This window comes from Streptomyces sp. NPDC002870 (assembly GCF_042888505.1).
Classification (GTDB): Bacteria; Actinomycetota; Actinomycetes; order Streptomycetales; family Streptomycetaceae; genus Streptomyces.
This window is the reverse complement of record NZ_JBIAPW010000018.1, coordinates 1-57,671: the sequence shown is the minus strand read 5'-3', so window position 1 is coordinate 57,671 and position 57,671 is coordinate 1. Positions and strand designations below refer to the sequence as shown.

The following is a 57,671-nucleotide window of genomic DNA, read 5'->3' as shown; positions in this document are numbered from 1 at the left end:
CCGAGAAGACCAGTCCGCCGTAGATGCTCCACAGCGCCCCGGTGGTGGTGAAGCCCCGCCAGTACAGGCTGTACAGCAGCGCGGGAAGAATCGCCGAAGCCGCGATGCAGAACGCCAGCCCGGCGGCGAAGGAGACATTGAGGCGCTCGGCGAGCAGGGACACGCCCACCGCCGCGCAACCGATCAGCACGACCGCCCAGCGGGCGACCAGCAGTTCCTTCTCCTCGGTCGCGCGTCCCCGCTTGAGCACCGCACCGTAGATGTCGTGCGCCACGGACGTCGCGGCGGCGAGGGCGATGCCCGCCACCACGGCCAGGATCGTGGCGAACGCCACGCAGGCCATGACGGTGAGCATCCACGACCCGCCGAGGGAGTGGGCGAGCAGCAGGGTGGCCGTGTTCCCCGAGGGGCTCCCGGCGAGGATGGTCTCCGGGCCGAGCACCGCCGCGGCGCCGAATCCCAAAACCCCCGCGGTCACGCAGAACACGCACGTCAGAACCGCCGTCCACTGCACCGAACGCCGGGCAGCGCGCGCGGAGGGCACCACACACATGCGCATCAGGATGTGCGGGAGTCCAGCGGCTCCGAACAGGGCTCCAAGTTGGAGGCTCAGTCTGTCCAGCGTTTCCATACCGGTCCCCTGGGTGCGGGCGCCGGGGGCGAGGAATTTCTCCCCGACGCCGCTGCGGTGGGCCGCGGTTCCCAGCAGTTCACTGGGGTTCCAACCGAACTTCGCCAGCACCAGCACCGCCAGGAAGATACTCGCGATCAGGAGGACGGCCGCCTTGAGCAACTGTACGAGCGTCGCGCCGTGCATGCCGCTGATGGCCACATAGATGATCATCAGGACGCCGAGGAAGACCATCAGGCAGTTCTGGGCAGCCTCGCCGGATATGCCCAGCAGAGGTGCCGCGAGCGCACCGGCACCCACAAGTTGGGCGGTGAGGTAGAACAGCGAGATCACCAGCGTGGCCAGGCCCATGGCCAGATGGACGGGCCGCGGCCGCAGCCGGCGCGCCAGCGCGGCGCCCACCGTATAGCTGCCGGTGTTGTGGAACGGCTCTGCGATCACCAGCAGAATGACGGCCCAGACCACAACGGGCCCCACCAGATACGGGATGCCGTCGAAACCGGCCAGCGCGATGAGCCCCGGAGTGCCGAGAAGCGTCGCTGCGGAGATGAAGTCGCCGAACAGGGCGATTCCGTTGCGCGCGGAGGGCAGTTCGCGGCCGCTGACGAAGAAGCGGCGGGGGGTGTCGCTGTCCGCCGCACCCCACAAGGCGATGAGGACGACGCAGACGACGAAGACCGCAAAGACGATCAGGGTTGTTCCGTTGTGCGCGATCGGGGCGGAAAACTGAGAGCCGCTCATCGACGGCTCCCCCTCGGTTCGAGCCCTGCCCGCACCCTCTCGGCCAGCGGATCCAGGGTGGTGCGGGCGTAACGCGCGTACCAGCGGCACACCAGGAGCGTGGTGGCGCACTGCAGGAGCGCGAGGGCGAGCCCGATGTTCAGGTGGCCGACCAGCCTCGCAGCCATCAGTTCGCCGGCCACGTTGGCCAGAAGGGCGTTGAGCAGATAGAAGCCGACCACGGCGGTGACAACGGGAAAGACCCTGGAGCGGCGCTCCTTGCGCAACCGTTCGACGTCCGTCGGGACGTCCGGCTCCGCGTTGGGGGTGTGCGCGTAGGGGCTACGGACGTACGACGGTGGTCGTTGGAACGGCTCAAAGGGACTGGTCATGACGACATCGACTCCTCTTGGCTGCATGCCGCGGCGAGGGCGAGGCGTCACCGCAGGGGCAGTCGACCGGGTCGGTGTCTGCCAAGGCACGACTCGGTGTCCGAGCCGTGACGCAGTAACGTGCTCAGCCCTTGTGGGTCCTGATCTCCTCGATCAGCGAGGGATGTCGACCACGATCCTCAGGCTCACGGGCGGCGCCGTGGAACCAGGCGAACAAGCGAAGGACACGCCGCGCGGCACCGATTATGCCGAACGGCGTTCGGTTCGCGAGCTTAGAGGTGCCCAGCGTGCAGGACAAGACGTCGTCGGCAAGTCACCCTCCGCGTCCGCCTGAGGTCCGCTGCCGCGCTCTGCGCGGCGAATCAGGAACCGGCCGGCTTCTGTGGTGCCGTGACGCGGGCGTGCAGAGCGGTGAGGCCGTCGAGGAACATCTCCAGGGCGAGTTCGAAGCTGTCCCGGTCGATCACGCCTGCGCGGCCGCGCAGGCGGTGGGCCCCCGCGAGGTGCGGATAGCGCTCGACGTAGACTTGGACGTCGTCCTCGAACCCCCCGGCGAACGAACTCATCGCGGACCCGACCACCAGGTACTTGGTCGAGGCACCGATCAAAGTGGCATAGCGCGGCGGCCAGCCGGCGCCCACGAGGCCGCCATGAATGGCGTCGGCGCGCCGCAGGGAGGCTTCACGGCGGGCGGGGCCGTAGGCCAGGAACGGGACGATCTGGGGATGGGCAGCCAGCGCGGCGCGGTAGGACCTGGCCCAGGAGGCCACGCCGTGTCGCCAGTCGCCGGTCTCGAAGCCGGAGACGTCCACGTCCTCCATGATGGTGTTGGCGACTTCGTGGAGGACGTCGTCCTTGGTTTTGACGTGCTCGTAGAGCGAGGAGACCTGAACCCCGAGTTCCCGTGCGAGCCTGCGCATCGACAGTTCGGTGAGCCCGTCCCGGTCCACGATCGCCAGCGCCGTGGCGCAGATGCGCCCGCGGCTGAGAATCGGCTTGGTCGGTCGGCCCACCGATGCACCCCCACACCGTAAGGCGCCGCAGTCAGCAGCGCCCTGCTTCTGGCTTCACCTTACATGCGCCACCGATTACCGAACATCGTTCGGAAAGCTCCTTTACCCTGCGCGCGAATCCCCAGCGGTGGCGCGCCGGTCACCCGGGAGCGGCGACCCCCGCAGCGGTCCGCTGCTCCTGCTCTTCCTGGAACTCCTCCCACAACGCCAGATACATGCCCCTCTTGCCCCCGTAGTGGTGGAAGAGGCTGCCGACGGGGATCCCCGAACGCGCCGCGATCTCCGTCACGCTCGCGTTGGTGTAGCCGCGCTCGGTGAACACATCGAGCGCTGCGTCCAGCAACGCGCGTCGCGCCGAGACGTCCGCGGCGGCCGCGGCCTCTGCGGGAGTCCGCACCGTCGTCTCCGCCGCAGCCTCCACCCCCTCCGCCACGGTCTTCGCTGACGCTTCCGGTGAGTCGGCCGTCCGTTCCGGATGGGCCTGGCTCCCAGGTGCACGCTCGAACTGGTCCCCCACGGTCACCAGCGGTACGGGTGCACACGTGTGCACCTACCGACCGGTGACCGAGGGGTGGACCGGGTGTGCCGGGGGCTCCACGCGCGCCCCGTGCCGGGGCTTACCGGTCCGCGCAGGCACTTCAGAAGCACTGGCTGCCACTCAGGACTGGCTGTTGAGGAACCCGATCCCCACAGCCCCCCACCACCCCACCTGGGAAACCACGGCGGACATCGCTGCTCGCACCAGCAGCCGTCTCTCCACCCGCCCTCCCGCCTGCTCCGCGAGGGAGCGGTGCAGAGCGTGCGCGTGCACGCCGTTGAGAGCGACCAGGAGAACCAGTCCCAGCTTCACCCGGGTGGCTGCCAGTGCCAGGTCCGGGCCGAGGACGGCACCACTGATCACCATACCTGTCAGACCGGACCAGACGAGCACATGCAACGGCCCGGTGAAGTCCAGCACTTGACGCAGGCTGCGCCGCCCCAGCAGTCGGGGCTTCCGCCCTCCTCCGCCACGACGTTGCACAGCAGCTTTCCCGTGGTGAGGTTCTCCGTACGCACAGAACGGCCCGCGTGGTGCAGGTGGCCCCGCATGTGGACGAGCCTTCCGGAAATGGTGGATCGCCACCGCCTGACCTTTTCGCTGGCGCCCTCAGGAGCGTCGTACGCACTGCCGAGACAGCCGCCCGCATCCATCCAGATCGGTGTCACAGGCTGGAGCCTCGAGCCCGCCGCGGGTTCATGGGTGAAGGCGAAGGTGATGTAGACGGTCTTGCTCTGGGGCGCATGGTTCATGAGGTCGTAGAGCATGTTCCAGCGCTCACCCGGCGCACTTTGATGCCGTATCCGGGAGGCAGGACACTTTCCACTCGCTCGTTCCCGGAGGCGAATTTCCGCTGGGGGCCGCGGCAGACGACGTCGCTTTTCGAGTGGGTGCCCAGCACCGCGTGGTGGAGCATCGGACCGGTGTTGACGTTCGCGTTCGACCCGTCCGGATATACGAGGTTTGGCTTGAAGCCCGTGATGAAGCAGTCGTCGCACGGCTTCTGGACGTTCAGCGCAAGGCGGTTGCCGGTTTCACCGTGGTCGTGCCCTGACGCGGCGGGAAGGGTGAACGGCCCGTAGCGCACGGTCGTTGTCGTCCTGGCCTCAGGGACTCGGTGCGGTAACGATCAGTGGGGCAGCGAGGGGCAGACTTCGCCGGGACATGTCTCTCTCCTTTTCGGATCAGGAATTGACTGCCAGACAGGCAAGGACCTGATGCGGAAATCGGTGCGGGATCCCTAGGCCGCCGAACCGATTTTCCCTCGATCACATTCCAAAGAGGCGATCAGCCTTGCTGAAAGGAGAAATATCGGCCCTGGAATCGGGCATCCGGTTCACGTGTGTACGGCCTCGCCGCCGGCTCACCGGTAGAGTGACGTGCGCCTTTTGCGGTGTCAACACAGGCGGGACGCAGGTAAAATCAGGTGACGCACTCGTAATGCACTGACCAGCATTCTTCCTGCATTTTTGGCCGCACTGAGCGGGGCAAGACCGGTGACTTCACTGATTCGTGGCCGTGTCCCGCCGGTGATTGAGGTCGCCCTCACCGATCACCGCGGCGCCGCGGAAGGCCTCTCCCCAGGTTCATTCGGCAGCGCCCAGCCCGGCGAACAGAACGTGCATCAGCGAGGTCCAGGCACCATGGTCCGGGCTGTCCGCCCTTACTGCGGCGAGTACGTCCACTCCCAGGGACACGCACAACACAAGGCGGGCGCAGGCCGCCGCATCGATCAGGGGGCCGACCGTGCCGTTTCGCTGGGCGAGTTCAACCAGGTCCCTCAACTCGCTCTCCACCCGACTCAACGCGGCGTGGACCCTGCGGGCGACCTCGGCGTCCCGCCTGGCGGCTGTGAGCGCTTCGCTGACCAGCGGCGCACTCCGTCAGCGCGTACGGTGTGGAACCCCTGCGCGAGGTGCGTAGCGTGCCGGATCAGCATGGTCTTGCCGAGTCCCTGATCCCCTGTCAGCAGGAGTGCACCACCCTTCTTCGCACTGCGGCAGGCCCTTGCGGGGCGGGACCGGGGGTATCCAGCCGCTGTCGCCCGGCGACCCGCCCCGTGTCGGCCCCACTGTGAAGGTCTGCTGTGGCCATGGCCCGGGTCAGGCGCTGCTGGGCCTGGCCAACCTCGGCTTCGACCTGTCCGTGTACGACATCTTCGGCCCGCTGTCGGCCGGCGGCGCCCTTGTGGCCGCGTATGAGCGTGTCGAAGACGTCGAACATGTCGTCCACAAAGCCGTCGGGGAACACGCCGTCACGGACGTCCCAATTGACCTGGAGCCCTTCGGCATCGTCCATGGCCTGGCAGTCGATGAACACCTGCGGGGTCTGGGTGATGCCGAAGCCGTCCAGGCGGCCCTCGGCCCGCCTGCCCGTACCGCCGTCACCGAGGCCGATGGCGCTGGTGAACACGACGGGCATGAGGGCGGCTTCGCGGCCTCGGCGGCGGGCGAGTTCGCGCAGCACCTCCACTCCGGAGCACAGGCGGTGGTCGAGGTCGTCGAAGAGCTGCCCGCCCGCTCGCCGAAGGGGGCGCCTGCCCCCGGTTCGACGGCGAGGAGGTTGACGGTGGTGAAGTCGCCGACGACGCGGTCGATGTGCTCGTGGAGCGCCAGCCGGTTGAGCACCGTCAGATTGAGGCAGAAGCGCGGGCTGCGGCTCCAGCGTCCGATCACCGCGGCGTAGGCGGCGAGCACGACGGAGGACGGAGTGAGGCCGCGGCGCTGGGCGCGGTCCTTCAGTCGCTCCCAGGCGACTGTGTCCAGCTTCAGGTACCGGCGCCGGAAGCGCGGCTGCTGCCGCGGTTCCGCCTCGGCGAGCGGCAGGTCGGGGGCGGGCGGCAGCGTGTCCAGCCGTGACCACCAGTAATCGCGGTCGCGCTGGTGGGCAGGGGACTCGCGCAGACCGCGCTCGGCAAGCAGTTAGTCGCGGAACTGCACATCGAGGGCGGGGAGTTGAGCATCCGGGTCGGCATGCAAGGTCTCGAACTCGGCGAGCAGCAGCCAGATGCTCGCCCAGTCCGCGATGAGGAAGTCCATCGACAGGTGCAGTACGGCCCGCGAGTCGGTACGCGTGACCCGCAGCTCGAACAGCGGCCACCGCGTGCTGTCGTACACACGATGCCCCATCTCCTCGCGCGCCTTCAGGAGCGCGCCCTCGGTGTCTGCCCCGCGCACATCGGTGACGGGCACGTTCAGCCGCGGCACGGTGGGCAGGACGTGCTGGTGGCCCGCGGGGTCGATGACGGCGCGCAGCATGTCGTGGCGTTCGACGAGCCGGTTCCAGGCGTCCTCGGTGCGGGCCGGGTCCAGGTCGGGGTAGGTGACTTCGAGGTAGACGTGGCAGGCGACGCCGCCGTAGCCGAAGACCTCGTTGCGGCCCAGCAGATAGGCAGCCTGCACGTCGGTCAGCGGGAACGGCTCGTGGCGGGCCAGCGGATCGGGTACAAGGGCCATGGGCCGGGCCTCGGCACGCAGACACTCCAGCACGTCGGCCTTGTAGTCCTTGAGTGCCTGGAGCTGTACGGCGCTCAGCGTTCCCTTCGGGGCGCGGTAACGGAGGGTTCCGTCCTCCTCCCACAGCTGCGCGCCCGCCTGCCGCAGCTGCGCGATCAGCTCGGCAGGGTTGGATGCGATGGTCATCGGTCGGTCTCCTTGGCCTGGGCGGCGAGCGGCGGAATGTTGGCGTTGAAGCGGAAGAGGTTGTCCGGGTCCCACATGTCCTTCAGACGCGCCAGGCGTGTGTACGTCGCCTCTCCGTACGCGACGCGCACCCACTGCGACTCGGGGTCGGGCAGCAGGTTGACGTAGGGGCCTTCGGTCACGTCCTGGAGGTCCTGCCAGCCGGCGCGTGCGGGTTCCACGTGTTCGGGACTGTCGGCGTCGCCGTACCACTGGGCGCAGATCTCCACGAACCACTGGGCGCTGCGGTGGGTGAACGCGGTCGGCTCTGCGGGAGCCCGGGCGATGGCGCCGCCGAGCGCGCCGAGGACGACGGAGAAGTTCGGTCCGGCCGTGTCCGAGTGGCCCAGGAGCCGGTCGAGCGTGGTGTCGGACAGTTCGGTGAGGAGTTCGCCGCGGTTGTAGACGTGCTGGCGTGCGTAGTCGGGCGGTGAGGGCAGCAGTCGCTGGTAGGCGGTGTACGGCAGCGGGGCGACGCTGTCGGAGACTGGACGGGCGGGACCGTGCCGCAGCGGTGCCAGCACCTCGTCGCCCTGCTCAGGCGGCCCGAACCAGCTCGGGATCAGTACGACGCACCGCTCGAAGTGCAGACGCTCGGGTACGAACGGCAGCGGCGGCGCGGTCCACATGATGGCGATCAGCGAGGCCGCGTCCGGGGCGGTGGTGAGCCAGTCGCGGGCCGCGCGGAGGGCTGTGCGCGCCTGGGCAGCCGGGTGGACGAGTGCCCCGGCTACGACGGCAGTGACGGGGTGCAGCCGGAAGCCGAAGCGGGTGACGACGCCGAAGTTGCCGCCGCCTCCGCGCAGGGCCCAGAACAGTGCCGACGTCGGTGTTGCGCGGGCCGGGCACCGCGAGCCGCCTCCAACACCTCAGCCAACCTCGCGGCTTCCTCCCGCAGGCCCTCCACCCGCACCCGGGCAGCCGCCTCCCGCTCCTCCAGCATTCCCAGACCGACGCCACCGCGCACCCCTCGACCATGAAGCGAACACAGACGCCGCATGCCTCCCTCACCGCGAGCAAAACCATGCCTGACCAGCAGAAATCAACGGATCACGTTCGATTGAGATACGGCTTCTCAGTGTCCAGTGGAGCTGGACGAAAGCCGCGGTCTCGTCAGGGAATTCAGCGTGGACGCCATAGCCGACCGAAGGGGCGCTTTCACGAGTCGAGTAGCGCTCCACGGTGGTGGCGCCGGCCACACGGGCGGCGTGGGCGAGGAGGAGTTCGAGGTCGCCGACCTGGACAGTTCCGGAGTCCGGCAGGGTGCCGCATGACCACAGCGGCGACCGTGCCGTCCTGGTACGCCGACGCGGGATTCTTCTTCGGCCCGTCCGGGAGCCGATTTGGTCACGTCGGGGTCAGAAGACTTGCGGCGCGATCCTCATCGCGGCGAACGAGTGGCTCGGGACATGGCTGCGGTTACACCCGATCGGCCTCCGAGGGCAGGCGCATGCCCCGGAGCACGTCCGGGTCGAACCGCAGCATCGCGTCGAGGCCGGCGAGCTTGTAGCCATAGGTGTAGGTCGGAGTGCTGTAGGCCATCCGAAGTACGTCCTCGATGGTGGCCTTACCGTGGATCATCGCCTGACCGGTACCGACCAGTTCGGAGGCGATCTGGCTGATCACATGCACGCCCAGCAAGGCCCCGTCTTCTCTCCGGAACACCAGCTTCAGCAGGCCCTCCTCCCCAGCGATGAGACCGCGCGGGGTGGAGCCGAGCTCGCAACGGCCGATCTCGTAGGCAATGGCCGCCGACTTGCAGTCCTGCTCGCTCATACCCGCCCGGGCGACCTCGGGCATCCCGTAGACGGCACTGGCCGGAAGTCGGTCGACGTGGACGGAAAAATTCAGGTCGAAGGCTCCACAGACCGCCTGCCGCCCCTGATCGGTAGCGATCGACGCCAGCGCCGGGCCGGTGACATCTCCCGCGGCGAAGACCGAGGGGCAGCTCGTCTGCCCACGCTCACCGATCACCACCCGACCCCGCTCGTCGATCTCGATACCGGCAGTGTCCAGACTCAACGCCGTGACATCGACGCTGCGCCCCGCGGCGAAGAGCAAGGCGTCCGGCCGCAGCTCCCGGCCGTCGGTCAAGATGGTGCGCAGTTGGTCGCCGTCTCGCTGCGTCGACGCCATCCCGGTGCCGGTGATGACCTCGGTACCGCGTCGTCGGAACACCTGTTCCAACCGTGCAGAGATCTCCTCGTCCATCATCGCCACCAATTGGGGAGCGGTATCCACGATGGTTACCGGCACCCCGAGTGCCTGGAAGATCGTGGCGTATTCGACCCCGACTGGACCGCCACCCACGATCAGAATGTGCCGGGGCCGTCCACTGATCTCCATGATCTCTTCGGTGTCGAAGACCCATGGGTCGTCGAATGGCACACTGGCCGGACGCAGTGGTCGTGATCCGGTTGCGAGGATGATGCGCTCGCCGTGTAGCCGCGTCTCCTCGCCGGTTGTGGAGCGCACCAGCACCGTGTGGCCGTCCTCCAGCCGGGCCGAGCCGGCCACCAGGTGCACACCGAAGGTCTGCAGCCGGTCCAGTGTGGCCTGCTGCATGGCCGCGCTCACCTCGTGGGCCCGGGTGGTGAGCGGCCTAAACAGCACCTCGGGTGGGGCGGCCAGCGAGATCCCGTAGATGGCCTCCTTTTCGAACCCGTTCAGATACAGGGCGGCCTCCCGGAAGGTCTTCGTCGGTGCGCCGCCGCTCGTCACGACCGCCCCTCCGACGGTGTCGCGCTCGACCAACGCCACCGAATACCTCAGGTTCGCCGCCATCTGTGCTGCGGATTCCCCGGCTGGCCCGGCCCCGACCACGACAAGATCATAATGACTGGTCACGATTCTCACCCGCCTGACGACCTGATTCGGGGTCTATCGGTCCCTGCGCCTACCGAGCAGCAGCACATCCAGGTCACCCCGAATGAAGAATGTCCTCCAGTGCGCTCGAAACCGCAGGAAAGTACCTGTTCGCCAACCCCGTGCATCTGCATGTCGACCTCTCCGGTGGTACCGGTGTACTGCCGCGCCACGCCGCCGAGCGAATCCCCTTCCTGATGAACCCGGTGTCGTCGACGACGAACACCCCCCGAGGATCCGGCCCCTACTGCCCGGCCGGTGGCGCGCGCAAGCCGAACTGGGCCCCGAACGGGTCGACGACCACGCCGATCCGCCCGAACGGCGTGTCCTCGGGGGGGCCTGAGTACCGCGCCGCCGCCGTCGCCGACCGCCTCCACCGCGGCGTCGATGTCCGCGACAGTGAAGTAGGCCCTCCAGTGCGACGGCGTGCCGGGGGGAGCGTCCATCATCCCGCCGATGCCACCGGCCGGGCGGCCACCGACGTGGAACGTCTCGTAGTCGCCGGGGACCTCACCCGCCGCCGGGCCGAGCGCCGCGTACTGGAAGCCGAACACGTCCGCGTAGAAGCGCTTGCCGGCGGCCGGATCCGTCAGGAGCATGTCGTCCCAGGCGAACGACCCCGGCTCGTCCTGGACCTCGAAGCCGATCATGCCGGTCTGCTGCCACACGCCGAACACACCGCCGGTGGGGTCCGTGGCGACGAGGACGCGGCCGCTCCCGGCGAAGTCCATCGGTCCGGCGAACACCGAGCCGCCGTGCTCGCCGATCAGCTTCGCGGCGGCGTCCGCGTCGTCACTCGCCAGGTACACCGTCCAGGCCGACGGCCGGCCCTCCTGCATGGCGGGGTCGACGCCCGCGGCGGCGTGGCCGTCGACCTGGGCGATGAGGTAGCCGCCGTACTCCGCGCCGGTGTCGACGAACGTCCAGCCGACGACGCTCGTGTAGAAGGCGACGGCGCCTTCGACGTCAGGGACCTTGAGGTCGACCCAGCAGGGCGTGCCGGCGGGCCAGGGATCCGTACGGGTGGACATCGGAGCTCCTCCGTGGGGTGGGGGACGATCACGCGCAGCCAGCGCCTCATGCCGCCCGCGGAGCTGCTTTCGCTCGCGGAGCTGCTTTTACGATGAGCCCATAGATGTTGACGATGAGAACCCAGATCGGGAATGCCAGTTCGAGCAGCGGTATCATGCCAGCTGCGATCAACAAGAGAAGGCCGACCGCGGAGCCGATCAGCGCCAGCCATCGGGGGTACAGGCCGGTACGTAGGGCGAGCGTCGACGTGGTGAGTACGAACACGCCGGCCATGCGCGTCGCGTATATGCTCATAAGGTTGTAGGCGGTCGCACGTCCGAATATCCACACGTCCTGCAGCGGGCGGCCTTGATTTTCGGCGGCCAAGATGAGTAGTGCGCCAGTGAGCGCGGCCATCACGAACAGCATGCCGACGAACAGAAGGCCGCTGCCGAGGAAGAGCGTGGCGAAGAACTTGTCCTCCCTGACGCCCAGCTGATCACGAAGCGCGCCTATCGACCATAGGAAGAAGATTCCCGCGAATGGGACCAGGTTCAGCGCCAACACCACGGAGTCCCGCTGGGTTGAGCTGGTCAGCCACGTCCCCGCATCCGTCGGACTAAAGGGCACCGCCTGCAGGATCAATACGATGACGGCGCCGTACAGCACGGCGAACACGATGCCGGCGATGGCGGCAGCCCGCGGACTGCGAACTGCGCTAGGTGTGAGCTCGGCCTCTGCCATCACTGGCGCCTCCCAAGCTGGTAGTCGAGCCGATTCGGTCTGATGGCGATGCAGACCTGACCTGCTTGCTGACCGTCAGCCGCGCCCCGGCGGCTTTGGCGTTGGGCTGCTGGTGCAGGTCCTGGATCGACGACCACCGATCGGGCCCAGGTATATTCCGGTCAGGTGTCCGGGTCGCCGAGCCAGCGCAGAGCCCGGATCCCGGGCTGGAAGCAGTACTCGCCGCCGCGGTTGACGACGAAAGTCGGCAGGCCCCGCAGGCGGCGGCGGATGGGCTTGCGTGGCAGTGTGAACTGGTCGTGCTCATCGTGGGCGGCGATGAGCGGGTCATGCTCGTCGGGCGCACCGATGAATTTTCCGTCGTTGGCCCATTGGGCCTGCACGAATTCGTACTGGCGCGCGAGGTTGGCGTTGACCGCGGCGAACAGGAGGCCGCGGTCGGCACCGTCGTCGTCGAGGACGCCTTCGGGAAGCGGCGGTCCGTAGGTGGCACCGCGGCGGAGCAGCCGGTGCAGTCGCACCTCGCCGGTGACCGCGGCGTCGCGGGGGTTCATCCGCCGCGCGTGGGAGCTGACCGGACACATCAGACCCTGAGGATCGTCGCCGTAGAGGAAGGCGTTGTTGCGGTCGGGGTCGGCACCCAGCTCGGGCTTGTCGTGGTCTGGAGCGAGGATCAAAGGGGCGCCGCTGGGCCAGCGTCCGAAAAGCTTGGCGGCGAGCAGCTCCTCCTCGGCCGGGCTCGTGGCCTGTTCGTGGAGATACCGCCGGAACGCGGCCACGTCGGTGTAGAGCTTGCGGAAGACGAGGTAGCTCCCGTTGCGGCCGAGCACTTCCGGCTGCGGTGTCGGTGACACATCCCCGGTCTCGTTCAGGTAGCCCAGGACGAACTCGCCCGGCTTGAGCAGAGCCTCATGCGGGTTGCGGCCGGGAAGTCCGCTGCTCTCGATGCCGGGCTGGGAGATGCCGTCGTGGAAACCGAAAGAGTTCCGCCCGTCGAACGGGGAATAGACGTCCTGCCGCCAGACCCGCCCGATGCCGGGAAGTTTGTCCAGGGCGGTTCGGGCGGTCGCGCGGGTTGCCTCGAACCGTGCGACGTCTGGGGCGAGCAGCGTGAGCACCACGTGCACGTCGGACGAGCCGAGTGGGTGTTCCCAGTGCGCGGGGGCATTCCGGTCGACGTCACCGAGTTTGTCCGCACGTGCTGCCATGCCCTGCTGGAACTCCGGTGCGAACGTGTCAAGGCTGTCCTGGGGCACGCCGAGGGCCCGAAGGCCGGCGAAGCTGAACGCGGCGCTGAGCGAGGCCTGGGCGAGAGGATCGAGGACGTCGGCGGCCGAACTCACCACCTCGGCCAGTCGGCGCACCAGTTCCTGGCCGTCGCGCCGGTCGTCGATGCGAAGTACCAGGTAGGCGCCGGCATACGGGTCGGGGCGAGGCCGGAGCGTGCCTGCCTGTATGTCGTCCAGTTCGAGTGCAGTCAGGTCGGCGCTGGTTGGCGCGGTCGTACGGGTCATGGTCGTGTCCTGTCCGTCACTGCCCAGCCGGGGGCTGGTTGGCCGGCGCCAGGTATGGGAAGTCGGTGCCTGCGGGGGTGGTCGCGGCGCGGACGCCGTCGCTGATCGGGGGACCCTGCCCGGCCGTGATGAGCAGCGTGTAGATCTTGTCCATCACGTCGTCGTTGAGTGAACGACCGCCGCAGGTCGCATGCGGGTGCCCGGCCAACATCGACTGCTCGATCTCGAAGAAGCTGTTGTCCGTATAGGGCTTCGAGATGTCGATGACGAGGTAGTCGCCGAGGATCAGCTCGGTCAACGGGTGGGCGCCGTCTTCGGTGGTGGGCCAATCTACTTTGCCGTCGAGACTGTCGAAAACCGGAAGGTTCGCGTTGAGCCGTGTTCGGTAGGCGGCGCGGTAGTCCTTCCCCATGTGGAACGGATCCTCCAGATTGTACAAATCGCGCAGCTCTATGTCGCTGTTGACCGAGTCGTAGGTCTTCGGTGACAACATGACGTTCTTGACCTCAGGCCGGCCGGTACGCTCGAGCCTGATGGGCAGCGGACCCGAGACGACCGTCTCGGCGGCCACCGCGAACACCGCCCCATGCCCGCCGGTGAGCAGGGGTGCGTAGTCAGCCTCGACCACGATGCCCAGCACATCTGTTCCCATCAGGGAGTTCGTGCCGGGGCAGGAGAAGGCGAGTTGCCCGCTCATCATGGACCTCTGGAGGGCGGGTAGATCAATGAAGAAGGGGTCGGAACGCAGGCCGGCGTAGACGCTGAGGGCGTCGGTGTGCGCACCCGACGAGTCGTTAACCGTGACCGCGACGGGCTCACCGGAGATCGCGACACAGCGCCCGATTTGCCCCAACGCCGAGCCGTCACCGGGGGCCGGAGGAGCGAAGGAGAGGTCGAAGGCGATCTCCTCGGCTTCCGTGCCGACGGCGAGGTGCGTCACCTCGTCGGAGATCGTGACCGGGCGCATCCGGAAGCGAAAGGTGATGGCGTCGGAGAACGCCGTGTCCGGCTTCGCGTTCGGGTGCACGGTCATCACCAGGACGATCCACCCCGGCCGCGAAGGGCTGGGGAACACGTAGAAGTCGCAGATGTCACCGGCGGGACCGGCAATGGCCCGGGGCCCGGAGAAATGGTCTGACATGGTATCGACCCTTCCGAGTCGGAACGGCGGCTGGAGCCGTATTAGGCAGGCGGCGCAAGGGGCGCCGCCTGCCTAAACTGCGCACCGAACTCGGCGTCAGTCGGCAGCCTCATCGAGCAGCGGCTTGAGGGCCGGTTGCGCGAGCGCCGCCTGGGCGGCGGGGTCATCGAGGACCTGCTGGAACGCCTTGTTCACCCGCAGCGCCTTGGTGACTTGCGGCTGCGTCACGTCGCCGAAGAAGTCGAAAAATCCCGCGGCTTGTATCTGGCCCGACTGGAGGAACGCCTTGATGTCGGCATTGGTGACCGCGTCCACATCCTCGATCGTAAACTCATTGGTGTGCTGCAGCCAATCCGCCCACACCGGCAGGCCGATGATGGCGAGGGCGTCATCGACGTAGGGGTCCCACTCGCTCTCGAACGAGGTCAACCACATCAGCCGACTGTCGTCGTCGAACAGGACGAACCGGAGGCTACGCAGGCCGATCCTCTCGAGGTCCGACTGAGTGCGGGGGTCGCGCAGCCGGTCCTCAAACACCTGGATCGTTGCCTTCATGGGCTCCTTGTGGCCTTCCTTCACGCTCATAAGCGCGCTCAATTCCGAGACCACGCCGTGAACCCTGCCCTTTCCCGACTTCTTGCTGGCAGGTGTCGTCATGACTGCTCCTCCTAGATCCGGATCGTTCGCCTGTGTTGAGTTATTCGGCAGGCGGTCACCATGTCCTGGGATTCCCTATGTCCTCGGCCGGCTAGTAGTGCAGTGGCGACGCACCTCCCCGCGACGATCTCCTCGAGCGATTTGGGGCGACCACGCCCCGAAGTCGGTGTCCTCGACCTTGCACGATCGCCGTCAGTCGAGCGTTCTGCCGGCACGTCCCGGATCCGCTTGGCACCTCGGTCTGCTTCGCCGCATGGCCTGAGCGCCCGGCGAGCGGCAGTCACGCCGAAACGGCGGCCCGCTATCTGGCGGTCAGTCCCTGCCGGACGGCGAACATGGCGCCGGCAGCAACGGCCAGCGGGGCGGCGACGAGCCTCACGATCTTCATCGTAGCCTCTTCAGAAGGACTGAGCCTCCCCACGAGCTGCGGTGTGCGCTGTATCCCGCGCCGACACCTCACCCGCGGCGGGTGACTCAACTCTCCGTTGCCAGCCAGCTCGATCGGGTGACGGCTCGGCCGATGGCCGTTCACCCCCGGCTCCTAGCGACGCGGCGTACTCGGCCGCCGAGGTGGCCTGGGGCGAACACCCCCGGCAGGCCCGCGTCGCGCTGGTCGTCCTTGGCTGTGCCGGGGCGCAGCGGGTTCGTGTGCACGCCGGCGGGGACCCCGCCACGGTTCGTCCGCGCAGCCTCGTGTAGATCATCCCAGCTAGACCGAAGGCCGCTGTGTGATCGGGTCGACTGACCGAGTGCGCCGCCGCCGGGGTCTCGGGCAGCGCGCTTACCTCGGTCGGAGGACCCGTCGGCAGGCCCAGTACCGCCCAACGGCATCTTCCACCTCGGGGCGTCGCGCCGGATAACCGCCGAGCGCCGCCACGAGCGGTGCGAGCCTGGCGTCGGCGACGTAACCGCCAAACCGAGCTCGCGACAGACCGACGCCATCTCAGAACCAGTGAACCCGACGCCATTGACTAGCACCTGGCCCGCCGGGCGGCCAGCAGCTGCTGCAGCCGGTCAGCGTCGTCGCGGGTGCGCAGCACGCACATCCTTCAGCGCCGCCTCTGCCGGCTTCGGCCATGGCCGGGCGCGTATTCCGGTCGTAATCAGTGGGCGGTCGAACCCGACTCTCTCGCCACCGGCCAAGTGCAGATGCTGGCCCGCCAGGTCCAGTTCCGTGGCGGGCACGCCGAGCCGCCACTCCGCTTCGACGTCATCGCGTCGCGGCGGCCCGGTGTGGCCCGCCGCTACCCACCCCTCGATCACCTGCTTGGACAGCGGCGGCCGGTCGTACGGCTCGTGGGTTCGTCCCCGATCAGAGTCAGCGAGCCGGCGGCGGCGGCTCCGAACAGGGTGGCGACGAAGACCAGTCCGCTGCCAAGGAACACGGTGGTAACGAATCTGTCCTCGGCTCCGCCGACCTGTGCGCGCAGGGCTCCCATGAACCAAAGGAAGAAGATTCCCGCGAACGGGACGATCTCCAGTGCCACGCGCACTGCCCAGAGCTGGTCCGGATCGACGGCCGCGTCGGCAGCGTTCCCGGAGGGGATGGCGATCCGCATCAGCACCATCGCCGCCGCCAGCAGCACCGCGAGCACGGCCCCTGCCATCCCGGCGGCCCGAGGCGTCCGCAGCCTCTCGCTCTTCGCCTCCATGCAAGCTCGCCTTCTTTCTCGGTTCCCCTTTCGGTCCAGCAAGCAGTCACTGGTGCGCCCGCGCCACAGGGGACACCCGTGTGGGGGATACGGAGACACCCGTGTGCGGGGACACTCGCGTGCATGCCTCGCGTGCGGTCTCACGGCGGGTGCGCGTCCGGAGAAGCACGGTGCCTGCGATCAGCAGCACAGCTCCCGCCGCAGAGGGCCACAGCTGGGCGCCAGTAGCGGCAAGCCCGCCCGATCCGGCCTGTTGCTCGCCGCTGCCGTCAGCCAGTTGGCGCCCTCACCGAGTCACACGTCCGTACCGTAAGCACCCGACGGGTGGGCCAGGCGGACCACGGCCCGCCCGTCCGTGCTCCGGTCGAGGTCGCTGAAGGGGGTGTCCAGCTGGCGTGCTCCGACAGCCTGCGGCGCACGCAAGTCGTACGCCGTCCCGGCGACCGGCTCGTCTGCCGTTGGCAGGCCGCGCTCGCAGCCGCGTCCGTGCAGGGGCAGTCAGCATCTGGCCGCGGTCCCCGGTGATCTGGTCCTGTGCGGCGAATCCGTCGACCACCGCGCGTTCACCGACCGTGTAAGATCGGAGCGCCGCACCCAGCTCAACCTCGACAACACTGTTCGCGCCCTGGCGAAGGATCAGTTGCCGTCCGGTACAGGTCTCTTCCAAGCGTGGCCTCCTTGGTCCACGGGCCCGGCGCTCTCAGACTCGAGCGACGGCCTGCAGTATCGGCCTCGGTCGGGAGCATGTAGCCCCCCAACAGCCCGGTCAAGCGCAATACGATCCTGCGGGCGGAGTCGCTCGGCGCTATAGCCCGCTGGAACCAGGGCCGGCGGGCGACAGGCTCAGCCCCGCTCCGCCGGGAGTTCCCGATCGCCGTAGCGATGCCGGACACGACCGGTATCCCTGCGCGGATACGACGTGCCCAGGCCGACCCCAGCCAGTAACGTCCGCCGCAGCCCGGTCGGCATCGAAGAGGGTGCACGGCTCCGGCACCTACCGTCGCCTCGGCGTTCCTGATACCGCCCGAACTGCGGCGGGGTCTGCGGCCGGGGCCATTACGCCGTAAAGGTGCTGCCCGCGCGGGGTGGCCGTCGCCTGCGGCCGTGGGCGAGCGGTCGTCGACTGCTGCGACGTGGCAAGGACGACCGAGGTGAGGAATGGTGGATGGCGGGGCATTCTCCGAGACTCCGGAGCAACCATGGACCGCTACCCACCCATCGCAGAGCACGGCCTGGTGGGCGACCTGCAGACCGCCGCGCTCGTGTCGTCGCAGGGCGTCGTGGACTGGTTTGCCGCTCCAAGGTTCGACTCTCCCAGCATCTTCGCCGCCCTGCTCGACCACGACCACGGCGGGTACTTTCGCCTGGCCCCCGAGGACCCCGACGCGGCCTGCAAACAGCTCTACTACCCCGACACGGCCATCCTGGTGACCCGGTTCATGTCGCCGGACGGCGTGGGCGAGGTGGTCGACTTCATGCCCCCGGACCAAACCCGCACCGCCACGGACCGGCACACCCTGATCCGCGTGCTACGCGCCGTGCGGGGGACCGTCGACTTCACGCTCGAGTGCCGGCCGCGCTTCGACTACGGCCGGGCCGAGCATCAGCTCGAACTCGACGGCAACGGCGCCCTCTTCCGCGCTCCGGGAAACGATGCGCACCTGCAGACCACCTTCCCGCTGGAGCGGGACGGTCAGGACGTGCGCGGCAACGTGACACTGAGCGCCGGTGAGGCCCACGGTGCGGTCTTCACCGTCTGCGCGTCCGGCGGCAAGGCGCCAGTTTCCCCCAACGCCGACGGGCTGACCGAACAGTTCCAGGAAGTCGTCCGCTTCTGGCAGCAGTGGCTGAGCCAGTCCCGCTACCGGGGCCGCTGGCCCGAGCTGGTGCACCGCTCGGTCATCACCCTCAAGCTCCTCACCTATGCGCCCACCGGCGCGTTGATCGCGGCGGCCACGATGGGCTTGCCCGAGCAGGTCGGCGGAGAGCGCAACTGGGACTACCGGTTCACCTGGGTACGTGACAGCGCTCTGTCCGTGCGCGCCATGCTGGACCTCGGCTTCGCCGAGGAGGCCACCGCATTCGTCCACTGGCTGGTGGACAGGCTGCGCGAGCGCGAGGGCAGGGACGGAGAGCCGCTGCAGACCATGTACCGGGTCGACGGTGACCCCGACCTGCCGGAGGAGACACTCGATCACTTCGAGGGCTACCGCGGTTCCTCCCCCGTACGTATCGGCAATGGTGCTGCCGACCAGCTTCAGCTCGACATCTACGGCGAAGCCGTCTATGCGCTGGCGCAAGAGGGCGAGACGGCGCGGCAGGCCAGCTTCCAGGGCTGGAAGGCCCTTGCCAGAACGCTGGACTGGTTCGCCGACAACTGGGACAGGCCGGACGAGGGCATCTGGGAGACCCGCGGGGGCCGAAAAAACTTCACCTACAGCAGGGTGATGTCCTGGGTCGCCTTCGACCATGGGCTGCGCCTGGCCGAGGCCTTCCGCAAGCCCGCCGACCAGGAGAAATGGCGCAAGGCCAGAGACGCGGTCGTCGAGCAGGTCATGCAACGCGGCTGGAGCGAGAACGAGCGCGCCTTCATTCAGCACTACGACAGCGAAGTCCTGGACGCCTCCCTCCTGCTCATGCCCAGAGTTGGATTCATTGCCCCCAGGGACCCCGTCTGGCTGTCCACGCTCGACGCGATGGACCGCAAACTCGTCTCCGACAGCCTTGTCTACCGCTACGACCCGGAAGCATCACCGGACGGGCTGCGCGGCTCGGAAGGCACCTTCAGTCTGTGTACTTTCCTCTACGTGGACGCGCTCGCCCGGGCGGGCCGGCTGCCCCAGGCCCGCTACACCTTCGAGAAGATGCAGACCTACGCCAACCACGTCGGACTCTTCGCCGAGGAGGTCGGTCCAAGCGGTGAGCAACTCGGAAACTTCCCACAGGCATTCACCCACCTGTCGCTGATCATGGCCGCCACCACCCTCGACAAGGCACTCGACCAGGAACAGAGACGCTGATTATGGTCACGCCGGCCACTCCGGCGGGACCACCGCGGCTGAGCGCCGCCGAAGTCGCCGAACTCTACGCCCGCGGCCACCGCACGGCCGATGCCGTCCCCGGCGCCCACCACCGCGGAGCCCTCGGCGACCTCATCGCGGTCGCGAGTGCCCAGCACGTCCGGGTGACCGGGGCGTCCGAGCGTCCGCCGAACGACGGGTCGCCGGACGCACGGGCCATTTCATGCCCGTCCGACTAGTGGAATCCCAGTACGCCGCCCTCGAACCGCTGCGGCCCAACGAGCCCGGTCTGACCGTGGACTTGGCGGCCGACCCGCAGGGCATCGTCGACGAGGCGTTGTTGCCGTACGGACGAGCCTCAACTGCACGATCCGAACGCTGCCGTGCCGTTGCGGGAGCCGGGCAGACGGCGGACGTTTCCAGCGGCTTCGGCTTGCTCGCGCAGACGCGTGATCTCGTCGTGCTGGGCGGCCAGCCGGGAGACCGCCAGCGTCTTGAACGCGGCGAGTTCGGCCAGCTCTGCATCACGGCGAGCGACCCGGTCCTTCAGCTCGGCGACCTGTTGCTTGAGCCGTTCGATCTGGGCGGTCCGCGGGTCGACGACCTCTCCGGCCTCCTGGAGAGCTCGGAGCCGTCGCTCGAACTCCTCGGCGAGGTGCTGGTAGGGGCCGGGCGGATCCGTCGCGGTCCCTCTTCGGATAGAACGCGGTCCGGCTCACCCCGGCCTCGGCGGCCAGGGTCTTGAGGTCGGCCTTGCCGCCCGGCGGTAGGTCGCCCGCCAGCAGCCGGTCCATGGCCGCCCGGATCGCCGCCTCGTTGCGGCTTTTGGTGTGTTCGCTGATGCGTGGCATCGTCAGTCCTGTCCGTATCCGGTGCCTGCGGTGATGATCTCTTCCACGACCTGCTGGGCCCGCTCCACTTCCGGCCGCAGCCGGGCTTTCTCCGACTTCGGGAAGCACGGGTTGTCCAGGAAGACCTTGCTGTTGGTTCATGCACTGAAGCGGAACTCCACCACGCCGCCGTCCTGCATAACGTCAGCAGAACGTAGGCGTCGGTGCGCAGCAGGGCGAACAGGCCGATGTGGAGTTCAATTCGGTTCCCCAGCGCCTCGGGCCAACGCGGAGGCAGTTCATCGACCAGCGTGCTCTTCCCGCTGCCGAACGCGCGAGCGCTCGCGGCGAAGGCAAGGGCCACCCTGTACGCGCCGCTGCTGACCAACCTGTCACCAGGAGTTGGCGCAGCTGACCGGCCAGGCGGATTTGATCGTCGGCCTGGCGGTGAGCGGCCGTGACCGCCCGCTGCCCGACGTGCACCGGATCTTCGGTCCGTTCGCCACCGGTCTGCGGCTGCGCGGGACGACGAGCGCGCGGAGGACTTCGGCGAGCCCTGCACCGGATCGTGGCCGAGACCGAAGAAGCGCGCAGGCACGAGGACATCGTGCCCCGCAACGGCGACGGCTGCTGCACGCGGCGGATCCCGAACTGCCGCTGGTGCACGGCCTGGTGGACGGGTCAGCGGCCCTCGCCTACTGGGAGGCCGTGGAACGTGCCGGGGTGACGGCAGGCCCGCTGCACCTGCTGGGTCACACCGTCGGGCCGGATGAGCTGGCGGGAGTGCGGACCGTGTCCTGAGGCGTGGTGGTGCGGGGCGGACTGTGTGTCGGTGCGCCCCGCCCCGAACGTGCGCCAGGAGGCGCGTGCGTCAGAGACACACACGCCTCAGGTCGTACCGGCCTGCTGGATGCTGTCGCCGCTGTTGCCGATGGCGACGTGGGTGGCGATGCGCCGGAAGTCGTTCATCACGCCGAACATGCTCTTGTTGGACGGCAGGAGGGCCTGAAGGGCCTGGAGCGCGGTGGCTCCCGCCAACTGGGCCTGGAACAAGTCTTTGTAGGCGTTGTAGACCCGCGCCGTGTAGTTGGGCTCCTTCGCCGCGTTCGTCCGGTGGTCGTTGGTGAGGGCGATTGAGGCCAGGTCCATCAGATAGCAGTCGATCAGGTCAGTGACGTCCTGGGCCTTGGCACCCTCCTCGCCGGCCTGCGCGTCCTCCGCCAGGATCTTGGCCATTCCCAGGACGATGTCGCGGTAGATCCGGTGCCTTGTGCTGCTGGGGAAGGCGGCCATGATGTGGTCGGCCTGACCAGCGCCCTCGGTGTTCATGGTGCGCGGTGTGCTGAGGTCGGCCAGCCCCGGCACGGTCAGCGGGACTCCCTGGAACATCTCCTCCTCGTCGGGGATGTTCGTGTTGCGGGAGGCGAGCGGGTGCAGGCCGATCTCGTGGGCCAGCATGCCCATGATGTAGCCGATGTCGTACTTCTCGAAGTAATAGCTGGCGAGGTTGATGTCCACGCCGTCATCGTCACGGTCCCTCACGTCGGCCGGGGGCTCCGTCGTCCGCAGGTGCAGGGTGATGCGGCAGGGGCGGGTGCCGATGTACTCCCTGATGGTGTCGTGCTTCCGCAGCAGATCGATGATGCGGATCGCCTTGTCGCGGTACCTCTCGTTCGTGTGCGCCAGGTTCGTGAACTCGAAGTTCCCCGACGAGAACGGCACGTAGGCCCTTGCTGGGGCGGTGGGGGTCGCGTTCGGGTCCTGCGGCATACGGGCCGGGACCTCGGTGACTTCGGTGACTCCCGCGCCGCTGTGGGACGGTCGGGGCAGGGAGACCGGGTCCACCCACACGGACTCGCGGAGGACCGGATCGGTGCCGGTGCGTACCGCGTCCCAGGTCTGCTCGGTGTCCTCCTCCGCGCTTCCCTCCGGCTGCGGGGTTACGTCCCCGATCAGCGCACCCAGCAGAGCCAGGTGCCGACTCCTCAGTCCGGCGACGGCGAGTGAGGAGTCCTCGGGGTCCGCGTTGAGGCCGCCGAGGAGACTGCCCGGGACGTGGGGTCGGTGCGGGGAGTCGGCGTCGCGGTACTCGTCCCGCAGGCCGAGCTGGTGCGTCAGCTCATGCACCATCTGCACCGGGTCGGCATCCGCCCACCAGGTGTTCTGGTCCATGGTTCGGTCCCGGCCCGCCAGGTCCACGGTCAGGTGAGGAGCGTCGGCCGGGTCGACGTCCTCGACGGTCACGTGCAGCAGGTCACCGTTGGGCAGCCGGTAGCCGGGCCTGTTAAGGAACTCGCTGACGCCCGCGTTGAGTTGGCCGAACACGCGTGAGGCCTGCCCGTCCGTGCCGCGTATCGCGATGCGGACGGTCAGGTCGGTGACCGCATCGCCGTCGTAGGTGAACCGCCGCGCGTCGAACCCGGAACGCACGACGAACCGGGGCCGGTTGTCACGCGGTCCTCTTGGCTGCGGTGCGCCGGGTGTCTGGGTCTGGGGCGCCGTGTCGGTTCTCCTCTGCGGAAGCCGGGGACGGGCTTCACCGGTGTCACTGCCGGCCTGTGCCGACGTCGAGGTCTGGATGCTGTCGCCCTGGTTGTTGAACGCGACGCTGCTACCCAGGCCCAGGAAGTTGCTCGTGACGTTGTACCAGCTCTTGTCGGCCGGCAGCAGACCCCGCACCGGGCTGTCCTGCGCCAACTGCGCTGCGAACTGCGCCTTGTAGGCGTTGTAGACCTTCGCCGTATAACGCGGTTCCCACGCCGCGTCCTTACGCTTGTCATTGGTCAGCGCGATCGTGGCCAGGTCCATGAGGTAGGTGTCGATCAGGTCCGTTACGTCCGCGGGCTTGGCACCCTCTTCGCCGCCCTGCGCGTCCTCTGCCAGGTCCTTGGCCATGTCGAGCACGATGTCCCGGTAGATGCGGTGCCTGGTACTGCTGGGGAACGCGGCCATGATGTGGTCGGCCTGACCCGCACCCTCGGTGTTCATCATCCGCGGGGTCTTCAGGTCGGCCAGCCCCGGAACGGTCAACGGCATCCCTGCGAACATGCCTTCCTCGTCAGGGATGTTTGTGTTGCGGGACGCGAGAGGGTGCAGGCCGATCTCATGGGCCAGCATCCCCATGATGTAACCGATGTCGTACTTCTCGAAGTAGTAGCTCGCGAGGTTGATGTCCACACCGGCATCACCACGGTCCGTCACGTCGGCCGGGGTCTCCGTCGTCCGCACGTGCAAGGTGATACGGCAGGGGCGATTGCCGATGTACTCGCGGATGGTGTCGTGCTTCCGCAGCACATCGATGATCCGGACGGCCTTGTCCCGGTACTTCTCCTCCGTGTGCTTCAGGTTGGTGAACTCGAAGTTCCCCGACTTGAAGGGCGTAAGGGTCGGTTCAGCGGCGGCGTTGGCTGGTGTCGCGTTCGGGTCATGCGGCATGCGAGCCGGGACCTCGATGACTGCCGTGCCGTCGTCAGCCGACCGCGGCAGAGAAACCGGGTCCACCCACACCGACTTCCGGAGGACCGGATCGGTGGCTGTGCGAGCCGCATCCCAACTCTGCTCGCTGGCCTGTCCGCTTGGCTCAGGCTGCGGGGTCACGTCCCCGATCAGCGCACCCAGCAGGGCCAGATGCCGACCCCGCAGACCCGAGGAAACGAGCGAGAAGTCCTCGGGGTCCGCGTTCAGGTCGCCGAGGAGACTGCCCGGGATGTGCGGACGGTGCGGAGAGTCGGCGTCACGGTACTCGTCCCGTAGACCGAGCTGGTGCGTCAGCTCATGCACCATCTGCACCGGGTCGGCGTCCGCCCACCAGGTGTTCTGGTCCATGGTTCGGTCCCGGCCTGCCAGGTCCACGGTGAGGTGCGGGGAGTCCGAGGGGGCGACGTGCTCGACGGTGACGTGGAGGCGGTCGCCGTTCGGCAATCGGTAAGCGGGGTTGTTGAGGAACTCCCGTACACCTGAGTCGAGTTGATCGGCCACGAGCGTGGTCAGACCCTCCGGGCCCCGTATCGCGAGCCGGACGGTGAGGTCCGTGACCTGCTCGCCCTGGTAGGAGAAGCGGCGTGCGTCGAAGCCCGACCGCACCACGAAGCGGGGGCGGCTGTCGCGCGGACCCCTCAACTGCGTTGTTGCGAGCGGGGCTTGCTGGATGCTCTCCTCGGTCTGCTGACTGTTGTCGGTTGCTTGCGGGAGTCGGGGGCGGGCCTCGTCCGTCGGCATGGGTTGCTGAATGCTGTCGCCGCGGTTGTTGGTGGCGACGCTTGCGGCCAGTGTGGTGAAGTCCCGCACCACGCCGAACATCCCCTTGTCGGCGGGCAGCAGAGCACGGATGGGGCTGTCCTCGGCCATACGCGCAGCGAAGAGCGCCTTGTAGGCGTTGTAGACCTTCGCGGTGTTACCAGGCTCCTTGGCCGCGTTCACCCGGTAGTCGCTGGTGATCGCTATAGACGCGAGGTCCATCAGATAGCAGTCGATCAGGTCCGTGACGTCCTGGGGCTTGGCTCCCGGCACATGCGCCTGCGCGAACTCGGCCAGCATCTCCGCCATCTTCAGCACGATGTCGCGGTAGATCCCGTGTCTCGTACTGCTGGGGAATGCGGCCATGATGTGGTCGGCCTGACCCGCGTTGTCGGTGTTCATCGTGCGCGGCGTCTTCAGGTCGGCCAGCCCCGGAACCGGCAGCGGAATACCCTGGAACATCTCCTCCTCGTCGGGGATGTCCCGGTTCCGGGAGGCAAGCGGGTGCAGGCCGATCTCGTGGGCCAGCATCCCCATGATGTAACCGATGTCGTACTTCTCGAAGTAGTAGCTGGCGAGGTTGATCTGGACCCCGTCTTCGCCCAGGTCACGCACGTCGGCCGGCGTCTCGGTCGTGCGCACATGCAGAGTGATCCGGACAGGGCGGCCGCCCACGTACGCCTTGATCGTCGGGTGATCCCTGAGCACATCGACGATCCGCACCGCCTTCGCGCGGTACCGCTCATTCGAACGCTTCAGATTCGTGAACTCGAAGTTCTCCATCACGAAGGGACCCGAATCGGGCTCCGCAGCGGTGGCAGGTGTCGCATTCGGACCCTGCAGCATACGGGCCGGGACCTCGGTGACTGCCGTGCCGTCGGTGGACTGTCGGGGCAGGGAGACCGGATCCACCCAGATCGCCTCGCGAAGGACCGGGTCGGTGCCGGTGCGTACCGCGTCCCAGGTCTGCTCGCTGTCCTCCTTCGCGCTTTGCTGCGGCTGAGGAGTCACGTCCCCAATCAGCGCACTGAGCAGCGCCAGGTGCCGGCCGCGCAGACCTGCGACGGCGAGCGAAGAGTCTTCGGGGTCCGCGTTCAGGTCACCGAGCAGGCTCCCCGGAATGTGCGGGCGGTGCGGGGAGTTGGCATCCCGGTACTCGTCCCGCAGGCCGAGCTGGTGCGTCAGCTCATGCACCATCTGCACCGGATCGGCATCCGGCCACCAGGTGTTCTGATCCATGGTCTGATCCCGGTTGGCCAGGTCCACGGTCAGGTGCGGCGAGCCCGAAGGCGTAACCAGCTCGACGGACACGTGCAGCAGGTCACCGTTCGGCAGCCGGTAACCGGGAACGTTGAGGAATTCGCTGACACCTGACTTGAGCTGGTCGATCACGCGTGAGGCCTGCCCGTCCGTGCCGCGTATCGCGATGCGGACGGTGAGGTCGGTGACCGGATCACCGTCGTAGGTGAACCGCCGCGCATCGAAGCCCGACCGGACAACGAACCGCGGCCGGCTGTCACGCGGCCCCCTCGGCCGCGATGTGTCGGACGGCCCGCTCTGAAGCCCGGTGTCGGTGCTGCCCTGCGGAAGCCGCGGGCGGGCCTCGCCCGTGTCGCTGCCGCTCGGCGTCGGCGTGCTGGTCTGGATGCTGTCGCCCTGGTTGTTGAAGGCGACGCTGCTGCCCAGGCCCAGGAAGTTGCTCGTGACGTTGTACCAGCTCTTGTCGGCCGGCAGCAGACCCCGCACCGGGCTGTCCTGCGCCAACTGCGCTGCGAACTGCGCCTTGTAGGCGTTGTAGACCTTCGCCGTATAACGCGGTTCCCACGCCGCGTCCTTACGCCGGTCGTTGGTGAGCGCGATCGTGGCCAGGTCCATGAGGTAGGTGTCGATCAGGTCCGTGACGTCCTTGGCCTTGGCGCCCTCCTCCCCCGTTCGCGCATCCTCCGCCAGGACACCGGCCATTTTCAGCACGATGTCGCGGTAGATCCGGTGCCTGGTGCTGCTGGGAAAGGCGGCCATGATGTGGTCGGCCTGACCCGCACCCTCGGTGTTCATCGTGCGCGGGGTCTTCAGGTCCGTCAGCCCCGGAACCGTCAGCGGAACCCCCGCGAACATCCCCTCCTCGTCGGGGATGTTCGTGTTCCGCGAGGCCAAGGGGTGCAGGCCGATCTCATGGGCCAGCATCCCCATGATGTAACCGATGTCGTACTTCTCGAAGTAGTAGCTCGCGAGGTTGATGTCCACACCGGCATCACCACGGTCCGTCACATCGGCCGGAGTCTCCGTCGTACGGAGGTGCAGGGTGATCCGGACAGGGCGGTCGCCGACGTAGTCACGGATCGTGTCGTGCTTCCGGAGCAGCTCGATGATGCGGACCGCCTTGTCGCGGTACCCCTCGTTCGTGTGCTTCAGGTTGGTGAACTCGAAGTTCCCGGACTTGAAGGGGATGAGGACCGGCTCCGGTGCTGCGGGCGTCGTGTTCGGGTTCTGCGGCATACGGGCCGGGACGCCGGTGGTCGCCGTGCGGTCGGTGCCGGTGTCGGTGTCGGTGTCGGCCTGGGGCAGTCTGGGGCGTGCCTCGCCGGTGTTGCCGCCGGTCCGGTCCGGAGCAACGGGTTGCTGGATGCTGTCGCCGCGGTTGTTGGTTCCGACGCTGGTGGCGAGCTGGGCGAAGTCTCCGAGGACGCCGAACCTTCCCTTGTCGGCGGGCAGCAAGGGGCGGACGGGACTGTCCTGGGCGATGTGCTCGGCCAGCTGGGCTTTGTAGGTGTTGTAGACCCTTGCCGTGTAGTTGGGGTCCCTGATCGCCCTCGCCCGGTGGTCGTTGGTGACCGCGATGGAGGCGAGGTCCATCAGGTAGGTGTCGATCAGGTCGGTGACGTCCTTTGCCTTGGCGCCCGTCACGCCGACCCGTGCGTGCTGCGCGAGCACCCCGGCCATTTCCAGGACGATGTCGCGGTAGATGCCGTGCCGGATGGTGTGGGGGAAGGCGGCCATGACGTGGTCTTCCTGGCCGGCGCCTTCGGTGTTCATGAAGCGCGGCGTCTTCAGGGTCTCCAGTCCCGGTACCAGCAGGGGCATGCCCCGGTACAGCTCCTCCTCCTCGGGGATCTTCGTGTTGCGGGAGGCGAGGGGGTGCAGGCCGATCTCGTGGGCCAGCATGCCCATGATGTAGCCGATGTCGTACTTCTCGAAGTAGTAACTGGCGAGGTTGATCTGGACGCCGTCGTCGCCCAGGTCACGCACGTCGGCCGGGGTCTCGGTCGTGCGCAGGTGCAGGGTGATCCGGACAGGGCGGCCGCCGACGTAGTTCTTGATGGTGCTGTGCTCGTCGAGCAGCTCGATGATCCGGACCGCCTTGTCGACGTACCTCTCCGTCTGGTTCAGGTTGGTGAACTCGAAGTTCCCCAACTTGAAGGGACGGAGGACCGGCTCCGGTGCGGCGGGCGCCGTGTCCGAGTCCTGCTGCATGTGAGCCGGAACCTCGGTGGCTGCCGGGCCGTCGGCGGGTCGGGGCAGGGAGACCGGATCGACCCAGATGGACTCGCGGGTTTCCGCAGCGGCGGCGCTCCGGGCCGCCGCCCAGCTCTGGTCGGCCTGGTCGCCGTTCTGCTGAGGCGCTGGGGTCACGTCGCCGATGAGCGCCCCGAGCAGGGCCATGTGCCGGTCGCGCAGGCCGGCGGGGGCGAGGGAGGCGTCTTCGGTAGCTCCATCGAGGTCGCCCAGCAGACTGCCGAGGATGTGCGGGCGGTGCGGGGAGTCGGCGTCCCGGTACTCGTCGCGCAGGCCGAGCTGGTGGGTGAGCTCGTGCACCATCTGCACCGGGGCGGCGTCGGACCACCAGGTGGTCTGGTTCATCGCCTGGTCCCGGCCCGCCAGGTTCACGGTCAGGTGCGGCGCATCGGTGGGATCGACGTGCTCGACGGTCACGTGCAGCCGGTCGCCGTTGGGCAGGCGGTGGTCCGGGTCGTTCAGGAACTCGCTCACGCCCGCGTTGAGCTGGTCGAACACGCTCGAGGCCTGGCCGTCCGTGCCCCGCATCGCAATGCGGACGGTGAGGTCGGTGACCGGCTTGCCCTGGTACGAGAACCGCCGGGCGTCGAAGCCTGAACGCACCACGAACCGGGGTCGGCTGTCGCGAGGGCCGCGCGTCGGCGAGGTGGCGGACGGCGCGGTCTGCGGCGCGGGGCCGGTGCCCGCCTCGGGAAGTCTGGGGCGTGCCTCGCCGGTGTTGCCCCCGGCCTGGTCCGGAGCAACGGGCTGTTGGATGCTGTCGCCGCGGTTGTTGGTCGCGATGCTGGTGGCGAGCTGAGTGAAGGACCGTGCGACGCCGAACAGGCTCTTGTTCGACGGCAGGAGGTTCCGAAGAGCGGTGTTCTCCGCCAACTGGGCGCGGAGCATCTCCTTGTAGGCGTTGTAGACCCTTGCCGTGTAGTTGGGCTCCTTGACCGCGTTCATCCGGTAGTCGCTGGTGACCGCGATGGAGGCGAGGTCCATCAGGTAGGTGTCGAAGAGGTCGGTGACGTCCTGGGACTTGGCGCCCGTCACGCCGACCCGCGCGTGCTGCGCGAGCACCTTGGCCATCTCTATGACGATGTCGCGGTAGATGCCGTGCCGGATGGTACGGGGGTAGGCGGCCATGATGTGGTCGGCCTGGCCCGCCCCCTCGGTGTTCATGGTGCGCGGCGTCTTCAGGTCCGTCAGTCCCGGCACCGGCAGGGGCAGACCCCGGTACAGCTCCTCCTCCTCGGGGATCTTCGTGTTGCGGGAGGCGAGGGGGTGCAGGCCGATCTCGTGGGCCAGCATTCCCATGACGTAGCCGATGTCGTACTTCTCGAAGTAGTAACTGGCGAGGTTGATCTGGACGCCGTCGTCGCCCAGGTCACGCACGTCGGCCGGGGTCTCGGTCGTGCGCAGGTGCAGGGTGATCCGGACAGGGCGGCCGCCGACGTAGTTCTTGATGGTGCTGTGCTCGTCGAGCAGCTCGATGATCCGGACCGCCTTGTCGACGTACCTCTCCGTCTGGTTCAGGTTGGTGAACTCGAAGTTCCCCAACTTGAAGGGACGGAGGACCGGCTCCGGTGCGGCGGGCGCCGTGTCCGAGTCCGTGGGGGCGTCGGAGCCCGCGTCGGTGCCGGACAGCGTGCTCAGCTCGTACGCCTCCTCCTCCAGGAGACCCGGGAGGTCGCTGCCCGTCGGTGACGGGGGCAGCGGAAGGGTGGCCGCGTCCTGGAGGAGCGCGTCCTGCGGGGTCGGGTCTTGCAGGGTCGGGTCCTGCGAGACCGGGTCCTGCGAGGCCGGATCCGGCACGGGCGGGACCGGCGTAGCGGTGTCGACGGACGTCGTGACCTGTGCCGCGGGCCCCTTCAGCTCGGTCCCCTTCAGCTCGGAACCCTCCAGCACCGGGGCCTTCTGCTCCGGGCCGTTCGGCTCCGGCGCCTTCAAGCCTTTCGGTTCCGGTGCCTTCGACTCCGTGTCCTTGGGCGCGGGAGCCTTCGGCGTGGGTGCAGGCGTGTGCAGGCTCAAGGGGACGAAGTCCCCGCCCCGGCGGCGGAGCCGAAGGTGCGGACCGCTGTCGCCGGACGGGCCGGGGTAGGTGTGGGCGGTTCCGTTCTCCTCGATCAGGGTGACGGTGGTGCCGGTCGCGGCGGCGGCCCACCGGGCCACCGCACGGTCGGCCCCGGGACCCCACGGGGCCTCGGCGAGGTGGCGGCGCAGATGCCCCTCGCGGGCGTCCTGGCTCGGCGCGGGCTCGCCGGGGTGGGTCCGCAGGGGTGGGGGTGCGAAGAGCGAGTCGCGTTCCGCCGAGTCGGCGGGCAGACCGTTCAGACGCATCAGCTGGGCGGGCGACGCCCCGGCGCGCCTGCGCAGCCGTGCCGCCTCCTGGCGGTCCAGTCCGGGCTGCTCCGCTGCCTGTCGCAAGGCCGTGGAGAGCGCGCCGAAAAAGCCGTTGCCGCGGCCGGCGGGGGCGACCTGGGTGTAGGTGGCGCCGTCGGGTGCGGTGAGGACGCCGTCGCGGTCGAGGCGGTAGCGCGGGCCGCTGCTGTCGGCGGGCGGCAGCCAGGGCGGGGTGGTGTGGCTGCGGTGCGCGGGCGGCTGCGCGGACCGCGACTCCGACCCGGGGCTCGTCGTGGTGTCGGTACCCGAGGTCCCCTCGGCCGATGTCCCGGTGTTCGCACCGGTACCGGTCGCGGTCGTCGCAGTTGCCGCGGTCGTACCGGTCGTCCGGGCCGGCAACGGGGTGGTGACCGGCGGCGAGGTCCCGGGCGGAAGCGCGGCGTGGAAGAAGCCGTCGGTGGTGAAGAGGACCGGATCGGTGGCCGGGTCGACGGCGGCCGGATCGGTGCCGTGCGGGAGGAAGAGCTGGTCGCGGCCCTCACCGGTCACCACGGTGAGCGGGGTGCCCAGGACGCGGGCGGCGAGGGCGGGCAGCAGGTCGGCTCCGCCGTGATCCCCGGCGCGGCGCTCGGGCCGGGCCGGTTCGCCGTCCGGGCGCTCCGTGCCGCCGTCCTGCAGCGGCTCGCTCGCGAACGGGCGGGACAGGGCCGCGGTGGCCAGCGCCACCCGCTGCGCGGGGGTCGGCCAGTAGGTCTGCGGGAGTCGGCCGAAGGCATCGAACTCGGTCTGCTGCGCCGGAGTCAACTGCACACCCGCGGCGTCGAGTTCGTCCTGCGTGAAGGTGTCCTCGGCGTCCAGGGCGAGGGCGTCGAGCAGGTCCTCGTTGCCGTCTTCGCCCAGCTCCCAGGCGAGGCGGTCGCGGGCGGTGCCGATGGCCTCCGCGGTGACCGCCGGGTCGCCGGAGGCGCCCGTGAACCGGTCGGCGAGGTCGGTGCCGAGCAGGTGGGGCAGGCGGCCTCGGGCCTCGGCGGCAGCGAGCAGCGCGTGGAAGAACGAGGCGCCGTCGTGCGGCATGTCGTGCACCTCGCGCACCGTGGCGCCGTCCGGCGAGGTGAGGGTGCGTGGGGCGGAGTCCGTCCCGTCGGTGATGACGTACGGCTCGGGTGCCTCGGAGCGCCAGCCCGGCTCGGCGTACTCCTGCGGCCGGTCCGGCACCGGGACGGAGGCCGAACCCTGGTGGTGCGCGGTGAGGCGGGAGGCGGCCAGGTGCAGCCGGTGGTGGTCCCGGGCGGCGGCGTCGGTGTGCTGCTCCCACCGGTGGACCTCCTGGCGGGCGGCCTGCCAGGCGACGACGGCTGGGGACCAGACCATGTCCTGCGGCAGATCGGTCGGCGGACCGGAGTTGTCGTCGCCGAGCGCGGCCTGTTCCGCCGGGCTCAGGTCGAGCCACGTCTCACGGGCCCGCGCCCGTGCGTCGTAGTAACCCTTCTCGGCCGCGGCGAGGTCGCCCGCCGCCTTGGACAGGTCCTCCCAGGCCGCGAGGACCTCGTCGGGGAACGTGGTGTCGTCCAGGAGGCCGTAGTCGCGGGCGATGTCCTCGCGCAGCCAGACCAGGGCGGTGGTCTCGGCCTCGGCGGCGCGCGGCCCGCGCTTGGCCTTGCCGAGCGCGTGCAGCGGGCGGCTGTCGGTGATGCGGTGGTCCGCCTCGGCCACGGACAGCCAGCTCACCGGCAGCGCGAAGAGCATGCTCCGGTCGGTGACGACCTTGAGGTGGGTGCCGAGGGTGGTGTCCGCGGTGCCCTTGAGCACGGTGCCGTCGTTGGAGCCACCGATCGGGACCGTGGCGCCCGGGTTGGTCACACCCGCGTTGCTGTTGCCCGCCATCGGCGCGGTGCCCACGGCGCCCTCGACGTTGTCGGTGATGCCGGCCTCCAGCGCGTCGGAGGTCTTCGCCCGTTGCATGGCCTCCATGCGCGGTTTGTTCTCCACAGCGAGCAGGCGGGCGCCGCGGCGGTGCATCTTCGCGTAGAGGCGGGAGTCCGCGGTGTGGTACTGCCCGAAGAGGCGCGCGGAGGCCTGGGCGGGCAGCGGTGAGCCGTTCGCGCCGAGCGCCTCGCGGAAACCGGCGGTCAGACCGCCCTGCGCGGTGGCCTCCTGCTGGGCCTGGGCGGGGGCGGTGCCGAGGCCGGTGAGCGGGGTCTGGCGGGCCATGCGCACGCGTGAGTCGAGGACCTTGCCTGTGTGCCGTTTGCCGAGGTCGCCGTCGCCGAGGCCGTCGGCGCGCGCGGTGGCGAGGGTCAGGGCGTCCTGCACGTTGGCGGCGCCGCGGATGTCCACGGCGAGGATGCCGGAGCCGATCCGGTCGTCGAAGGGCAGGATGTCCGGGTCGGCGCCACCAGTGCCGTCCCCGGCGGCGGAGGTGCGCCAGGCGGCGATGCCCTCCGGGCGGGCCTGGGCGGCGGTCAGCATCTTCACCGCGCGTTCGGGTTCCGGCACGTCCTGCTCGGTGAGCGCGCCGTCGGCGCCGTCGCCGTCCGGGGTCAGCAGATTCGCCGGGAGGATCTCATTGAGGCTTCCGACCGGGGTGTTGACGCCCGGGGTGAGCGGATCACCGGTCGCGTTCGTCATGGTGACGGTCAGGACGTAGCTGGTGACGATCTCGGCGTGCGCCTGGGTGGTGGCGATGTTCGGCATCGCGGTGGTGCCGGCGGTCAGGGTCCGGGTGCTCGACCGCTGCTTGGCCGCGGTGCCCTGGAGCGAGGGGTTGGCGACGAGAATGCCGCTCTCCGCCGCGCGCTGACCGGCGCTGAGCGTCACGTCGGCGCCGCGGTCCTGGGAGGTGCCGTCGGCGTCGTCGCGGGCGATGGTGCGGTAGTCCTCCAGCTCGTAGCCGGTACGCAGCCTGTCCACGGTGGTGGTGACCGGAGTCAGCTTGAACTGGACCTGTCCGGGGCTGCCGCCGACCGGCAGGTGGTGCGGGCTGGTCCAGGCGCGGTAGCGGACCGGCAGGTTCATCCCGTCGGTCGTCAGCTCGTGCAGGTGGCCGCGGAGGAAGTCCGGGGAGAGCCGCTGGAGGACCTGCTCCCGGTCGTGCGAGGGCACCCCGATCTTCTCCAGCTGCCCCATCAGCTGCTGTGCCGCAGGGCCGGCGTCGAGTTGGCCGCTGGGGTGGGTGGGGAAGCGGCGGTTGCGCAGGTAGGGGGGCACCCGGTAGCCGCCGCCGAGGTTGTGCGGGGTGGTGATGCCCAGGCCGTCCCGGGCGAGCCCGGCCTCGATGACGTCCTGCATCGGGAGGTGGAACATCACCGCGTCACGGATGCGCTGGAGCGCGGCGGCGGCCCGGCGTGGGGCGAGACTGTCGCCGAGGCGCTCGGAGAGCCGACCGGCCGCGGAGCTGATACGGGCGCCGGCGCGGGTGCCCACCGTGCCCATCGCGGCCGTCCAGCGGTCCCGTACCGCGACGGTCTCGGCGGCGTCGGCGACCACCAGGTACATGCGCCCGGCGAAGGTGAGGGTGGTGTTGCGTCCCCGGGTGAGGGTCTGCGAGACGCTGCGGCCCTTGCCCCAGGCGTACTGCAGGGCGGTCGAGTAGGAGCCGACCACCGCCGACCGGCCCGGGGCCTGCTGCAGCGGCATGTCGGCACCCTGGAGGCCGACGGTGGTACGGGAGACGGTGCTCGTGCTGCCGGCGACGCGGTGCTCGTTGCCGATGGTGGCCTCGAGGCTGGCCGGCTTCGGATCGCTCTTGACCCGGAAGTTGCCCAGTTCGCCGCGGACCGCCGCCTTGAGGTAATGGGTACGGAACGGTCCGGCGCCATTGAGTCCGGCGACGCGGGAACCGAACGGGCCCAGATACTGGCCGAGTTGCCCGGCCACGCTGAGGTTGGCCATCGCCCGGCGCAGCGCGGTGCGCACCGGGGCGCCGGGTGCGCTGACGTGCCAGGAGCTGCCCGAGGCACGGTCAGCGGTGTCCTGCATGAGCTGCTGGCGCTGCGGGCCGCCCTCGGCGCTCAGCACCACGTGCGGAACGCTCAGCAGTTTCTTGGTGAGCTGCCGGTCGGGCGAGTCCGTCCTGGGCAGCGGGCGGGTGCCGTCGAGGAGTTGGTCCGCCTCGGTGGAGGAGAGCTGCTGCGGTACGGCCGCGGTCGCCGGTGCCGGCCCGGTGGGCGGCGGGTCGGCGGGGGCGTGGCGGTCGGAGCCGTGCGCGGCGGGCACGGCCAGCTCCACCCGGCCCACGGTCTCGTTGCCCCGGGTGAACAGTGGCCGTTCCTCGACCTTGCTGACGAAGACGCCCGCGCCGAGCAGGCCGACCGAGGCGAGCCGGGCCCAGCCGCGCGGGCGGCGGTGGCCCTCGAAGGAGGCACCCAGCTCCACCTGGTAGCTGTAGAGGTCGGCGCCGGTCTGGAACGTCAGCTGGTCGTGGGCCACCGCGACCGTGTTCCTGGTGGCCTTCTGGTCGGTCTTGGCGTGACGGACCCCGACTGTCACGTTGCCGGCCTGACGGGGCAGCCCGACGTCGGGCACCTTGTTGTGGTCGCGGGGCGAGACGCCCAGCTCGACACCTCCGGAGAGGGTGAGGGACGCCTGCTGCCCCTGGCCCGAGACCTCGGTGCCGATCACCGCGTTGCGCAGCGAGCGCTCGCTCATGGTGGTCTCGAACTGCCGGTCTGCGAGGCGTGCCCGGAGGATGAGCGTGTGGTGGCCGCGGCGCACCTTGCCGTCCTCGGTGAGGGTGACCGGCACCCCGGTGGTGGTCAGGTCGTCCAGGCTCTGCGCCAGGCTGGGCCGGTTCAGCGCCTCGCGCACCTGACGGTCGTTGTGCAGCGCCGTCCGCATCCGCCCGTCGCCGTACCAGAACTTGGCGAGCCGCGGGTGCCGCAGCATCAGCGGAGGGACGAACAGCGACGGGTAGGAGCGGTGCAGCGTGTCCAGGACGGCGTCCGCGAAGACCCGCATGGGGTCCTGGGGGACGGGCTGCTGAGCCGGCGGCTGCTGCTGACTCTGGCTTTGCCCCTGCGGCTGGCTCTGTGTCTGGGGCTGGGTCTGTACCTGAGATTGGGTCTGGGGCTGGGTCTGCCCCAGGGGCTGCGGCTGTACCTGGACCTGTGTCTGCACCTGGGGCTGCGACTGCGCCTGGGTCTGCGGGCGGACGGGGCGGAAGCCCTCGGCGCGGACCTGACCGCTCAGGTGGACCGGGTCCTCTCTGGTGAGGTACCACGGCACCGGCGGCTCGGCGTCCGGGTTGGGGCCCGCCTGGCCGGGCGTGCGGCTGTCCCAGCCCGCGAGGCGTCGGGCGTCCTGGGTGGAGATCCAGTCCAGGCTGATCACCCGGACCCGGCGGGCGGCCGACGGCGGTTCGCCGGGCTTGCGCACCATCAGGGTGCGCTCCACCCGGTACAGGGCGATCGGGTGGTTGCGGACCCGGCCGGTGGTCTTCCGGGCCGCGTCGACGCCGAGGTAGTGGCCGCGCCCGGCGCTGAGGTCCGCGCGGACCAACGGGCCGCCCTGGAGGCGCACATCGGTCTCCGCGCCGACGAGGGTGTAGTTCGGCCCGGCGGTGACCTGGATGCCCAGGCGGGTGTCACGGACGTGGCCGCGCTCGTTCTGGTAGGTGGTCTGGGTGAGGTCGCGCAACTCCGCCTTGACCGACTCGGTGACCAGCGTGGCCCGGTGCGGCACCGAGCGCTCCACGATCAGGTGCCCCAGCGGGTGCTGTCCGCTGCCCCGGGTCAGCTCGGGCCCGGTGACCGGCCCGGAGAACCGGCCGAACAGGGCGAGCAGCCGCCCCGGACGAACGTACGAGACGAGGGTGCGGTGCGCCGAACTCCCTGGCCGCGCCCCGGAGATGGCCAGCGCCATGTCCTCCGGCGGATCCGTCAGGTGCAGCCCGGTGGTGTCGGTGATCCGCGGCTCGACCCCGTCCGGGAAGGTGAGCGTCTTCGGTGCCCGCTGCGGTCCCTTGTAGGGCACGGTGAGGTCGTCCGGCAGCCGCCAGCTCAGCCCGTCGCGCATCGCGAACTCCGCGGAGTGCACTTGCGTACGCTGCCAATGGGGTTTCGGCAGCGGCGAGTTGGGCTGGTTGCCCGGGGTACTGCCCCGGCCGGACGAATTGTCGGGGCCGGTGGTCTTCGGTGCCTCGGTGACGCGGTCCACCCGCACCCGGTAGTGGACGTCGTCCAGGTGCAGGTGCGAGCCCTCGTGGGCGCGCCACTCGGACTGGTTGTACGCCTGGGTGCCCTGGGCGTAGTCGGTCCTGCGGGTCCATCCCAGCGAAACACCGATCTTCAGCAGCCAGTTGAGCGGCGGGCCCATGCTCAGCCCTCCGGCGATCCGGCGCCCGAAGCCGACGCTGCGCCCGCCGCCCGTACCGGCCTGGCCGCGTCGCATGGTGTCCAGCCGGACGGTGCCGCCGTTCACGTCGGAGAAGCGCTCCCAGCGGTGGTACGGGATGGCCTCGACCGTCATCTCGTGGCCGACGCCGGACTTCTCCCGGCCCACGAAGCGCGCGCCGCGCGGGGCGGTGAAGGCGCCGGGCTGCTCGGTCAGCAGGCGCAGCAGCTCCGCCTCGTCGAACTGGGCGCGCAGCTTCTTCGGCAGCTTGCTCAGGATCTCCTCGGCCACCTGCTCGGGCGAGCGCAGGGTCGTCTTGCCGGGGCCGGTGAAGAGTCCGCTGGGGCGACCGCGCGGGGTGCCGTCCGGCCGACCGGCCGGGGTGCCGTCACCCGGGCCGGCGTCCGGATGGATCAGAATCGTGGGCAGCCGGCTGCCGTCCTCGAAGGTGACGGTGGTCGGTACCGGGCCCGGCGGCCGGGCGTCCTGGCCGGTCAGCAGCCGGGCCGGGCGATGCCGTTCGAGCTGGGTCTCCAGCGGTACCGGGTCACCCCGGTCGGGGGCCTCGGTGTCGGGCCCGTCGAGGTCGGTGACCCCGCCCATGCTGCGCAGCCACTCCCCGAAGGGGTCTGAGCCGTCCGGGTCCGGGGTGGCCGGGTCAGGAATGGCCGGGTCCTGAGTGGTGGCCGGATCCTGTGTGGTGGTCGTGTTCGGGTCCGGGGTGGTGTTCGGGTCCGGTACGGGGGTGAGCGGCGCCGAGGCCGGGACCAGGGCGTCGTAGTGGTCAGTGCCGTTGTAGGCCAGGTGCAGGGCGCCGCCCTGGCCGCCCGGGTTGAGGGTGTTGACGAAGTGTCTCCCCGGCGACCGCGGGTCGGGCTGGACGAGCCGCAGATCGAGGTCGAGGGTGTGTGCCAGTGCTTCCGGGAGCTGGTCGGCGAAGGGAGAAGCCCACAGTGCCGGGAGCTCGGCCGCCGCGCCGACGAGTTCCTTGGCGCCGAGCCGCCACGCGTCGGCGGGGGTGGGCGCCACGTCCGCGAGGTGCGGGTAGTCGCTCTCCCGGAGGATCCGCTGCCATTCGCCGGCGTCGCCGTCGGTGACGACATCCTGCGCGATCCGGTTCCAGAGCTGGGTGATCCGGCTCCGCTCGGCCGGGTCCTGCGCCCCGGCGACGGCACGCATCCGCAGGTCGTCCACCACGGAGAACACCGGGTCCGGGATCGCCAGGGCCACGGCGTCGCCCAGTTCGGACTCGGTGATCCGGTCGCTCAGCAGACGGCGCAGGCCGGCGACGTTCCGTGCGGCCCACGCGGGTGGTACGGCCTGGCTGCGCGCACTGTCGAGCGCCGCCCGGAAGAGGCAGTTTCCGCCGCCCGGGGTGTCCAGGCGCCGGAAGGACAGGCCGTCCGCGTTCACGGTGTCCGCCGTGCCGGGCGTGGCCTTGCTGAGAAGGGTCATGTCCTCGGCGAGGCTCTCCGGGCGGCTCGACGCGGGCGCCAGGTCGGGCCTGCGGCGGGCGAGTTCGGCGGTGTCCTCGGAGCTCAGGCCCAGTTCGGACAGTGGCAGCGGGGTGCTGGAGAGCGACCAGGTGATCTGCGCGGAGGGCGCGTAGGAGAGACCGCGCACGTCCTCCGGCGACACGAGGGTGGTGGGCGAGAGCGCGGGCGGCGGCGGGGGCAGCAGGGCGTCGAGCGTGGTGTCGGGCCTTGCGGTGGAACGCAACTCGGCTGCGGCGCGCAGGAATTCGGTGTACTGCTCGAGCGTGGGATCGGCGCCCGGATCGGTGGTGGTGCCGCTCTTCGCACCGCCCCGGTCTACGACCATCCGGCGCAGCAGGTCCGGGGTCATCCGGCCGTCGCCGTAGCGGGCCGCGGTGTCCGGGCTGAGCCAGCGCAGGTTGTCCACGAAGGCGAGTCCGGCGAGCAACTCCCTGTTCTCCGGCCGCTGTTCGGCATCCGGGCCGAGGGCCTCGCGCAGCGTGCGGATCTGCTGGAGGGTACGGGCCCGGGCGAAGGCGTCGGCCGGTTCGGGGCCCGCGTGCAGGCCGGCGTCGCGCGCCAGATCGTCCAGGTCAACACCGCTGGGCTCAGGGGTGAAGAGCCGCCACCCTCCCGGCCCGTCCGAGCCCTGGGTGAGCACCGCGCGTACGGTGCCGTCCCTGTCCCGGGCGGTGCCCACCTCGGTGGTCGGCGCGTACACCTGCCGCCCGGTCCGGTTCGCCACGTGCTGTGCCACCGGCAGGCCCGCCACCTGCGGCTGCCGCCCGGTCTCGCAGGAGAACAGCACCAGTGGCCGGTCCTGATCGCCGTCCTGCGACCAGGACTTGAGCACCTCGCCGAGCTGTACGCCGCTGACCTTCACGGTGGGTCGCGCCGCGTCCTCGGTACCGAGAGTGACGGTACGGGAGGTGCCGTGCGCCGCGAAGTAGTCGGCGCCGCGCTCGGTGCCCGACCCGGGGAGCGCGGTCGGCGGGCCGGTGAACACGGTACGGCGGGCGGGCGAGTCCGCGACGGTCCCCGGGGCTTGTTGAGCGGAAGTGGTGCGCACGCCGCGGAAGGTGTCCTGGCCCAGCAGCGCGCGACGCCCCGCGCTGTGCGCCGTACCGTCCTCGGCCGGGCCCTGCGAGATGGTCAACGTCTGTACGGCGCGCCCCGGTTCAGGCTTGGCGGTCGCGTTCGGCACCCAGCGCCGCAGCTGCGCGACGGGCACCGTGTGGCCGTCCAGGGTGGTGACGAGCGGCTCGCCCGAGGGCCGTGCAGGACCGTTTCCGTTGTCGGCGGTAGCGCCACTGTTCGCGGGCCGCACGACGATCCGCCCCGTGGGCGGGGGCGCCACGGGGAGCGCCACAGGGGGTGGCGCCGGGGAGTTGTCCGACGTGGTGGGCGGCGGCGGGGGCGGGGTGCCGCCGTTCCCGGGCCCGCGACCGCCGCCGGGGCCGTGTCCGCCGACTCCGTTGTTGTTGCTGTCGCCGTTGCTGTTGCTGTTGCTGTTGCCCGACTCCAGGTACAGGTCGGTGGCCGTGTCGGTCCAAGGCCGGGACAGAGTGGCCAGCTTGGCCGCGGCGGGCAGGCTGGTGGCCGTGGAGTCCGAGCCGGCTCCATTGCCATCCACGAAAGACGTCGCGCCCGAGACCACCTTCGGGCGCGTAGCCGGGGCGATGACCGGGTCGCTGTCGGTGGTCGCGGTGCTCTGCGTGGCGGGGCCGGATGTGGTGGCAGGGGCCGGTCCGAGGGCGTCGGCGAGCGGCAGCAGCACGTCCGCGCCGGGGAACGCGGCGTCCGAGGTGGCGGGAGTGCCGTCCGGCATCACGGCAGTCGGGGGTCCGGTGAGCGGGCGGACCCGGACCGGGGCACCCGGGCCCTCGCGGGTCAGCTCGACGGCGGCGCGTACCGGACGCCCCGCTCCGTCCGGCGTGACCGACGGCCCGAGCACGACAGCCCGGTCGACCCCGGCCCCGTCCAACAGCTCGGCCGCTTCCGGCGTCCCCTCCCCCGGCGGCGGCACCTCCGAGACGACGATCGTCAACGGCGGTGACTGGCTGGGCGAGAGGCCCCCGGTTGGGGCAGGACCGGCCTTCACGTCGCTCAGGCCGCCGACGTCACGTGCATCGCCGACATCGCGTACATCGCCCGTGTCGGCGTACGAGCCGGTGGTGCCCACCTTCGGCGGGGCGGTGGTGATGTCGGGGGCCGGGGTGGGGTCGCTTTCGGTGGAGCCCGAAGGCCTGTCGCTCTCGCCCGAGTTGACGGCCTCCGGCGAGGGTGTGGTCGCCGGTGGCGTGCTGATCTCCGGCGGCGGGCTGATCTCCGAAGGAGAGGAGGTCTCCGAGGAGGGGGTCTCCGAAGAAGTACCAGTCTCCGGCGACTGCGAGCTCTGCGAGGCGTCGTCGGTCGTGGTCCGGGAGCCGTCCGCCGGGGCCGTGCCGTCCGGGTCACGGGTGCCCTGCGTGCCCTGGGGCTGCGCGGCGGAGGGGATCTGGGTGCCTCCGGCGGCGGGTACGCCACCCGGTCGGGCGCCCGTGCCTGAGCCGGTGTTCGAGCCCGTGCCTGAGCCGGTGCTCGTGCCCGTGCCCGGCGCGGCGGAGGTGGTGGGGCTGTTGGAGGCGACGGGACCGCCCCCCTGCCCCGGCACCGGAGTCGTACGGTCGTCCTGCGAGACCACCTCGTCCGGAGAGTTCTGGACGGTGCTCTCCGGGGAACCCACGACCGAGTTGTCCGGCGATGCCTCGGACGCGACACCGTCCCGGTCGCCGGTGACGACGGTGTTGTCGGCGCTGTTGGTGTTGTCGACCTGCACGTCCGTGTCGAGGTCCACCACCGGGTCGGCGTTGTTCCCGGCGGGACCGGGAGCGGAGTTGCCCGTGGAGCTGTTGCCGAACGTGCCCGTGGTGATCGGGGAGTCCACCGTGACCGGCGTGCCGAAGCTGTCGAGGGCGCGGCGGATCTCGTCGGTGTCGACCTGCGCTGCGGGGCTGTTCCCGGCGGGCACGACCCGGACCTCGGGCACCTGTGACAGGTTGCCGTGCAGGCTGTCGCGGACGCCGATCTCGGTGCCGCCGGGCGGCTGGGAGCCGCGCAGGGCGGCGAGGTCGCGCAGCGCCTGCTCGCGGACCTCGGCGGGACCGTTGTGGACCTGCTGCCACAGCTCGTTCTCGGCGGCGCTCACGGGCAGCGGGCCCGGGGAGTACGGCGGCGGGTCCAGGGTGATGTACGGCGGCGGGGCTTCGGTGGAGTGGGGCGGAGGCGACTGGCTGCCGGTGAAGTCCCCCTGCCCGGTGTTCTGTTGCGCGACGTGCGGAGGCGAGTTGCGCGTGGAGCCGGCGCCGCCCGAGGAGTCCGTACGCGGGAGACCGTCGGTACCGCCGGTACGGTCGGAGCCGTCGCCGTCGCGAGAGCGCGTGGACCCGTCGGAGTCCCGCGTGTCGGAGTCGCTGTTGCCTCCGGAGACGGTGGGCGGCGGCTGCATGCGCAACTTGTCAATGGCGTGGCGTAGTTCGGCGCCGCTGTTCAGGGCGGTGTCGGTGAGCGTGGCCTCCACCTGGCTGCTGATGCCCGCGCCGACGAAGGTGGACCAGCTGGTGGACCAGTCGCCGTCGAAGGCACCCTTGATCAGGATTTCGGCGAGCGCCTCGCCGGAGCCGGCGGCGAGGAAGTCGGCCGTCCCCTTGAGCCCGTAGTGCCCGGCCAGCGCGCCCGGCCGGTCGGCGTTGTTGCGCAGGATCTGGTTGTTGCGCCACAGGTTGGTGTTGTTCCGGAAGGAGAGCGGGTTGTTCCGGAAGGTGGTCGGCGTGTTGTTCGTGAGGTTGGGGCCGTTCCCGTACGGGCTGGGGTCCGGGCGGTCCTTCGGGGTGTTGTCGTGGGGGTTCGGGGTGGGGTCGGGGTTCGGCTTGGGGTTCGGGCCGTTGTTCTTGAAGTCGAGGTTCGGGGGGTTCTTGAGGTTGGGGTTGTTCTTGAAGTTGAGGTCCGGGCCGTTCTTGAGGAAGTTGTTGTCGTAGCTCTTGACGATGCTCTTCGCGAAGTCGTCGAAAATGCTGGTGAGGAAGCCTGCGGCGGCGCCGAACGCGGCCGACTTGAGGATGTCGTTCCAGTCGAAGCCGTCGGGGCGGCGGCCGTTGGGGGCGAAGTTCATCATCGCCAGCCGCACCGCGAAGGTGGTGAACGCCTCCGCGAACGCCTCGGTCAGCGAGGGCGCGATGTGCAGCCGCTGGAGCAGGTGGCTGAGGGTGGCGAGGATCATGAACCGGCTGCGCAGCTTGGCCATCATGATCTGGCTGGCCGAGGCGCCACCGGTGAAGAAGGACATCGCCAGGTAGATGGCGATCTCGATGAGCAGCCGGATGACCTCGGCGATGACCTGCCACTTGGACTCCATGATGTCCATGGACGTCTTGCGCCGGCCTTCGGCGATCTTGTCGAGTTGTTCGGCGAAATCGCGCAGGTAGTTCTTGCCGCCGTCGTCGATGAGCATGCCCATCGCCTTGGCGTACGACTTGGAGAGGTCGTCGGGCATGACCTCGGCGATGTCGTGGATGGACTTCTCGATCAGCGACGACATCCTGTCGAGCTTGCGGCCCAGACCGGAGTACGGCCGACGGCTCTCGTAGGCGAGGTCCTCGTCCGCGTCGATGAGCTTCTCCCCGGTGAGGATGAAGATCATCGCGTTGACCTCGGGCGATGCCATCATGCTCATCGAGGGCCGCCCCGCAGGCCGCTCGGGCAGGAAGGAGCGGCCGCTCCCGGCATGGTGCGGGAGCGGCCGACGGCGCGGAGGTCAGCGGCGGCCATGCCCGCCCGGGCCGCCGTCGATCCCATGGGTGTCGATCTCTCTGTTGTTCTGCTCGATGTCCTCGATGTTGGCGTCACGGGTGTTCTTCATCAGCCGGACCTGGCTGACCGTGGCGTCGGTGATCCCCACCAGCGCGTCACGGATGGACATCATGGTGTCCTTGGTGGTCTGCCGCTCCTTCTGCTCCTGCGGCTTGGCCTTCTCGGCGAACTCGCCCTCCGTACCGGGCCATCTGACCGTCGGAGCCAGCTCGTCGAGGAACTCCTCGGTCATGCTTCTGGCCAGGGCGCCGATCTCTTCCAGCTGTCCCGCCAGAGCCTCGATGCGCTGCGGGTCGACGTAGTACCGCTGTCCCATCGTCAGTCCTCCCCGTCCTCGCCGAGCGCGTCCCGCCAGGCGGGGGCGGCCTGGCCGCCGCGCTCCTTGTCCTCGTCGTCGTCGCGCAGGACCTCCGGGCCGAAGATCCGCTCCCAGTCCAGCTCGAAGCCCTTCAGCTCCGGCACGTTGCTGCTGGGCTCGGCGAAGGGCGCCATCGCCTTCATCACATGCCGGTTCATCTTCACGCGTGCCGCGTTCGCCGCCTCCAGGACGCTGGCGGCCAGCTCCTGGGGGGACATGTCGCGGTACTTGTTCTCCAGGAACTCGATCCCGGTCAGCTCACCCTGCGGGCCCACGCTGGCGCGGACCGCGCGGTCGGAGGAGAGCACCGCGAACGACGCCTGACGCAGCTCGCGTTCGGTGCGCGCGACCGCCTCCTGGGCCGCCTGGAGTTCGGCCATCGCCTTCTCCAGACGCTTCTCCAGCGGTTCCGTCATGCCCGCTCCGCCCTTCTCCGTCGAACTCTCCGTGGGCCCGTCAACTTCCCCGCTGATCTTGCCTGGTGAGGGCTCGGTCGGGGAAGCCGGGACCGGGTGGGATTCGTCTCTCCCCGGTGGTCACGCCGGACCAGCACCCTGGTCACCGCCCGATGACGGCCGGGGTGCCGCCCTCCTCGGTGCCCCACACGTCCTCGTCCTCCTCCAGATAGTCGGCGGAACTGGTGGACCTGCGGCCCGGCTGCGCCTCCTCCTCGGGGGAGTCGCCGCCACCGGTGGTCGTCACCCGGGCGGCCGGGGTCAGGAAGGTGTCACTGTCCTCCTGACGGTTCCACGGACTGCGCCGACGGCGGTTGCGGCGCTCACTCTCCTCCGCCGCGTCGACCAGGACGGCACGCACCCGCTCGCCGTTGCCCTTGTCGCCGCCCGCGCCCATGCCGCCCATGCCGCCGCCCATCGGCATGCCGGGGCTGCCGGGCATTCCGGGGGCGCCAGGGGTGCCGGCCGCGGCGGCCGTGGTGGCGGCAGGACTGAGCGGGGTGGCCGTGCTGTCCGAGAGGGGTGCGACTCCCGCCGCGCTGAAACCGTCCGGGGACGACAGGGAGTCCGCCCCGGAGAGGCCGCCGCCGGAGGCCCCGGTACTCACGCCGCCGCTGAGGCCCAGTTCGGAAAGGGGCACGTCGCGGGAGGTGGTGCCGTCGCCGCCGCCGATCCCGTTGAGGTCCCCGAGGCCGTCGAGGATGCTCGAACTGTCGTTGCCGCCCGACGAGTTGAGGTCGCGCAGGTCGACCGTCTCGGTGTTGCCCTGCGCGTCGGTGATGGTGGCGATACCGGTGTCCGGGTCGATGACCTGGGTGCTGCCGTCCGGGAAGGTGGTAGTCAACTGGCCGTTGTCCAGGATGGTGCTGGAGCCGTCCGAGTTGGTCACCTTCGCCCCGTGGGTGAGGTCGGTGGTCGTGGTCGTGCCGTCCGCGTCGGTGGTGGTGAGCAACCCGCTGTCCGGGTCGAACGTGGATTTGCTGCCGTCCGCGAAGGTGGTGGTGAAGTCGCCGCTGTCGTCGAGCTCGGTGCTCCCGCCGGTTGGGGTCTCCAGGCCGGAACGGTCGCTGTTGAGGTCGCCCAGGTCGCCGATCGTCTCGGTGGTGATGTCGGAGTTGATGTCGCCCAGATCACCCAGATTGTTCAGGTCGTTCAGGTCGTTCAGGTCGTTCAGGTCACCGAGCCTGTTCTGGCCGTTGAGATTGCCCAGGTCGCCGAGGTTCTCGGTGGTGGTGGTGCCGTCCGGATCGGTGGTGATCGCCTGGCCGGTCGAGGGGTCGACGGTCTGGGTGGTGCCGTCCGGGAAGGTCGTGGTCAGCTTGCCGTCGTCACCGAGGGACGTCACCGAGCCGTCCGGGTTCGTCACCTTGAGGCCGTCGCCCAGGTCCTGCGTGCTGACGGTGCCGTCCGGCGAGGTGCTGGTGAGCAGCCCGCTGTCCGGGTCGAAGGAGGTGCTGCTGCCGTCCGGGAAGTCGGTGGTCAGGTCACCCGCGTTGTTCAACTGGGTGCTGGCACCGGACGGGCCGTCAAGCACGCCGTCGCCGTTCAGGCTGCCGTTGAGATCGGTGAGGCTGCCCAGGTCGGTCGTCGTGGTGGTGCCGTCCGGGTCGGTGGTGATCGCCTGGCCGGTCGCGGGGTCGACGGTCTGGGTGGTGCCGTCCGGGAAGGTCGTGGTCAGCTTGCCGTCGTCACCGAGGGACGTCACCGAGCCGTCCGGGTTCGTCACCTTGAGGCCGTCGCCCAGGTCCTGCGTGCTGACGGTGCCGTCCGGGGAGGTCGTGGTGAGCAGCCCGCTGTCCGGATCGAAGGACGTGCTGCTGCCGTCCAGGAAGTCGGTGGTGAGCTTGCCGCCGTCGGCCTGGGTGGTCCCGCCGGTCGGGGTCTTGAGCGGCCCGCCGCCCCCGGCGTTCAATCCGCCGAGGTTGCCAAGGGGCGTGGTGATCGGCGTGTCGGTCTGAACCCCCTGGCCGTCATCGAGCTGGCTGTTCACGTCGCCGATGTCGCCCGGGCTCTCGGTGACCGGGTTGTTCTGGTTCAGCAGGTCGTCGAGGCTGCCGAGGTTCTGTGTAGTGACCGCGTTGGGATCGTTGAGGCCGCCGAGGCTCTCCTGCATGGCCTTGGCCTGCTCCTCGGCCTCGCGCTTGGCCTCCTCCTGCTCGCGCTTCTGCTCCTCGCGCAGTTCGTCCTGGTACTTCTTGTCCTCGTCGCGCTGCTGGTTCTGCTCGTTCCGCAGGTCGTCCTGGAGGCGCTTGGCCTCCTCCTGCTCCTTCTCCTGCTCCGCGCGCAGTTCGTCCTGGTACTTCTTGTCCTCGTCGCGCTGCCGGTTCTGCTCCTCGCGCAACTCGTCCTGATACTTCTTGTCCTCCTCCCGCTGCCGGTTCTGCTCCTCGCGGAGTTCCTCCTGGTACTTGCGGTCCTCCTCGCGCTGCCGCTCCTGCTCCGCGCGGAGCTCATCCTGGTACTTGCGGTTCTCCTCGTTCTGCCTGTTGATCTCCTCCTGCTCCTCCTTCAGCTTCTTCTCCTCGTACTCCTCCGAGGCCGTGCTGGTGGACTTCGGCTTGGGTACGTTCTCCGAGAAGTCCTTGCCGAGGTCGATGAAGTGGTTGTTCAGGTCCGACTGCACCTGGGCGGCGGGCTTGCCCAGGTACTCGTCGACGCCCTGGCTCCAGATCTTGACGGCCTTGTCGCCGACCTTCGCCCAGTTGGCGATGTCGGTCAGGTCGCCGTATTCCGGGTGCACCTGCGAGAAGCCGCCCTGCGGGCTGTGCCTGACGGTCGTGGTGTAGCGGTTGGTGGTCGACGTGATGTCCGTCTTGGCGACGTTGTTCGAGTCCACCCACTGGGCGAGGTCGTCCAGAACGTAGCGCAGCACCTGGTGCGGGTCGTAGTACGAGGACTTCGCCCAGGTCAGCCACGCGTCGAGCAGCTTCGTGGCGGAGTCCTCCAGGTACTTGCGGCCCAGCGAGAGGGCGCGTGAGTACACCGTGTTGCCGGTGCCCGTCTCGTCCCCGGTGCCGGCCGAGGAGTCGAAGGTCTCGACGTAGTTGTCGTAGTTCTCGCGGATCTTCTTGATCAGGCTCCGGAAGACCTCCGCCGCTTCGCCCTTCCAGCTCGCGTCGTCCCGGCCGAAACGGTCCTCCCAGTCCTTCAGCACCGTCGCGTGGTCCCTGAAGAACTTGGCGGCGAAGTCGAAGGAGTCCCCTGTGGTGTTGAAGGAGTTCAGGTCCACCGCGTCGCCCCCGGCCACGCCCAGGTTGCTGAACCGGGCGTCCTGGCTGCTGCCTCGCAGCAGGGCGAGGAGCGCCGCCCGCGGCCCGTTCATGTACCGGGCGAGCGGGATGGTGCTCATCTTGTCCTTGTTGTAGTCCGTGAACTCGTTGCCCTCACGGACCTGGGCGTCGTGGACGTTGTCGGAACCCGGGCCGGCGAAGATGATCTCCTCGCCGGCCTTCACGCGACCCTCGAAGACGATCCGGGCCTGCATGATCGACCGCTTCTTGCCACTGTCGAAGAACCAGATGTCGTAGTCCTCGCCCTTGTTCGTCAGGAAGCCGGAGTCCTTGACGAGCAGGCTGAGGCTGCGCTCCTTGATGTCCATCCGGAAGAGCTTGCCGCCGTGATCGGATCGGAGCGTGTCGAAGACGGTGTTCCTGTCCGGCACCGGATAGCCGGTGATGTGGGTGACCAGGGTGGCCCAGGTGTCGCTCGACGGGTCGCCGGCGTTGTCGAACTTGTCGAGATTGGCGACGGAGTTGGGATCGTACCGATCGGCCACCGGGCGCCCTTTCTGGTCGGTTGTCGTCCGTGCCGGCGCACCGCGTCTTCGTACGGATGGGCAGGCATGTGTCTCTCACAGGGACGCGCCGAGCGGCCGTGGCCTCTGTCGGCGCGCGAGGCTCTGACTCAGTCGTCTTCCGGTTCGCCGGTGGTGCCGGCGGTGAGCGTGTCGACCTCTTCGAAGGTCTGCAGCAGCGTCTGCGCGTCGATCGCCCCGAGGTTCTTGTCCTTGGTCTTGTTCGCCTCCTCGATGGTGTCCGTGAGCGCCTCCTTCAGTTCCTTGAAGAGCTCCATCTGGTCACCGAGCAGCTTGTCGATGGACTCGGCCGCGGCGCGCACGCCCTCGATCAGCTTCGGTCCCGAGACCAGGGGCTCGGTGACCATCTTGCCGATGCGCAGGAGCTGTTTGTCCTGGTCGAGGTTCTGCGCGGTGGTGTGCCCGTCGACGAGCTGGCCGAGCGGGCGGATGGTGGACCCGTCGCCGTCCTCGCGGTGCTTCTTCGCGGCGGTGTAGACCGGCTGTACCTCGTTGTCCCGGAAGTTCTCCATCTGCTTGAGGTCGAAATGCTTGACGTCGGCCTTCTCACCGGCCATGGGACGATCTCCTGCTGCTTGGTTGCCGGACGGGGATACGGGATGACCCGGTGGGCATGTGGCGTACGGACGAGGGACGGATCGGCGGGCCTGCGTGCGGGGTCGGCCCACCGGGTCTCTGTCGGGAAACTCTCGCCTGCTCGGCGGCGTCCGGAACGTTCTTCCCGGAGTCCTGGAGCAGGGGCGCGGCCTGTTGCCTCAACTTGCCGCAACCGTCCGCATGGGGCTGCCATGCGGACGGTTCGGCGCCTTCGACCTCACGCACGCGACGCCGGGTCCCGCCCCTCGGGACGGACGAGGGGAAAGCCCCGGCCGGGCCCGGGGGGCCAGGCCCTAACGGGCCCGCACATTGCCCCAGTTGTCGGCGCTCTTGCGCTCGTCACGGGAGTGGTTGTCGTGGATGGTCCGGATCAGCTCGCCGTTGTCGCCGAGCAGTCGCGCCATGTTCTTGGTGGCGTTGTCCCACTCCGCCTGGACCTCACGGTACTTCTCCTGGTCCGCACCCTCCCAGGAGGTGACGAGCGGCTTCAGCTCGTCCTCCAGGTTGTTGAGGGTCGTGATGATCCCCTGGGTCTGTTCCATCAACTCCTCGATGGCCTGCTGAACCTTGGGGTATTGCACGTCGATGATGCCGTCGGCCATGACGTCTCCTCTCGAAGGCCGGGCGCCGGGCCCGGGAAGCTCACGAAGTCCGGCCCTGTCGAAGAGGGCCGGTACCGCGGGTGGTTCAGCGCAGCGCTTCGAAGACGCCCTGGCTGGTCTTGCTGTCGAGGACCTCGGTCAGGTCCTGGTTCTCCTTCGCCAGGCGGTTGGCGGAGGTCACGTTCTCCTGGAGCGCGTCGATCATCGTGCTGATCTGGACGACGACCTTCTGTGCCTCGGTGTTCCAGCTACGGAAGAGCTTCAGCAGGGCCTGGCCCTCGTCGCCACCGACGCCCGAACGCGCGGCGATCTGGGCGACGTTGTCCTGGATCTTCTCGACCTGGTTCCGGGCCGACTCCAGAGAGGAGACGCCCCCCAAGCCCTTGGCATAATCCGCTTTCCTCGCGGCACTGTCCGCCATGTCACGCTCCCTTCGTTCAGGCGCGTCTCGTCGCACCGTTGCCCGCTGAGGCTAAAGAGAAAACAGGGGTCCGCGCAACGCGTGCGGGGAAGATGTGAGCAACGGCCGGTTGGGAAGAATTCGCGTGTATGGCAACGGAGTTGTGCGAACGTTGCAGCAGGATGAACAGGTACGCCCGAACGACGGGCACGCAGGACGTGACCGCCCGCAGGTCGACCGCCGAACGGGCGAAAAACGGGCACACGAAGAGACCGAACGGTCATCGGGAATGACCGCATCCGGCAATGCGCGTACCCGCGGAGTTCCCCGGGTACCGCCGGGCCGAATTACTTGAGCTTCTCCTGAGGTTTCGCCTTCGTATGCGGCACCGCGACTCCTCGACAACTCCTCCGACTCGGCGACTTCGCGCCATCTGCGGCCGAATTCGGCCTGACGTTTCCCTCCGCGCGTCCTTTTCTTTTCTTTTCCCTCGGCGCCGGACGTGTTCCTTGCCGGAATCGGTGCGTGGTGTCAGCTCTGTGAAGCGGCGCCCGCTGGGCCCACCTTGCCTGCCTCGTCCGCCTCATCCACCTCGTCCGCCTTGTCCGCTTCTTCGGTCTTCCCGGGCTGCTCCGACCGATCGGCGGCGCCGCACTCGGGAGCCGTCACCTTGGGTTCGGTGGCGCCGGCCGCGGCGGTCGCGTCGAGGTCCGCGCCGGTGGGGAAGGCCGCCAGCAGCGGTGCCGGGACCGAGCCGATGTCCGCGGCCTCGTACCCGAGTGCTGCCAGCGATTCCTTGGCGGAGACGCGGTACTTCACGCCGTTCTCCGCCACCAGATAGGTGGTTCCGGCGTGCGCGGCACCGCTCGCGTGCAGGGCCCGGACCAGAGCGCCGTGCCCCGGCCGTACCACCGTGGCGTCCGTCGGGACACAGGCCGGCTTCAGCGGCTGGGCCGTGCCCTCCGACACCGCGACCGGGGCGAGCTGGGTCAGCGGGACCAGCACCGACCTGATCCGCACGCCGCCGTTGTCGCCGTCCACCTGCGCGCAGAGCGCGGTGCCGCGCTCCGCGGACTGCGGGAGCGGCGGCGCGTCCGGCAGCTCCGCGGATCCGGCGGAGCCCGCATCCTTCGCCCGGTGCTCGCGCAGCGCGTCCGCGCCGACCGTGCGCACCTCGGGCGACTGCCCCTGGTAGGCGTCCTTCTGGGTGGCCGGGTCGCCCAGCACCAGGGCGGCGCCGAGCCGGGTCAGCGGCACCAGGCCGTCCTTGCGCAGCAGGTGGTAGGTACTGCCGCCGCCGGGCACACTGAACTTGAACAGCTGGCCGATCCGGCTGGCCTCACCACCGAGTTCGGGGCCCTCCTCGCCGCGCCCCGCCACCTCGGGCGGCTTCAGGGCGGGGCCGGGTGCCAGCGCGTCGAGGAAGGCCGCCGAGACCCGCATCGGCTGCTGGGAGCCGTAACCGAGGGCGTTGCGCGCGTCGGAGGCACGGTCCAGCGGCAGCCTACTGCCCCGCCACACCAGGTACTCGGTGTCGTCCGGGGCGCGTACCAGCACACCGCGGTCGCGGCCGATGCCGCGGGAGTCCAGGGGCATCCCGGCCGCCACGGTGGTGGCGCCCGGCTTGTCCACCCCGCTGGTCGTCACGACGCCGGAGGTGTTGGGCAGCGCCCCGTCAGGACCGGTGACGCACATGTGCCAGGCGCCGTCGTCGAGTTGGCCGGCCCCGGGCACGACGTCCGGGGCGCCGGGGATACCGACCGGGGCGCCCACCGGGACGCCCTGCAGCGAGGGCGTACGGACGTCCGCGGTCGCCAGGTCGGAGCCGCCGATCAGCTTCGCCGAGGCGTAGTTGCGCACGGGGTGCAGTACGCCGTCGGTGTCGGTCCACAGATATCGGGCGCCGGTGTCACGGTTGACCACCAGGTGCTTGCCGTCGCGCCAGCCGTCGTTCCCGCCGGGGCGCAGCAGGCCGTAGACGGTGGCGCCCGCGCCGATCAGGACGGTGACCAGTACGCCGAAGACCACGCCCCGGGTGGTGCGCCCGAGCGGGCTCTCCGGGGCGTCCGGGTCGGCCATCAGCAGGCTCGAACTGAGCCTGCCCATCATGAACGTGTGGGCGTGTACCTGGTCGCGTTTGGACTGCACGGCCTCTCCTCAACTCCTTGTCCATGCCGCGGCGTAGGGGTGTTCTCAGCCGAACAGGCCGCGCAGCCAGCCGAAGAGTCCCGCCGCCCAGAGGGCGAGCGGCAGCAGCGCCACCGCGAAGCCGGTGTGCGCCAGTTCCGCCGCGCGGCCCCAGTACGGCAGCACCCGGCGGCCGGGCACTGTCCAGGCGGCGATCACGAGTGCGGCCGCGGCGGCGAGCAGCACCGCGAAGACCAGTACGCGTCCGTCGCCGTGGTCGTCCACCGCCCAGGAGCGGGCGAGCAGCAGCAGCCCCCAGACGCCGGGTACGGCCAGGGTCAGCCGCTGCCCGATGTGCACCAGGCCGCGGCAGTGCAGGAGCAGCAGCAGGCTCAGCCCGACGGAGGTCAGCAACTCGGGCAGGTTCGGGTCGTCGGTGAGGACGACCAGGGCGGCCGCGGCAATGATGCCGGTGGCGGCGAAGAGCGCGGTGACCCAGCGCCCGGCCAGTTCAGTGCGCTCGGCGACCTCGTCGCCCGCGTAGGGCTCGATGCCCTCCTGGAGCTGGCTTGCGGAGGACGGCAGCGCGGGCAGGCGCATCCCGGCCAGCTTGAAGGCGAACGGTGCCACCGCTCCGGCGGCGAGGGCGACCACGGTCGCCACCAGCGCCACCGAGGCCGGTACGTCCAGGCCGGTGTAGCCCATCAGGGCCCCGGCGATCGCGGTCGCCACCGAGACCAGCGCGGTGGCGAAGAGGGCCGGGGCGCCGACCGCGGTGGCGGCGAGCGCGAGGACCGCGCCGCCCGCTCCGGCCGCGCCTGCCGCGAGGAGCCGTGCGCCCGCGACCTGTGCCGCGTCGGGACCGGTCAGGTCTCCGCCCGGCAGCAGCCAGCCGGCCAGCGCCAGGCAGGGCGCGACGAGCAGGGCGAGCGCGGTCGCGGAGAGGCGGTCGCCGACCGCGCGGCTGGCCGAGCCCGCGCCCGCGAGCAGCAGCAGCCCGGTCACGGCCGCGAAAGCGACCTGGGTGGATTCGGAGCCGGTCGCCCCGGGCCAGAGCACCAGCGCGAGGGCGGCCGCCACCGTCGCCACCGCGGTGCCCACCAGGAGTCCGCGGGCCGCTTCGGGGTGCCAGGTGTGCAGCTTCCGGCCCGCGGTGTCGGCTATCCCGTCCACCAGGTCGTCGAGCCGGGCCTCGGGCAGCGCCTCGGTGTGCGGGCGCAGGTAGAGCACGGCGCCGTCGGCGAACCCGGCGTGGGCGAGGGTGGTCTCCTCGTCGAGCGGGGCGTCGCCGAGTTGCTGGAGCACCCAGCCGGCATGGTCGAGACCGGCCTCCTCGGCTTCCTCGCCCACATAACGGAGCAGCGTCGGCAGGAGATCGGCGACCGGCACGTCGGCGGGCACGGCCAGATCGACGGAGACGCTCGGCGCACGTACGGTCAGGCGGCACAGCTCGGCCACCGCACTGTCGGTCATCAGCTGAACTCTCGTCTTCCGTGGGGGCTTTGACAGGAGGACTTCCCCGGGAGAGGGGACCTGCGAAGAGTACGGAAGGCCAGGCGCGGACAGGAACGGGGGGTACCGGGCTGGGGAATTGTGTCCGCGCGGCCAGCGACCGTCTCCCACGTGGACAGGTCGCGTTCCGTGAATGCAGACTACTGCCTACGCCCGCCGGATCGTGCTGCGGACCGGACTCATTGTCCGGTATGGAGTTGTCCCTCACGGGAGTTGACCGTCCCCGCTATCCGCTCGAAACATTCACCCCGGCGTTCACCGCGTCATGCGGCACCCGGAGAATCAGCTCGGTGCGGTCTTTCCCGCTACCGGGCGTGCCGGTATTCCGTGCGGGCCACGAAGGCAGTGAAACCGGAGGTTCTGTTCCTTGAGTGTGGTGCTGTTTCGCCGGCCGGCCCGCAGACGCGGACCGGAGATGCCCGAGGGTCAATTGACCCTTCAGGAGCCACCGGTCCTCGCCGAGACCGTGCCCGACACCTCGGCGATATGGACCTATTTGCCGATGGCGCTGATGTCGGTGTCCATGATGCTGATGTTCCTGCGCCCCGGCGGCGGGAACGGCGTCTTCATGTATCTGGCGATGGGCGTCATGGCGCTCTCCGCCGGTGCCATGCTGCTGGGGCAGCTGATGCGCCGCTCCAGCGAGCGCAAGCAGCGCCTGAAGGGCGAACGCCGCGACTACCTCCGCTATCTGGCGCAGACCCGCAAGCGGGTCCGTGCCACGATCGTGGAACAGCAGCGTGCGCTCGCCTGGCGCCACCCGGACCCCGCCTCGCTGCGCTCGCTGGCCCGCACCTCGAGGCTGTGGGAGCGCCGTCCCACCGACGAGGACTTCGGCGAGGCCCGACTCGCGGTCGGCGAGCAGCAGCTCGCGCTCACCCTGCAACCGGTCTCCACCCGGCCGGTGGAGGACCTCGAACCGCTCTGCGCCCACGCCCTGCGCCGCTTCATCCGCGCCTACTCCACCGTCCCGGAACAGCCCCTCGGCCTCTATCTGCGCTCCTCGGCCCGGATCCTGCTGCGCCCCGAGGAGACTCCGGGCCTGGCGACCGCCGAGCCGGTCGTCCCGCCTGCCGGGGAGACCGGCGGAGCCCGGGCCGAGGGCGGCGCCCCGGTGGAGGACCCGACCGACGCCGTACGCGCTCTCGTGCGCGCCGCGCTCGGCCAGCTCGCGGTGTTCCACGCGCCCGAGGAGCTGTGGATCGCGGTCTGTGTCAGTGACGAGCGGCGGCCCGACTGGGAGTGGGTCAAGTGGCTGCCGCACGCGCTGCACCCGCACGAGGAGGACGGCGCGGGTCAGGTCCGCCGGATCACCGCCGACCTCACCGAGCTGGACGACCTGCTCGGCGCCGAGTTCGCCGAGCGTCCCGGCTTCGACGCGGATGCCCGCCCCGGTCGTGACGAGCCCTACACCGTCGTCGTCCTGGACGGCGTCACCGTCCCCGAGGGCCATCGCTGGGAGGGGCACGGCTACCGCAACGCCGTGGTCCTCGACGTCTCCGGGGCGCTGCGCTGGCGGCCCGGCCGCAACACGCTGCGGCTGACCGTCGGTCCCGACCGGGTGAGCCTGGTGCGCACCGACCGCAGCCGCAAGGAGCGTTCCGTGCCGCTCGGCCGCCCGGACCGGCTCGGCCCGCTCGCCGCGGAGTCGCTGGCCCGGCTGCTCGCCTCCCGCCGGATCAGTCTGGGCACCGACATCGCGCAGCCGCTGGACAGCGACGTCGAACTGACCACCCTGCTCGGCATCCCCGACCTGCACCGGCACGACCCGGCCACGCTCTTCGCCCGGCACACCGGCGCCGCGCGGCTGCGGGTTCCGGTCGCGGTCGGTGTGGACGGTCGCCCGGTGGAACTCGACATCAAGGAGTCCGCGCAGGGCGGCATGGGCCCCCACGGCATGCTCATCGGCGCCACCGGTTCCGGCAAGAGCGAGCTCCTGCGCACCCTCGTCCTCGGCCTCGCGCTGACCAACTCCTCCGAGACCCTCAACTTCGTCCTGGTCGACTTCAAGGGCGGCGCCACCTTCCTGGGCCTGGAGGAACTCCCGCACACCTCCGCCGTCATCACCAACCTGGCCGACGAAGTGGCGCTGGTGGAGCGCATGCAGGATGCCCTGCACGGCGAGCTCATGCGCCGCCAGGAGCTGTTGCGCTCGGCCGGCAACTTCACCTCCGCCCTGGAGTACGAGCGGGCCCGCGCCGCGGGGGCCGACCTCACCCCGCTGCCGAGCCTGTTCGTGGTGGTCGACGAGTTCAGCGAGCTCCTCTCCACGCACCGGGAGTTCATGGACCTGTTCGTGATGATCGGCCGCCTCGGCCGCTCCCTCGGGGTGCACCTGCTGCTCGCCTCGCAGCGCCTGGACGAGGGCCGCATGCACCAGTTGGAGAGCCACCTGTCGTACCGGGTCGGCCTGCGCACCTTCTCCGCCATGGAGAGCCGCGGCGTGCTCGGTGTGCCGGACGCCTATGAGCTCCCGGCCCAGCCCGGCAGCGGCTATCTGAAGTCCGGTGTGGAGTCACTGACCCGCTTCCGGGCGGCCTACTCCTCCGGCACCTACCGGCGCCGCACCGGCGCGGTGGTGCAGGCACGGGTGGCCAGCCAGGTGGTGCCGTGGACCAGCGGCTGGGTGGTGCCGCGCACGCTGGAGGCGGCGCCCGAACCGGAGCCGGAGACCGAGGAGAGCGAGGAGGACGAGGAGACGCTGCTCGCCGTGGCCCTCGACCGGCTGCGCGACTCGGGCCCCGCCGCCCACCAGGTGTGGCTGCCTCCGCTGGACGAGCCCTCCCCGCTGGACGCCCTGCTGCCCGGCATCGCTCCGGACCCCGAGCGCGGCCTCACCGCTACCGGCTGGTCCGGCACCGGCAAGTTGCGGGTTCCGGTCGGCCTGGTGGACAAGCCCTTCGAGCAGCGCCGCGACCCGCTGATCGTGGACCTGTCCGGGGCAGGCGGCCACGTCGCCATCGCGGGCGGTTCGCAGAGCGGCAAGTCCACGCTCACCCGCACCCTGATCGGCGCCCTCGCCCTCACCCACACCCCCGCCGAGATCCAGTTCTACTGCCTGGACTTCGGCGGCGGCGGCCTCTCGCAGCTCGCCGCGCTGCCGCACGTGGGCGGCGTCGCGGCGCGGCTCAACCCGGAGCGGGTGCACCGGGCGGTCGCCGAGGTGATGACGCTGCTCGCCCGGCGCGAGCAGTTCTTCGTGGACCACACCATCGACTCCATGCAGTCCTACCGCCGCCGCAGGGCAGCCGGGGAGTTCCCCGACGAGCCGTTCGGTGATGTGTTCATGGTGGTCGACGGCTGGTCGACGGTCCGCCAGGACTACGACGACCTGATCCCGAAGTTCAACGAACTGGCCGCCCGCGGCCTCAACTACGGCATCCACCTGCTCATCACCACGACCCGCTGGGTGGAGCTGTCCGCGCAGGTGCGCGACCAGTCCGCCACCCGCCTGGAACTGCGGATGGGTGACCCGATGGACTCCGAGATCGACACCCGCAAGGCCCGCTCGGTGCCGCGCAGCGGCGGTCGCGGCATCACCGCCGACAGCAAGATGCACTTCCTCGCCGGCCTGCCCCGGCTGGACGGCAGCGGTTCCCTCGAGGACCTCGGCGAGGGCGTCGCCCACCTGGTCACCGAGGTCGCCCGGCACTGGTCCGGCGCACCGGCCCCGCAGGTGCGGATGCTGCCGCACCGGCTCCCGCTCGCCGAACTCCCCGCGCCCGAGTCCACCGAGGGCGGCGGCATGCGCCTGCCTCTCGGTATCGACCAGGACGCCCTGGAACCGGTCTGGCACGACTTCAGCCGCACCCCGCACCTGATCGTCGTCGGCGACACCGAGAGCGGCAAGACCAACCTGCTGCGCGGCATCACCGCGGGCATCACCGCCCGCTACTCCCCCGCCGAGGCGAAGATCATCGTGGTGGACTACCGCCGCACCCTGGTGGACACCGTCCCCGAGGAGTACCGCATCGGGCACGTGATCTCCCTGGACAACCTCAAGGAGACCATCGAGGGCGCGGCCAGGGCGATGAAGACCCGCGTCCCCGGCGCCGACATCGCCCCCAGCCGCATGCGCAAGTGCGACTGGTGGACCGGCCCGCGTCTGTTCATCCTGATCGACGACTACGACATGGTCTCCGGCAGCTCGTTCCAGAGCCCCATGGAGCCGCTCTTCGAGTACCTGACGCTCGGCTTCGAGATGGGCCTGCACCTGGTGGTCGCCCGCAGTGCCATGGGCGCCGGCCGCGGTCTCAGCGACGGACTCATCCGCCGCCTCGACGAGGCCAACAACCCCGCCGTCCTCCTCTCCTGCCCGCCCACGGAGGGCCGTCTCTTCGGCAACGCGAAGCCCCGGAACCTCCCTCCGGGCCGAGCGCTGCACATCGCCCGCCGCCGGGCGAAGCTGATGCAGACGGCACTGGTGGAGGAGCCCCAGGGCCAGGCGGACTGAGGGACCACGAGCGCGAAGGGTACGTACGGAACCGGTAGCGGGGGGGGGGGGGGGGGGGGCCCCCCCCCCGCGGGGGGGGGGGGGGGGGGGGGGGGGGGGGGGGCGCCGCCCCGGGGGGGGGGGGGGGGGGGCGGGCGGGGGCCCCCCCCCCCCCCCCCCCGCCCCCCCCCCCCCCCCCCCCCCCCCCCCCCCCCCCCCCCCCCCCCCCCACCCCCCCC

31 protein-coding genes and 1 pseudogene (1 of these 32 running past the window's edge) are annotated in these 57,671 nt (G+C 69.9%); 6 read left to right on the top strand and 26 right to left on the bottom strand.

Annotation, left to right across the window (positions count from 1 at the left end; translation table 11 throughout):
• The 10 genes and pseudogenes from ACFYWY_RS22240 to ACFYWY_RS22195 all read right to left on the bottom strand — a co-directional run.
• On the bottom strand, positions 1-1,372 hold the 5' portion of the coding sequence (locus ACFYWY_RS22240; RefSeq protein ID WP_389189342.1) for a cation acetate symporter. Its footprint begins 227 nt before the window's first position; the window shows 1,372 of its 1,599 coding nt (coding positions 1-1,372); it begins with the start codon at positions 1,370-1,372; the stop codon falls past the left edge of the window.
• On the bottom strand, positions 1,369-1,743 hold the full coding sequence (locus ACFYWY_RS22235; protein ID WP_389189339.1) for a DUF485 domain-containing protein: 375 nt from the start codon (positions 1,741-1,743) through the stop codon (positions 1,369-1,371). The genes ACFYWY_RS22240 and ACFYWY_RS22235 overlap by 4 nt, the downstream gene beginning before the upstream one ends.
• Before the next feature lie 362 nt (positions 1,744-2,105).
• On the bottom strand, positions 2,106-2,756 hold the full coding sequence (locus ACFYWY_RS22230) for a TetR/AcrR family transcriptional regulator (protein ID WP_389189336.1): 651 nt from the start codon (positions 2,754-2,756) through the stop codon (positions 2,106-2,108).
• A 139-nt stretch (positions 2,757-2,895) separates the two neighbouring features.
• Positions 2,896-3,153: a TetR/AcrR family transcriptional regulator gene (locus ACFYWY_RS22225; RefSeq protein WP_389189333.1), complete on the bottom strand. Its 258-nt coding sequence runs from the start codon at positions 3,151-3,153 to the stop codon at positions 2,896-2,898.
• A 261-nt stretch (positions 3,154-3,414) separates the two neighbouring features.
• Entirely contained in the window at positions 3,415-3,714 is a 300-nt protein-coding gene (locus ACFYWY_RS22220) for a hypothetical protein (protein ID WP_389189329.1), read from the bottom strand.
• 1,166 nt (positions 3,715-4,880) lie between these two features.
• Positions 4,881-5,078, bottom strand: a complete 198-nt coding sequence (locus ACFYWY_RS22215) for a hypothetical protein (protein ID WP_389189326.1) — start codon at positions 5,076-5,078, stop codon at positions 4,881-4,883.
• Between the two features lie 181 nt (positions 5,079-5,259).
• Positions 5,260-5,760, bottom strand: coding sequence for a hypothetical protein (locus ACFYWY_RS22210; protein ID WP_389189323.1), 501 nt, complete (start codon positions 5,758-5,760; stop codon positions 5,260-5,262).
• Positions 5,761-5,873: 113 nt separating this feature from the next.
• A pseudogene (locus ACFYWY_RS22205) lies at positions 5,874-6,137 on the bottom strand (hypothetical protein); the annotation flags it as partial.
• A gap of 78 nt (positions 6,138-6,215) precedes the next feature.
• Positions 6,216-6,935 carry a hypothetical protein gene (locus ACFYWY_RS22200; protein ID WP_389189320.1) on the bottom strand — a complete coding sequence of 240 codons (720 nt, stop codon included), beginning with the start codon at positions 6,933-6,935 and terminating at the stop codon, positions 6,216-6,218.
• Positions 6,932-7,603 (bottom strand): BBE domain-containing protein, encoded by a 672-nt coding sequence (locus ACFYWY_RS22195; RefSeq protein ID WP_389189317.1) that lies wholly within the window; start codon positions 7,601-7,603, stop codon positions 6,932-6,934. The genes ACFYWY_RS22200 and ACFYWY_RS22195 overlap by 4 nt, the downstream gene beginning before the upstream one ends.
• Positions 7,604-8,059: 456 nt before the next feature.
• Here ACFYWY_RS22195 and ACFYWY_RS22190 point away from each other — a divergent pair, with 456 nt between their 5' ends.
• Complete coding sequence (locus ACFYWY_RS22190) at positions 8,060-8,248, top strand: hypothetical protein (protein ID WP_389189314.1); 189 nt, start codon at positions 8,060-8,062, stop codon at positions 8,246-8,248.
• A 145-nt stretch (positions 8,249-8,393) separates the two neighbouring features.
• On the opposite strand, the gene ACFYWY_RS22185 is transcribed toward ACFYWY_RS22190, so the two are convergent.
• From ACFYWY_RS22185 to ACFYWY_RS22155, 7 genes are all read right to left on the bottom strand, one after another.
• Positions 8,394-9,821: an FAD-dependent oxidoreductase gene (locus tag ACFYWY_RS22185; RefSeq protein ID WP_389189311.1), complete on the bottom strand. Its 1,428-nt coding sequence runs from the start codon at positions 9,819-9,821 to the stop codon at positions 8,394-8,396.
• A gap of 5 nt (positions 9,822-9,826) precedes the next feature.
• Positions 9,827-10,870, bottom strand: a complete 1,044-nt coding sequence (locus ACFYWY_RS22180; RefSeq protein ID WP_389189309.1) for a VOC family protein — start codon at positions 10,868-10,870, stop codon at positions 9,827-9,829.
• 46 nt (positions 10,871-10,916) lie between these two features.
• On the bottom strand, positions 10,917-11,594 hold the full coding sequence (locus ACFYWY_RS22175) for a hypothetical protein (protein ID WP_389189306.1): 678 nt from the start codon (positions 11,592-11,594) through the stop codon (positions 10,917-10,919).
• Between the two features lie 161 nt (positions 11,595-11,755).
• Positions 11,756-13,108 (bottom strand): Dyp-type peroxidase, encoded by a 1,353-nt coding sequence (locus ACFYWY_RS22170; RefSeq protein ID WP_389189303.1) that lies wholly within the window; start codon positions 13,106-13,108, stop codon positions 11,756-11,758.
• Between the two features lie 16 nt (positions 13,109-13,124).
• The gene (locus ACFYWY_RS22165; RefSeq protein WP_389189300.1) at positions 13,125-14,249 is read right to left on the bottom strand and encodes a DUF4331 family protein; all 1,125 of its coding nucleotides are present in this window, start codon (positions 14,247-14,249) and stop codon (positions 13,125-13,127) included.
• Between the two features lie 96 nt (positions 14,250-14,345).
• On the bottom strand, positions 14,346-14,906 hold the full coding sequence (locus ACFYWY_RS22160) for a hypothetical protein (protein ID WP_389189297.1): 561 nt from the start codon (positions 14,904-14,906) through the stop codon (positions 14,346-14,348).
• Between the two features lie 1,259 nt (positions 14,907-16,165).
• Entirely contained in the window at positions 16,166-16,558 is a 393-nt protein-coding gene (locus ACFYWY_RS22155) for a hypothetical protein (RefSeq protein ID WP_389189294.1), read from the bottom strand.
• A 1,199-nt stretch (positions 16,559-17,757) separates the two neighbouring features.
• Between ACFYWY_RS22155 and ACFYWY_RS22150 the strand changes: the two genes are divergently transcribed.
• The 4 genes from ACFYWY_RS22150 to ACFYWY_RS22135 all read left to right on the top strand — a co-directional run bounded on the left by ACFYWY_RS22150 (position 17,758) and on the right by ACFYWY_RS22135 (position 21,209).
• Entirely contained in the window at positions 17,758-19,578 is a 1,821-nt protein-coding gene (locus tag ACFYWY_RS22150; RefSeq protein WP_389189291.1) for a glycoside hydrolase family 15 protein, read from the top strand.
• A gap of 2 nt (positions 19,579-19,580) precedes the next feature.
• Positions 19,581-19,817, top strand: a complete 237-nt coding sequence (locus ACFYWY_RS22145) for a hypothetical protein (RefSeq protein ID WP_389189288.1) — start codon at positions 19,581-19,583, stop codon at positions 19,815-19,817.
• Complete coding sequence (locus ACFYWY_RS22140; RefSeq protein ID WP_389189285.1) at positions 19,802-20,323, top strand: hypothetical protein; 522 nt, start codon at positions 19,802-19,804, stop codon at positions 20,321-20,323. Before ACFYWY_RS22145 ends, ACFYWY_RS22140 begins: the two co-directional genes overlap by 16 nt.
• Positions 20,324-20,810: 487 nt before the next feature.
• Positions 20,811-21,209: a hypothetical protein gene (locus tag ACFYWY_RS22135; RefSeq protein WP_389189282.1), complete on the top strand. Its 399-nt coding sequence runs from the start codon at positions 20,811-20,813 to the stop codon at positions 21,207-21,209.
• Positions 21,210-21,296: 87 nt separating this feature from the next.
• Here the strand turns inward: ACFYWY_RS22135 and ACFYWY_RS22130 are convergent, their stop codons facing one another.
• The 9 genes from ACFYWY_RS22130 to eccD all read right to left on the bottom strand — a co-directional run bounded on the left by ACFYWY_RS22130 (position 21,297) and on the right by eccD (position 52,961).
• A complete protein-coding gene (locus ACFYWY_RS22130; RefSeq protein ID WP_389189279.1) occupies positions 21,297-42,998 on the bottom strand; it encodes a hypothetical protein in 21,702 nt (7,233 codons plus the stop codon).
• 81 nt (positions 42,999-43,079) lie between these two features.
• A complete protein-coding gene (locus tag ACFYWY_RS22125) occupies positions 43,080-43,451 on the bottom strand; it encodes a hypothetical protein (RefSeq protein WP_389189276.1) in 372 nt (123 codons plus the stop codon).
• Between the two features lie 2 nt (positions 43,452-43,453).
• On the bottom strand, positions 43,454-43,909 hold the full coding sequence (locus ACFYWY_RS22120) for a YbaB/EbfC family nucleoid-associated protein (protein ID WP_108153178.1): 456 nt from the start codon (positions 43,907-43,909) through the stop codon (positions 43,454-43,456).
• A gap of 142 nt (positions 43,910-44,051) precedes the next feature.
• Positions 44,052-47,723: an AAWKG family protein gene (locus tag ACFYWY_RS22115; protein WP_389189272.1), complete on the bottom strand. Its 3,672-nt coding sequence runs from the start codon at positions 47,721-47,723 to the stop codon at positions 44,052-44,054.
• Positions 47,724-47,851: 128 nt separating this feature from the next.
• Positions 47,852-48,319, bottom strand: a complete 468-nt coding sequence (locus ACFYWY_RS22110) for a type VII secretion system-associated protein (RefSeq protein WP_389189269.1) — start codon at positions 48,317-48,319, stop codon at positions 47,852-47,854.
• Between the two features lie 333 nt (positions 48,320-48,652).
• Positions 48,653-48,961, bottom strand: a complete 309-nt coding sequence (locus ACFYWY_RS22105; protein WP_108153175.1) for a WXG100 family type VII secretion target — start codon at positions 48,959-48,961, stop codon at positions 48,653-48,655.
• 85 nt (positions 48,962-49,046) lie between these two features.
• Positions 49,047-49,382, bottom strand: coding sequence for a hypothetical protein (locus tag ACFYWY_RS22100; RefSeq protein WP_389189265.1), 336 nt, complete (start codon positions 49,380-49,382; stop codon positions 49,047-49,049).
• Between the two features lie 510 nt (positions 49,383-49,892).
• The gene (eccB, locus tag ACFYWY_RS22095; RefSeq protein WP_389189262.1) at positions 49,893-51,509 is read right to left on the bottom strand and encodes a type VII secretion protein EccB; all 1,617 of its coding nucleotides are present in this window, start codon (positions 51,507-51,509) and stop codon (positions 49,893-49,895) included.
• 45 nt (positions 51,510-51,554) lie between these two features.
• Positions 51,555-52,961: a type VII secretion integral membrane protein EccD gene (gene eccD / locus ACFYWY_RS22090; protein WP_389189258.1), complete on the bottom strand. Its 1,407-nt coding sequence runs from the start codon at positions 52,959-52,961 to the stop codon at positions 51,555-51,557.
• Between the two features lie 454 nt (positions 52,962-53,415).
• Between eccD and eccCa the strand changes: the two genes are divergently transcribed.
• The gene (gene eccCa / locus ACFYWY_RS22085) at positions 53,416-57,453 is read left to right on the top strand and encodes a type VII secretion protein EccCa (protein WP_389189255.1); all 4,038 of its coding nucleotides are present in this window, start codon (positions 53,416-53,418) and stop codon (positions 57,451-57,453) included.
• Positions 57,454-57,671: the final 218 nt, after the last annotated feature.

What these genes read in the sequence shown, in the direction of transcription:
- ACFYWY_RS22110 (WP_389189269.1), bottom strand. Translation starts at nt 48,319, where the DNA reads ATGGCCGGTGAGAAGGCCGACGTCAAGCATTTCGACCTCAAGCAGATG.
- ACFYWY_RS22160 (WP_389189297.1), bottom strand. Translation starts at nt 14,906, where the DNA reads ATGACGACACCTGCCAGCAAGAAGTCGGGAAAGGGCAGGGTTCACGGC.
- ACFYWY_RS22170 (WP_389189303.1), bottom strand. Translation starts at nt 13,108, where the DNA reads ATGACCCGTACGACCGCGCCAACCAGCGCCGACCTGACTGCACTCGAA.
- ACFYWY_RS22100 (WP_389189265.1), bottom strand. Translation starts at nt 49,382, where the DNA reads ATGGCGGACAGTGCCGCGAGGAAAGCGGATTATGCCAAGGGCTTGGGG.
- ACFYWY_RS22130 (WP_389189279.1), bottom strand. Translation starts at nt 42,998, where the DNA reads ATGAGCATGATGGCATCGCCCGAGGTCAACGCGATGATCTTCATCCTC.
- ACFYWY_RS22180 (WP_389189309.1), bottom strand. Translation starts at nt 10,870, where the DNA reads ATGTCCACCCGTACGGATCCCTGGCCCGCCGGCACGCCCTGCTGGGTC.
- ACFYWY_RS22105 (WP_108153175.1), bottom strand. Translation starts at nt 48,961, where the DNA reads ATGGCCGACGGCATCATCGACGTGCAATACCCCAAGGTTCAGCAGGCC.
- eccCa (WP_389189255.1), top strand. Translation starts at nt 53,416, where the DNA reads ATGCCCGAGGGTCAATTGACCCTTCAGGAGCCACCGGTCCTCGCCGAG.
- ACFYWY_RS22150 (WP_389189291.1), top strand. Translation starts at nt 17,758, where the DNA reads ATGGACCGCTACCCACCCATCGCAGAGCACGGCCTGGTGGGCGACCTG.
- ACFYWY_RS22125 (WP_389189276.1), bottom strand. Translation starts at nt 43,451, where the DNA reads ATGGGACAGCGGTACTACGTCGACCCGCAGCGCATCGAGGCTCTGGCG.
- eccD (WP_389189258.1), bottom strand. Translation starts at nt 52,961, where the DNA reads ATGACCGACAGTGCGGTGGCCGAGCTGTGCCGCCTGACCGTACGTGCG.
- ACFYWY_RS22155 (WP_389189294.1), bottom strand. Translation starts at nt 16,558, where the DNA reads ATGGAGGCGAAGAGCGAGAGGCTGCGGACGCCTCGGGCCGCCGGGATG.
- ACFYWY_RS22175 (WP_389189306.1), bottom strand. Translation starts at nt 11,594, where the DNA reads ATGGCAGAGGCCGAGCTCACACCTAGCGCAGTTCGCAGTCCGCGGGCT.
- ACFYWY_RS22235 (WP_389189339.1), bottom strand. Translation starts at nt 1,743, where the DNA reads ATGACCAGTCCCTTTGAGCCGTTCCAACGACCACCGTCGTACGTCCGT.
- ACFYWY_RS22140 (WP_389189285.1), top strand. Translation starts at nt 19,802, where the DNA reads ATGCCCGTCCGACTAGTGGAATCCCAGTACGCCGCCCTCGAACCGCTG.
- ACFYWY_RS22195 (WP_389189317.1), bottom strand. Translation starts at nt 7,603, where the DNA reads ATGTGGACCGCGCCGCCGCTGCCGTTCGTACCCGAGCGTCTGCACTTC.
- ACFYWY_RS22165 (WP_389189300.1), bottom strand. Translation starts at nt 14,249, where the DNA reads ATGTCAGACCATTTCTCCGGGCCCCGGGCCATTGCCGGTCCCGCCGGT.
- ACFYWY_RS22120 (WP_108153178.1), bottom strand. Translation starts at nt 43,909, where the DNA reads ATGACGGAACCGCTGGAGAAGCGTCTGGAGAAGGCGATGGCCGAACTC.
- ACFYWY_RS22145 (WP_389189288.1), top strand. Translation starts at nt 19,581, where the DNA reads ATGGTCACGCCGGCCACTCCGGCGGGACCACCGCGGCTGAGCGCCGCC.
- ACFYWY_RS22200 (WP_389189320.1), bottom strand. Translation starts at nt 6,935, where the DNA reads ATGACCATCGCATCCAACCCTGCCGAGCTGATCGCGCAGCTGCGGCAG.